At 39.1% G+C, this 57671-nt stretch carries 52 protein-coding genes, 1 riboswitch and 2 other annotated features (2 of these 55 running past the window's edge); of the genes, 44 read left to right on the top strand and 8 right to left on the bottom strand.

The genetic code is table 11. From position 1 onward, the window contains the following. Positions 1–999, bottom strand: partial view of a sporulation integral membrane protein YtvI gene (gene ytvI / locus J2S17_RS09580; RefSeq protein ID WP_370874987.1) — the 5' portion only. Its footprint begins 138 nt before the window's first position; the window shows 999 of its 1137 coding nt (coding positions 1–999); the start codon lies at positions 997–999; its stop codon lies beyond the left edge, outside the window. Between the two features lie 256 nt (positions 1000–1255). Here ytvI and J2S17_RS09575 point away from each other — a divergent pair, with 256 nt between their 5' ends. The 7 genes from J2S17_RS09575 to pnpS all read left to right on the top strand — a co-directional run bounded on the left by J2S17_RS09575 (position 1256) and on the right by pnpS (position 9291). Further along, the gene (locus tag J2S17_RS09575) at positions 1256–1699 is read left to right on the top strand and encodes a DUF441 domain-containing protein (RefSeq protein WP_370874986.1); all 444 of its coding nucleotides are present in this window, start codon (positions 1256–1258) and stop codon (positions 1697–1699) included. Positions 1700–2085: 386 nt separating this feature from the next. Next, the gene (citZ, locus tag J2S17_RS09570) at positions 2086–3204 is read left to right on the top strand and encodes a citrate synthase (protein ID WP_307474189.1); all 1119 of its coding nucleotides are present in this window, start codon (positions 2086–2088) and stop codon (positions 3202–3204) included. 237 nt (positions 3205–3441) lie between these two features. Further along, the gene (icd, locus tag J2S17_RS09565) at positions 3442–4710 is read left to right on the top strand and encodes an NADP-dependent isocitrate dehydrogenase (RefSeq protein ID WP_307474187.1); all 1269 of its coding nucleotides are present in this window, start codon (positions 3442–3444) and stop codon (positions 4708–4710) included. Between the two features lie 189 nt (positions 4711–4899). Continuing rightward, complete coding sequence (mdh, locus tag J2S17_RS09560) at positions 4900–5841, top strand: malate dehydrogenase (RefSeq protein WP_307474186.1); 942 nt, start codon at positions 4900–4902, stop codon at positions 5839–5841. Between the two features lie 179 nt (positions 5842–6020). Next, positions 6021–6497: a MaoC/PaaZ C-terminal domain-containing protein gene (locus J2S17_RS09555; protein ID WP_307474235.1), complete on the top strand. Its 477-nt coding sequence runs from the start codon at positions 6021–6023 to the stop codon at positions 6495–6497. A gap of 311 nt (positions 6498–6808) precedes the next feature. Then, positions 6809–7525, top strand: a complete 717-nt coding sequence (locus J2S17_RS09550) for a response regulator transcription factor (RefSeq protein ID WP_307474184.1) — start codon at positions 6809–6811, stop codon at positions 7523–7525. Continuing rightward, positions 7522–9291, top strand: coding sequence for a two-component system histidine kinase PnpS (pnpS, locus tag J2S17_RS09545; protein WP_307474182.1), 1770 nt, complete (start codon positions 7522–7524; stop codon positions 9289–9291). Before J2S17_RS09550 ends, pnpS begins: the two co-directional genes overlap by 4 nt. 147 nt (positions 9292–9438) lie before the next feature. On the opposite strand, the gene J2S17_RS09540 is transcribed toward pnpS, so the two are convergent. Together J2S17_RS09540 and J2S17_RS09535 are read right to left on the bottom strand one after the other, a co-directional pair. After that, a complete protein-coding gene (locus J2S17_RS09540; RefSeq protein WP_307474180.1) occupies positions 9439–9591 on the bottom strand; it encodes a P-loop NTPase family protein in 153 nt (50 codons plus the stop codon). A gap of 254 nt (positions 9592–9845) precedes the next feature. Beyond that, entirely contained in the window at positions 9846–9995 is a 150-nt protein-coding gene (locus J2S17_RS09535; protein WP_307474178.1) for a hypothetical protein, read from the bottom strand. Positions 9996–10104: 109 nt separating this feature from the next. Between J2S17_RS09535 and hflK the strand changes: the two genes are divergently transcribed. The 13 genes from hflK (at position 10105) to thrS (ending at position 25859) form a co-directional block, all read left to right on the top strand. Then, the gene (hflK, locus tag J2S17_RS09530; RefSeq protein ID WP_307474176.1) at positions 10105–11073 is read left to right on the top strand and encodes an FtsH protease activity modulator HflK; all 969 of its coding nucleotides are present in this window, start codon (positions 10105–10107) and stop codon (positions 11071–11073) included. Continuing rightward, positions 11066–12004 carry a protease modulator HflC gene (gene hflC, locus J2S17_RS09525; RefSeq protein WP_307474174.1) on the top strand — a complete coding sequence of 313 codons (939 nt, stop codon included), beginning with the start codon at positions 11066–11068 and terminating at the stop codon, positions 12002–12004. The genes hflK and hflC overlap by 8 nt, the downstream gene beginning before the upstream one ends. Positions 12005–12112: 108 nt before the next feature. Further along, positions 12113–14746, top strand: coding sequence for a DNA polymerase I (gene polA, locus J2S17_RS09520; protein WP_307474172.1), 2634 nt, complete (start codon positions 12113–12115; stop codon positions 14744–14746). Between the two features lie 69 nt (positions 14747–14815). Beyond that, on the top strand, positions 14816–15643 hold the full coding sequence (gene mutM, locus J2S17_RS09515) for a DNA-formamidopyrimidine glycosylase (protein WP_307474171.1): 828 nt from the start codon (positions 14816–14818) through the stop codon (positions 15641–15643). A 150-nt stretch (positions 15644–15793) separates the two neighbouring features. Beyond that, positions 15794–16429 (top strand): sporulation membrane protein YtaF, encoded by a 636-nt coding sequence (gene ytaF, locus J2S17_RS09510; protein ID WP_307474170.1) that lies wholly within the window; start codon positions 15794–15796, stop codon positions 16427–16429. A gap of 20 nt (positions 16430–16449) precedes the next feature. After that, positions 16450–17049: a dephospho-CoA kinase gene (coaE, locus tag J2S17_RS09505; protein ID WP_307474234.1), complete on the top strand. Its 600-nt coding sequence runs from the start codon at positions 16450–16452 to the stop codon at positions 17047–17049. A 283-nt stretch (positions 17050–17332) separates the two neighbouring features. Continuing rightward, on the top strand, positions 17333–18361 hold the full coding sequence (locus J2S17_RS09500) for a glyceraldehyde-3-phosphate dehydrogenase (RefSeq protein WP_307474169.1): 1029 nt from the start codon (positions 17333–17335) through the stop codon (positions 18359–18361). 427 nt (positions 18362–18788) lie between these two features. Then, positions 18789–19172, top strand: a complete 384-nt coding sequence (speD, locus tag J2S17_RS09495; protein WP_307474167.1) for an adenosylmethionine decarboxylase — start codon at positions 18789–18791, stop codon at positions 19170–19172. A gap of 346 nt (positions 19173–19518) precedes the next feature. Further along, complete coding sequence (gene nrdR, locus J2S17_RS09490) at positions 19519–19980, top strand: transcriptional regulator NrdR (protein ID WP_307474164.1); 462 nt, start codon at positions 19519–19521, stop codon at positions 19978–19980. A 122-nt stretch (positions 19981–20102) separates the two neighbouring features. Next, complete coding sequence (locus J2S17_RS09485) at positions 20103–21530, top strand: replication initiation and membrane attachment family protein (protein WP_370874985.1); 1428 nt, start codon at positions 20103–20105, stop codon at positions 21528–21530. Continuing rightward, entirely contained in the window at positions 21518–22447 is a 930-nt protein-coding gene (gene dnaI / locus J2S17_RS09480) for a primosomal protein DnaI (RefSeq protein ID WP_307474160.1), read from the top strand. The genes J2S17_RS09485 and dnaI overlap by 13 nt, the downstream gene beginning before the upstream one ends. Before the next feature lie 232 nt (positions 22448–22679). After that, positions 22680–23567 (top strand): putative sporulation protein YtxC, encoded by an 888-nt coding sequence (ytxC, locus tag J2S17_RS09475; RefSeq protein ID WP_307474158.1) that lies wholly within the window; start codon positions 22680–22682, stop codon positions 23565–23567. 47 nt (positions 23568–23614) lie between these two features. Beyond that, positions 23615–23863: a binding site (T-box leader), on the top strand. 61 nt (positions 23864–23924) lie between these two features. Beyond that, positions 23925–25859, top strand: a complete 1935-nt coding sequence (gene thrS, locus J2S17_RS09470) for a threonine--tRNA ligase (protein WP_307474156.1) — start codon at positions 23925–23927, stop codon at positions 25857–25859. 80 nt (positions 25860–25939) lie between these two features. Here thrS and J2S17_RS09465 read toward each other — a convergent pair whose 3' ends face one another. Both J2S17_RS09465 and J2S17_RS09460 read right to left on the bottom strand, forming a co-directional pair. Then, a complete protein-coding gene (locus J2S17_RS09465; RefSeq protein ID WP_307474153.1) occupies positions 25940–27175 on the bottom strand; it encodes a helix-turn-helix domain-containing protein in 1236 nt (411 codons plus the stop codon). A 112-nt stretch (positions 27176–27287) separates the two neighbouring features. Further along, positions 27288–31481 (bottom strand): S8 family serine peptidase, encoded by a 4194-nt coding sequence (locus tag J2S17_RS09460; protein ID WP_307474151.1) that lies wholly within the window; start codon positions 31479–31481, stop codon positions 27288–27290. 545 nt (positions 31482–32026) lie between these two features. After that, positions 32027–32144: a sequence feature (ribosomal protein L20 leader region), on the top strand. A 117-nt stretch (positions 32145–32261) separates the two neighbouring features. Here J2S17_RS09460 and infC point away from each other — a divergent pair. The 5 genes from infC (at position 32262) to J2S17_RS09435 (ending at position 34337) form a co-directional block, all read left to right on the top strand. Next, a complete protein-coding gene (gene infC, locus J2S17_RS09455; RefSeq protein ID WP_307474149.1) occupies positions 32262–32765 on the top strand; it encodes a translation initiation factor IF-3 in 504 nt (167 codons plus the stop codon). A gap of 15 nt (positions 32766–32780) precedes the next feature. Next, a complete protein-coding gene (gene rpmI / locus J2S17_RS09450) occupies positions 32781–32981 on the top strand; it encodes a 50S ribosomal protein L35 (RefSeq protein WP_066191479.1) in 201 nt (66 codons plus the stop codon). A gap of 24 nt (positions 32982–33005) precedes the next feature. Next, complete coding sequence (gene rplT / locus J2S17_RS09445; protein ID WP_307474146.1) at positions 33006–33365, top strand: 50S ribosomal protein L20; 360 nt, start codon at positions 33006–33008, stop codon at positions 33363–33365. Between the two features lie 63 nt (positions 33366–33428). Further along, complete coding sequence (locus J2S17_RS09440) at positions 33429–33698, top strand: DUF1294 domain-containing protein (protein ID WP_307474144.1); 270 nt, start codon at positions 33429–33431, stop codon at positions 33696–33698. 66 nt (positions 33699–33764) lie between these two features. Continuing rightward, the gene (locus J2S17_RS09435) at positions 33765–34337 is read left to right on the top strand and encodes a TVP38/TMEM64 family protein (RefSeq protein WP_307474142.1); all 573 of its coding nucleotides are present in this window, start codon (positions 33765–33767) and stop codon (positions 34335–34337) included. A 159-nt stretch (positions 34338–34496) separates the two neighbouring features. Here J2S17_RS09435 and J2S17_RS09430 read toward each other — a convergent pair whose 3' ends face one another. Further along, positions 34497–34901 carry a sigma-w pathway protein ysdB gene (locus J2S17_RS09430; protein WP_307474140.1) on the bottom strand — a complete coding sequence of 135 codons (405 nt, stop codon included), beginning with the start codon at positions 34899–34901 and terminating at the stop codon, positions 34497–34499. 123 nt (positions 34902–35024) lie between these two features. Here J2S17_RS09430 and J2S17_RS09425 point away from each other — a divergent pair, with 123 nt between their 5' ends. Together J2S17_RS09425 and J2S17_RS09420 are read left to right on the top strand one after the other, a co-directional pair. Further along, positions 35025–35516, top strand: a complete 492-nt coding sequence (locus J2S17_RS09425; RefSeq protein WP_307474137.1) for a dUTP diphosphatase — start codon at positions 35025–35027, stop codon at positions 35514–35516. A gap of 241 nt (positions 35517–35757) precedes the next feature. Next, on the top strand, positions 35758–36843 hold the full coding sequence (locus J2S17_RS09420; RefSeq protein WP_307474135.1) for a M42 family metallopeptidase: 1086 nt from the start codon (positions 35758–35760) through the stop codon (positions 36841–36843). A 74-nt stretch (positions 36844–36917) separates the two neighbouring features. Here the strand turns inward: J2S17_RS09420 and sspI are convergent, their stop codons facing one another. Then, complete coding sequence (gene sspI, locus J2S17_RS09415; protein WP_307474133.1) at positions 36918–37124, bottom strand: small acid-soluble spore protein SspI; 207 nt, start codon at positions 37122–37124, stop codon at positions 36918–36920. A gap of 141 nt (positions 37125–37265) precedes the next feature. Between sspI and J2S17_RS09410 the strand changes: the two genes are divergently transcribed. The 3 genes from J2S17_RS09410 to pheT all read left to right on the top strand — a co-directional run bounded on the left by J2S17_RS09410 (position 37266) and on the right by pheT (position 41883). Beyond that, positions 37266–38018 (top strand): TrmH family RNA methyltransferase, encoded by a 753-nt coding sequence (locus tag J2S17_RS09410; protein ID WP_307474131.1) that lies wholly within the window; start codon positions 37266–37268, stop codon positions 38016–38018. A gap of 388 nt (positions 38019–38406) precedes the next feature. Further along, positions 38407–39444, top strand: coding sequence for a phenylalanine--tRNA ligase subunit alpha (gene pheS / locus J2S17_RS09405; protein WP_307474129.1), 1038 nt, complete (start codon positions 38407–38409; stop codon positions 39442–39444). A 24-nt stretch (positions 39445–39468) separates the two neighbouring features. Then, the gene (gene pheT / locus J2S17_RS09400; RefSeq protein ID WP_307474127.1) at positions 39469–41883 is read left to right on the top strand and encodes a phenylalanine--tRNA ligase subunit beta; all 2415 of its coding nucleotides are present in this window, start codon (positions 39469–39471) and stop codon (positions 41881–41883) included. A gap of 140 nt (positions 41884–42023) precedes the next feature. On the opposite strand, the gene rnhC is transcribed toward pheT, so the two are convergent. Further along, positions 42024–42965, bottom strand: coding sequence for a ribonuclease HIII (gene rnhC, locus J2S17_RS09395; protein WP_307474125.1), 942 nt, complete (start codon positions 42963–42965; stop codon positions 42024–42026). 127 nt (positions 42966–43092) lie between these two features. Between rnhC and zapA the strand changes: the two genes are divergently transcribed. The 14 genes from zapA to J2S17_RS09325 all read left to right on the top strand — a co-directional run. Then, positions 43093–43353 carry a cell division protein ZapA gene (gene zapA, locus J2S17_RS09390; RefSeq protein ID WP_307474123.1) on the top strand — a complete coding sequence of 87 codons (261 nt, stop codon included), beginning with the start codon at positions 43093–43095 and terminating at the stop codon, positions 43351–43353. A gap of 7 nt (positions 43354–43360) precedes the next feature. Further along, the gene (locus J2S17_RS09385) at positions 43361–43900 is read left to right on the top strand and encodes a CvpA family protein (RefSeq protein WP_307474121.1); all 540 of its coding nucleotides are present in this window, start codon (positions 43361–43363) and stop codon (positions 43898–43900) included. A gap of 132 nt (positions 43901–44032) precedes the next feature. After that, positions 44033–45757, top strand: a complete 1725-nt coding sequence (polX, locus tag J2S17_RS09380) for a DNA polymerase/3'-5' exonuclease PolX (protein ID WP_307474120.1) — start codon at positions 44033–44035, stop codon at positions 45755–45757. Positions 45758–45787: 30 nt separating this feature from the next. Continuing rightward, positions 45788–48145 carry an endonuclease MutS2 gene (locus J2S17_RS09375; protein ID WP_307474118.1) on the top strand — a complete coding sequence of 786 codons (2358 nt, stop codon included), beginning with the start codon at positions 45788–45790 and terminating at the stop codon, positions 48143–48145. A gap of 18 nt (positions 48146–48163) precedes the next feature. After that, on the top strand, positions 48164–48571 hold the full coding sequence (locus J2S17_RS09370; RefSeq protein WP_307474116.1) for a DUF350 domain-containing protein: 408 nt from the start codon (positions 48164–48166) through the stop codon (positions 48569–48571). 665 nt (positions 48572–49236) lie between these two features. Beyond that, positions 49237–50943: a long-chain-fatty-acid--CoA ligase gene (locus J2S17_RS09365; protein ID WP_307474115.1), complete on the top strand. Its 1707-nt coding sequence runs from the start codon at positions 49237–49239 to the stop codon at positions 50941–50943. A 172-nt stretch (positions 50944–51115) separates the two neighbouring features. Continuing rightward, a complete protein-coding gene (locus J2S17_RS09360) occupies positions 51116–51250 on the top strand; it encodes a hypothetical protein (protein WP_307474113.1) in 135 nt (44 codons plus the stop codon). Further along, positions 51225–51809 carry a fatty acid metabolism transcriptional regulator FadR gene (gene fadR, locus J2S17_RS09355; protein ID WP_307474110.1) on the top strand — a complete coding sequence of 195 codons (585 nt, stop codon included), beginning with the start codon at positions 51225–51227 and terminating at the stop codon, positions 51807–51809. The genes J2S17_RS09360 and fadR overlap by 26 nt, the downstream gene beginning before the upstream one ends. 40 nt (positions 51810–51849) lie before the next feature. Further along, positions 51850–52623, top strand: coding sequence for an enoyl-CoA hydratase (locus J2S17_RS09350; RefSeq protein WP_307474109.1), 774 nt, complete (start codon positions 51850–51852; stop codon positions 52621–52623). Between the two features lie 253 nt (positions 52624–52876). After that, the gene (locus J2S17_RS09345; protein ID WP_307474107.1) at positions 52877–53650 is read left to right on the top strand and encodes an electron transfer flavoprotein subunit beta/FixA family protein; all 774 of its coding nucleotides are present in this window, start codon (positions 52877–52879) and stop codon (positions 53648–53650) included. Between the two features lie 41 nt (positions 53651–53691). Next, positions 53692–54669 carry an electron transfer flavoprotein subunit alpha/FixB family protein gene (locus J2S17_RS09340; RefSeq protein WP_307474104.1) on the top strand — a complete coding sequence of 326 codons (978 nt, stop codon included), beginning with the start codon at positions 53692–53694 and terminating at the stop codon, positions 54667–54669. A gap of 298 nt (positions 54670–54967) precedes the next feature. Continuing rightward, the gene (gene trxA, locus J2S17_RS09335) at positions 54968–55282 is read left to right on the top strand and encodes a thioredoxin (protein WP_307474102.1); all 315 of its coding nucleotides are present in this window, start codon (positions 54968–54970) and stop codon (positions 55280–55282) included. Between the two features lie 126 nt (positions 55283–55408). After that, positions 55409–57181: an excinuclease ABC subunit UvrC gene (uvrC, locus tag J2S17_RS09330; RefSeq protein ID WP_307474101.1), complete on the top strand. Its 1773-nt coding sequence runs from the start codon at positions 55409–55411 to the stop codon at positions 57179–57181. A 68-nt stretch (positions 57182–57249) separates the two neighbouring features. Next, positions 57250–57428: riboswitch (Lysine riboswitch) on the top strand. A gap of 153 nt (positions 57429–57581) precedes the next feature. Further along, on the top strand, positions 57582–57671 hold the start of the coding sequence (locus tag J2S17_RS09325; RefSeq protein WP_307474232.1) for an aspartate kinase. 1152 nt of this gene lie beyond the right edge of the window; the window shows 90 of its 1242 coding nt (coding positions 1–90); the start codon lies at positions 57582–57584; the stop codon falls past the right edge of the window.

Genomic DNA, 57671 nt, shown 5'->3' with positions numbered 1-57671 from the left:
GATCAAGGTTGCTAATGGGTCAAGCCCGATGTTCGAGGAGAGGATTTTTGGCTCCATGACTTGTCTTTGTACAATTACAATCGTATAAAGGACTCCTAGACCAACGGCTCGGCTCATCTCGCCGGCGATGGCTTCATAAATAATCCAAGGGACAAAAATCAGTCCTGTTCCAAGGTAGGGGATGATATCGACGATACCAGCGATAAGAGCGATTGTAATGGCATAATCAACTTGTAAAATGAGTAATCCAATTAAAATAATCACTGTTGAAATGGAAATCAACGTGGCCTGTGCCTTTAGAAAACCGACCAAGGCCTTTTTTAAATCATTAAAAACGGTTAGACTGCTTTTCTTGACGCGATGAGGGATAAGCCTATTAAAAATCCTTGTAAGACGTTGCCAATCCTTACTGATAAAAAATGTCGCTAACAAAGAAAAGATGATGACAGTTGCAGCATTTGGAAACCATGAAATGATTGTTGGGATATTTTCAAAAAAGGATTGAATAAACACACCTAAAGTGTTTCCAATATTTTTCCCCACGCTTTCAATATTTGCAAGAATGGTATCTTGCTGTCCTGTTCCAAGATTATTAAAAAGACTTGTTAATTGATTATAGATTGGAATAATTTGAGCTGCAAAAAATTGTTCGATATGCGTAATCAGTGTTTCTAAATGGTTTGGTACTACGTTAGCCAGATAGGTGGTCCCTGATACAATTTCAGCAATGAGCAATGTAACAAGACCTGCTGCAATCGCAAAAATGAGAATAAGTGCAAGAAGTACAGCGAGTGCACGTGGTATTCTCCATTTGTGATGAAAGAAGTTAATTAGCGGATTGATGAGAAATGCGATGCCTAAAGCGATTAAAAAAGGATAGGTTAACTTTGCCACAAAGAAAAAGCAAACGAAAAAAAGTACAACTAGTCCAATTACTAATAAAAATCGTAAAGTTCGTTGAAGATAAATGGCATTCAATAAAATCAAACCTCCAAGCATTGTTTCTTCCAATAATTATGATATACCATAAGGATATCATACACCATTTTAGTTTCTATCTATATAAAAAAATGAATAGTAAGATATTGTATTTCAGTCAGCATTTTATAGCTTTCATCCATAATAATTCTTTTCTGTCTTGTCATTTCGTTTTCAATGTTCAGTCTATTATTTAAATTAATTTTATCTTTTTTCGAAATTATGTTAAAATAACATCAATCACAGGAAGGTGAAAGTTTTGTTTACTCAATCAGCCATGTTTTTATTGCTTCTGTTGGGAATTAGTATCGTTGCTAAAAATCAATCTTTAATGATTGCTGTTGGCGTTTTGCTAGTCCTTAAAGCACTTGGACTCGATGCAAAGATATTCTCTCTCATTCAGACAAAAGGCATAAATTGGGGAGTAACGATTATAACAATCGCGGTTCTTGCTCCGATTGCCAGCGGTCAAATCGGATTCAGAGATTTAGGTGATGCTTTTAAGTCGCCATTTGCGTGGGTTGCCCTCGTCTCTGGGATTGCCGTAGCTCTTTTGGCAAAAGGGGGTATTACTCTTCTATCGGAAGATCCTCATATTACAACGGCTCTAGTATTAGGAACAATACTAGCAGTTTCCCTCTTTAAAGGGGTAGCAGTTGGCCCGCTCATAGGGGCAGGCATTGCATATATGGTGATGAGAATATATGAATATATCAAATAATGTTTTTTAAGAAAACAATTAATTTAATATTTTATGCAGTTTTCGTTTCACAAAAGTCTGATAATTGTTTATAATAGTACATGTAAGTGTGTGGTCCGATAGTAGAGATTATGAAATTTTTAATATGATTATTACTTAAAAGAAAATGTAAGCATTTTCTTATCGGTTTTTTCTGAACAAACGCTCAGATAACCGTTCCTTGTCAGGTAGAAATCTGACCATAATTGTCATTTGGTCTGTCTCCCGACTTTATAGTCGGCTAATTTCGGCTGGATAAGCCAATATATATCAGTAAAAAATTCTGATAAGCTGGAAAATTTATTGTGCAATCTTTTTTGCGGACAGATGGGTATGGGGAATATAATTTTGTGAAGGAGATGTTTGATATGACAGCAACACGCGGTCTTGAAGGGGTAGTAGCAACTACATCATCTATCAGTTCGATCATCGATGATACTTTAACATATGCAGGTTACGATATTGATGATTTAGCGGAAAATGCGAGTTTTGAAGAAGTGATTTATCTTTTATGGCACGGAAATCTACCAACACAAGCTCAATTGGATGAGTTGAAAAGCCAATTAGCTGAGAATGCAGATTTACCTAAAGAGGTCCTGGATCACTTTAAGACATATCCGATTGATCAAGTACATCCCATGGCAGCACTTCGTTCAGCTGTATCATTGCTCGGCTTGTATGATTCAGAAGCTGATGTGATGACAGAAGAATCGAACTATCAAAAAGCCATTCGCCTACAAGCGAAAATGCCGGCAATTGTTGCTGCATTCGCTCGTGTGAGGAAAGGGCTAGAGCCAGTTGCTCCTAATAAAAACTTAGGTTTTGCAGCGAACTTCCTTTATATGTTAAACGATAAGGAACCTGAAGCGATTGCTGTTGAAGCAATTGATAAAGCGCTCGTTCTTCATGCAGACCATGAGCTAAATGCTTCTACATTTACTGCTCGTGTATGTGTTGCCACTTTATCAGATGTATATTCAGGTGTGACAGCAGCGATTGGCGCCTTAAAAGGGCCTTTGCATGGCGGTGCAAATGAAGCGGTAATGAAAATGCTGACTGAAATCGGCACGCTTGAAAATGTAGAGCCTGCTATTCGCTCAAAAATGGACAATAAAGAAAAAATAATGGGATTCGGACATCGCGTCTATCGTCAAGGGGATCCAAGAGCAAAGCATCTTAGAGAAATGTCTAAGAAATTGACTGAACTAACTGGTGAGCCTCACTGGTATGAAATGTCTACAAAGATTGAAAGCATCGTTACTGGTGAGAAAAACCTACCTCCTAATGTTGATTTCTATTCAGCGTCTGTTTATCACAGCTTAGGTATTGATCATGATTTATTCACACCGATCTTTGCGGTAAGCCGTGTTTCTGGATGGCTTGCACATATCTTGGAGCAATATGCGAACAACCGTTTAATCCGCCCTCGTGCAGATTACACAGGTCCAGGAATGCAAAAATATATTCCAGTTGAGCAAAGAGGATAAATTTTAAAACGGGAATGACTTCATTTGGAAGTGTGTTTCTATTGAATTTTTGAAATATTGATGATAATAATTAAGGCGACCCTTTTCTTAAGAAAAGAAGGACGCTTATAGAGAAATTAGAAAAAAGGTTAGGGGCATTTGCCTTCTAACCTTTGATTCTGATATGTTTGAAACGGTGTTATTTTAAGCTTGACTTAAATAGTAGGATAACATCGCAAATTGGAGGGAGAACTTAGTATGAACGGAGAAAAAATCACAGTAAGCAATGGAGTATTAAATGTACCAAATCAACCAATCGTTCCTTTCATTGAAGGAGACGGAACAGGTCCAGATATTTGGGCGGCATCTTCTAAGGTTTTAGATGCAGCAGTAGAAAAAGCCTATAAAGGTGAACGTAAATTAGTATGGAAAGAAGTACTAGCAGGTGAAAAAGCTTTTAACCAAACAGGTGAATGGCTTCCTAAAGAAACACTTGATGTAATTAATGAATACTTAATCGCTATTAAAGGTCCGCTTACAACTCCTATCGGTGGCGGTATTCGTTCATTGAATGTTGCTCTTCGCCAAGAATTAGATCTATTTGTATGCTTGCGTCCAGTACGCTGGTTCGAAGGTGTACCTTCACCAGTTAAGCGTCCACAAGATACAGATATGGTTATTTTCCGTGAAAACACTGAAGATATCTACGCTGGAATCGAGTATGCTAAAGGCTCTGACGAAGTAAAAAAACTGATCTCATTCCTACAAGATGAAATGGGTGTAAAAAACATCCGTTTCCCTGAAACTTCAGGTATCGGTATTAAACCAGTTTCTGAAGAAGGCACTACACGCCTTGTTCGTTCAGCAATTGAATATGCGATCAAAGAAGGCCGTAAATCATTAACTCTAGTTCATAAAGGCAACATCATGAAATTTACTGAAGGCGCATTTAAAAACTGGGGCTATGAGCTTGCAGAAAAAGAATATGGCGATAAAGTATTTACATGGGCTGAATATGACCGTATCAAAGACGCTGATGGAACAGATGCTGCGAATAAAGCCCAAGCTGATGCAGAGGCTGCTGGTAAAATCATCGTTAAAGATGCGATCGCAGATATTTTCTTACAACAAATTCTTACTCGTCCGAACGAATTTGATGTAGTAGCTACAATGAACTTAAATGGTGATTACATTTCTGATGCACTTGCAGCGCAAGTAGGAGGAATTGGAATTGCACCAGGAGCTAACATCAACTATGAAACTGGACATGCCATTTTTGAAGCAACACATGGTACAGCTCCAAAATATGCTGGCCTTGATAAAGTAAATCCATCATCTGTTATCCTTTCTGGCGTGCTATTACTTAAACACTTAGGCTGGAATGAAGCGGCTGATTTAATTGAAAAATCTATGGAAAAATCCATCGCTGCAAAAGTTGTTACTTATGACTTTGCTCGTTTAATGGATGGAGCAACTGAAGTGAAATGTTCTGAATTCGGAGACGAACTTATTAAGAACATGGATTAATTCAGTAAGTATGTTTAAAATAGAAGAAGGTTATTATGAAAACAGCGATACACGAAGATTTGATTGAATAAATCAGCACTGGCCCCCCTGCAACCTGTAGGGGGATGTCGTGTGTCGTGCTCACGTTAATAGCTTTCTTACATAATCATTCAAGCTAAGGTTTGATATTTTACAGAGGAGGAATTTAACTTGTCATCATTAAAACGTAAAAAGGTATCCGTAATCGGCGGAGGCTTCACAGGAGCAACAACAGCATTTTTATTGGCACAAAAAGAGTTAGCGGATGTTGTGTTGGTCGATATCCCACAAATGGAAAACCCGACAAAAGGCAAAGCGCTTGATATGCTCGAAGCTAGCCCTGTTCAAGGTTTTGATGCAAACATCACTGGTACCTCCAACTATGAAGATACTAAAGACTCAGACATCGTAGTCATCACTGCTGGTATCGCTCGCAAGCCAGGCATGAGCCGTGACGATTTGGTCCAAACTAACCAAAAAATCATGAAGAGTGTTGCGCAAGAAACAGTTAAATATTCTCCAAATGCATTAATTCTTGTTTTGACAAATCCGGTTGATGCAATGACTTACACAATCTTTAAAGAGTCTGGATTTCCTAAAAACCGTGTAATCGGCCAATCAGGTGTTCTGGATTCTGCTCGTTTCCGTACGTTCATCGCTCAAGAACTAAACCTTTCTGTTAAAGATATCACTGGTTTCGTTCTTGGCGGACATGGTGATGACATGGTACCTTTAGTACGCTACTCATATGCTGGCGGTATTCCATTAGAAACATTAATCCCTAAGGATCGTTTAGAAGCAATTGTTGAACGCACACGTAAAGGCGGCGGAGAAATTGTTAATCTTCTTGGTAACGGAAGTGCATACTATGCACCAGCTGCTTCATTAGTTGAAATGTGTGAAGCAATTCTTAAAGATCAACGCCGTGTCCTCCCTACAATCGCTTACCTTGAAGGAGAATACGGATATGAGGGAATCTATCTTGGTGTACCGACAATCCTTGGTGCAAACGGAATCGAAAAAGTAATCGAGCTTGAATTAACGGCTGATGAAAAAGCGGCACTAGACAAATCTGCTGAAGCAGTTCGTAGTGTTATGGCTGTTTTAGCATAATTTAGTAAAAATAGAAACATAAGAAATTCGGGGATTTCCCCCGAATTTTTTTCATTTAAAGCTTTTGTAGAAAAGAATTACATGTTATGATGTAATGAATAGACTGAAAACTATAAATAGTTAGACAGTCTATTTTTACTCACAACTTTGTAAACGTTTACACATAGGCGGAGGTGCAGATAATGCTAGGGAAAAAAAGAAAGATCGGCAGAAAGATTGAAGAAATATCTGTCGGGGAAAAACTTACATTTACTGAAAAAATTGAGGATAGGGATTTATTGCTTTATCTAGGATTAACAGATGATGCCAACCCTCTCTATATTCAGCATGACTATGCTTCACAGACACCCCATAAAAAACCAATTGTACCAAGTATCATGTTGAACGGGATGATTCATGCGGCAATCTCAAAATATCTGCCTGGACCAGGCAGTCATGTGATGAAGCAAGAGATAGAGTATATGAAGCCTGTTCATCATTATGCATCTGTCCAGTTTCTATTAGAAGTTAAAAGGATTAATGAGGATGACCAGACGATTGAAATGCAAGTTCACGCGACCAATGAAGCAGAGGAAACGATTCTTTTGGGGAAACTTATCGTCTGTCCGCCTCATAAAATAGCTAAAATTGATGGTCAAGCATTAGATAACTTTTAAAAAATAAAAAATTGGGAAACCTAAACTATTCGGGGATGAATGGTTTAGGTTTTTTTGTTCAGCTGCAACGACTAGCCATTCTGAAGGTCATTTATAATATGAAATCGTGGGCATTTAAGAGATGATATGATATTCTTCCTTGTTTCCCCTATTTGATAGCAATTTTATCTAAAGGTTGTTCTTTGAGAGTGAATTTATATTATAATATGATTGTGGTATTGGGGTTTTCTGCATTCAGTGAAGATTGGCAAAGGCCATTCTTACTTGGTGCACTTGTCATATTGAGGGGAATATAAATATCGGAGGGCTTTATGAATAAAAAAGTGCTAGTTGTTGATGATGAACAATCAATCGTTACATTATTACAGTATAACCTGCAGCAGGCGGGTTACGATGTGCTTACAGCAGCAGATGGTGAAGAGGGGAAAAATATTGCTCTCACAGAGAAATTAGATTTGATTGTGTTAGATTTGATGCTGCCAAAACTGGATGGAATCGAAGTTTGTAAACAGCTTAGACAAAAAAAGTTGATGACTCCCATATTGATGTTAACGGCAAAGGATGATGAGTTCGACAAGGTTCTGGGATTGGAACTAGGTGCAGATGATTATATGACGAAGCCGTTTAGTCCTCGGGAAGTAGTCGCACGTGTAAAAGCAATTTTGCGCAGAACCCAAATCCAATACGATGAAGAGGCTTCCCAAGAGGATGATACAGAGTATATTAAAATCGTTGGCTTAAAGATTTATCCTGATAGATACGAGGTTTATTTTGAGGAAGAATTACTAGAGCTCACGCCAAAAGAGTTTGAATTACTTTTGTATTTAGCAAAGAACAAAGGCAGGGTATTAACGCGCGATCAGCTGTTAAGTGCCGTTTGGAATTATGATTTTGCAGGGGATACGAGAATTGTGGACGTTCATATTAGTCACTTAAGGGATAAAATCGAACAAAACACAAAAAAACCTGCTTATATAAAAACAATTCGTGGACTGGGATATAAGCTTGAGGAGCCCAAACCGGAATGAAAATCTTTCGTTCAAAGCTTTTTTTTGCATTAATCACGCTTATTTTGGCGGTATTAATTTGTCTTGGGCTTTTGTTGGGGCAACTTTTCAAAAGCTATTATATTCAGGTTTTTGATGAACGCTTAAAAAAAGAAACTGACATGCTCTCCAACTATATCGGCGATTTAGGAGGCATACAATCCCTTACTGCTGATAAAGTTAAGGGTTTTAGTGATACTCTTGGTTTGCGTGTAACAATTGCAGCAAATAATGCCGCGATTGAGTTTGATAGCGGCAAAACAGATCCAATTCAGCGCCATGAGGAAATCATAGCAGAAATTATAGCTGAAGATGAGAAATCACTGAATGCTAAAGAGATTGGCGGAGGCTACGACTATCATTATTACTGGAAACCTATTATTGCTTCTAATGGCGACGGCCAAGAAGGGTACATATTCTTAAGTGCAAAAATGGATGAGCTTGAAAATGCCTATCAGCAAATTTGGTGGATATTAATTATTTGTCTTACACTTGCACTTGTGATCATTATTTTCCTAGGGTCTTCAATTACATCCCGTTATACTAAGCCAATTGAAGCGGCTACTAGAGTAGCGATTGAATTGGCCAAGGGGAATTACCGCGCAAGAACCTATGACAATAATTTAGCTGCGACTGGGAAACTGAGCAGTTCAATCAACATTCTTGCACGGAATCTGCAAGATATGGTCAAGTCACAGGAAATGCATCAGGATCGTTTAAGTACATTGATTGAAAATATGGGCAGCGGCCTTATTCTAATCGATAGCAAAGGCTATATCAATTTAGTCAATAGAACATATAAAGAAGTTTTTCATACAGATTCCGCTGAATATATCAATGAATTGTATTATGATGTGATCGATCATAAAGAGGTAACAGATCTCATTGAAGAGATCTTCATGACTGAGCATAAGGTGAGAAAGCAGCTGTTAATTCCAATTGGAATAGAAAGAAAGCATTTTGAAGTGTATGGTGTGCCTATTATTGGCATGAATGATGTTTGGAAAGGCGTTTTACTTGTTTTTCATGATATCTCTGAAATCAAGAAGCTGGAGCAGATCCGCAGAGATTTTGTCGCTAACGTTTCTCATGAACTGAAAACACCGATCACTTCTATTAAAGGCTTCTCTGAGACATTGCTGGACGGTGCGATGGAGGATAAGGAAGCCCTCAATCAATTCCTAAAGATTATTTTACAGGAGAGCGAGCGCCTGCAAACATTGATCCAGGATTTACTAGATCTATCTAAAATAGAGCAGCAGGGCTTCAGCTTATCAATTGAAAAATTTGACTTGCTTACTGTAATAAATGAAGTCATTGCGATTGTTAATAGAAAAGCTGAAGAGAAGAACATCACAATATCTATTGAGAAGGAGAAAGAAACGATATTGATTGAAGCGGATCCTTATCGCATGAAGCAGGTGTTTATCAATATTGTATCCAACGCCATCTCCTATACGCCTAATGGAGGAATTGTCGCTATAAAGATCGCTGGCGATGATGCCAAGGTCCTAATAGAGATTGAAGATACCGGTATAGGAATAGAGCAGGAAGAAATTCCGCGGATATTTGAACGTTTCTATCGGGTTGACAGAGCAAGAAGCAGGAATTCCGGCGGCACCGGTCTCGGCCTCGCCATTGTGAAACATTTGGTTGAAGCCCATAAAGGGCTGATTACAGTGAAAAGCGAAATTGGCAAAGGCACCGTCTTTCATATTGAACTGAATAAAGAGTTTATTGACAAGTAATGAAAAGCCAGCTCTCATTGGGAGCTGGCTTTATTTTTTTTGTGTACATCAGCCCACTTTGTTAGACAATATGGCAAAACAATGACTAATTAGGAGAAAGGATTGTAAAAATGGCTAGGTTTAACAGCAGTAATTGAAATCTAGTATTTAACATGTGATAATAGAACTAAATATTTTGGCAAGTACGATCATTTTCCCCTTGTCCTTGAGCTCTAGCAGGAGCTCCCGAATATAGGCAACCCCGCGGTTATCCAAGCCGTTCATCGGCTCATCAAGGATTAGAATATCCGGATCTTCCATCAACGCGAAATTATTAATGCAATTGTAAAAGAGGCTAAAGAAACGGCCGGAAAGTCAGGATAAGCAATAACCGACCATCATAGTTGCCCAGCTATTGCCTAAAGCTTTTATCAGCTTGATCGGTAGCAATTCTCCAAAGCATAGATATTGGGATCAGGGCTAACCAGAAAGAGCGAGGGGGGGCGGGACTAATTCGCTCTGCTGTTATATAGTCTCATAAAAGCTCCCTCGTTTACTGCAATTTAACATGCTCTTTATTTTTCCTTTACATGATAATTGTATAATAATCTTGAAAACCCCTTCATAACAGCAATACCTGAGAGAAGAGAGCCAACCCCGCTCTCTTCTTTTGTATTGTGGAACCACATGCAGCGGAATAGGCGATCCTCATCATGAATAGTCATAGTAATGTTCAATGTTGTATCTGAAACAATAATGAAATATTTTGAAACTTTTCTGTTATAGGTTCGTATGAAATGTATGAGGCACTAGGGGAAGGGGAGAAAAAAACGAATGGTAAGTTTAAAAAGAGTTTACACGATTACAGGGCTTGGCCTCTTGATTTTACTGCTGGGAGTGGTTGCACTGACTACTTGGTATACAGTAGACGAATCAGATCAAGCTGTCATATTAACCTTTGGCAAGGCTGAGGACGCTGTGTCAGAACCAGGGCTGCATTTCAAATTGCCATGGCCAATTCAGCATGTTGAAAAGCTCTCAAAGGAAACCTTTAGCTTGCAATTTGGCTATGAAGAGAAAGATGGCAAAGTGAAGGATTTTCCAAGCGAAACAAAGATGATAACGGGTGACGAGAATATAGTTCTAGCTGATTTAGTTGTGCAATGGAAAATTACAGATCCTGAAAAATACCTTTTTAATGCGGAGGATCCACAAGAAATACTTTATGATAGCACATCAGCTTCACTAAGAAGCATTATAGGAAGCTCTAAAATTGATGATGCACTGACATCGGGCAAGGCAGAAATCGAGGCGGATGTTCGGGAACTGCTTTCATCATTAGTAGAAAAGTATGATGTGGGGATATCTATCTTAGCGGTTAAGCTGCAGGATGTAGAGCTGCCTAATGATGACGTTCGCAAAGCTTTTACAGATGTAACAGATGCAAGGGAAACGAGCAATACGAAAATTAATGAAGCGCAAAAATATCGCAATCAAAAGCTAAATGAGGCTAAAGGGGAAGAAGACGCAATCAAGTCCAGGGCTGAAGGAGAAAGGGCAGCACGGCTGGAAAGAGCGCGTGGAGATGTTGCTGTCTTTAACGAACTTTACAATGAATATAAAGGCAATAAGGACATAACTAAAGAGCGACTCATCCTTGAAACATTGGAGCAGGTGCTGCCGTCAGCTGAAATTTATATCATGAATGATGATGGCAACACAATGAAATACTTCCCAATCAGACAAATGGAAAAAGAACAGCCAAAGCCGCCAGCTGAGGAAGGAAGTGAAGACAATGAGTGACGAAAAAATTCTCAACTTTAATCCTAAAAATCGCAACGGAGATTTTAATTGGAGGAAATATACAAAAATCGGTGTTTTTCTAGTGCTGCTTATTGCCGCAGTCATCTTTATTTTCACAAACCTTTTCATAGTAAAAGAAGGCGAGTATAAAGTAGTCCGCCAATTTGGGGAAGTAGTAAGAATTGAACGTGAGCCGGGTTTAAGCTATAAAATACCATTTATTCAAAATGTCACTACATTGCCAAAGTATCAGCTCAAATATGATGTATCAGAAGCTGAGATTAATACAAAAGATAAAAAGCGGATGATTATTGACAACTATGCCGTTTGGCGAATTGAAGATCCGAGGAGCATGATTGCCAATGCCAGAACTTTGGAAGGTGCAGAGGCAAAAATTAGAGATTTTATTTACTCGGTTACAAGGACTTTACTCGGACAATTAAACTATGATGAAATTATAAATGATGAAAAATCGTCACGTGGTTCATTGAATGATCAAATTACTGATAGGGTAAATGAACTTCTCGAACAAGATGGTTACGGCGTTGTGGTGACGGATGTAAGGATCAAGCGTACAGATCTTCCTGCAGAAAATGAAGCATCCGTTTTTACCAGGATGATTTCGGAAAGGCACTCCACTGCTCAAGAGTATTTATCTAAAGGTGATGCAGACAAGAATATTATGATTGCAGAAACCGATAAAGAGGTTAAGGAAACATTAGCAAAAGCAGATGCGGAAGCTGAAATTATCCGCGCAGAAGGAGAAGCTGGGGCAGCGAAGACATATAATGAGGCATTCTCGAAAGACCCAGAATTCTATTCATTATATCGGACGCTTGAATCATATAAGAAAACCATCAATGGAGAAACGGTTATTATTCTACCATCAGATTCCCCCTATGCACGTCTGTTAATGGGCTATACTGATTAAGTTTTTCATACTGCCGTTATTTTTCTTTATTCACCGAGTCGTGATAAAATAAAGAAAAATAACGGCTTTTTTTATGGAAAAGGCAGTGCTCTAGGAGGAGAAATTGATTTGAATGAAAAGAAGTTAGTACTAATTGACGGCAATAGTATCGCCTATCGCGCTTTCTTTGCACTACCTCTTTTGAATAATGATAAAGGGATACATACTAATGCAGTTTATGGTTTTACGATGATGCTCATGCGGATATTAGAGGACGAAAATCCCTCTCATATCCTTGTGGCATTTGATGCTGGAAAAACAACCTTTCGCCATAAGACATTCACTGAGTATAAAGGAGGAAGGCAAAAAACGCCTCCGGAACTTTCGGAGCAATTTCCATTTATTAGAGAGCTTCTAGATGCATATGGTATCTCTCGTTATGAGCTGGAAAATTATGAAGCCGATGATATAATTGGTACTTTATCCTTGCAAGCAGAAAAAGATGGTTTTGAAGTCAAGGTCATTTCAGGCGATAAGGATTTAACTCAATTAAGCTCTGACCATACGACTGTTTCCATTACCAAAAAAGGGATCACAGAAATTGAAGAGTATACACCTGAACATATCAAAGAAAAATATGGAATTACTGCCGAGCGAATCATTGATATGAAAGGGCTAATGGGAGATAGTTCAGATAATATTCCAGGAGTGCCAGGGGTTGGTGAAAAAACAGCGTTAAAATTACTCAAGGAATTTGGAACCCTCGAAAATCTTCTTCAATCAATTGATGAAGTAAGCGGTAATAAGTTAAAGGAAAAGCTAGTAGAATTCAAGGCACAGGCGATCATGAGTAAGGAGCTTGCCACGATTCTAAGAGAAGCACCTGTTGAAATAACGATATCTGAATCTGCTTATGATGGGTTTGAACAAGAGAAGCTAGTAAACCTGTTCAAAGAGCTTGGATTCAACTCTTTACTTGAGAAAATTGGCGGAGATATTGAAGCAGAGGAGCAGATCCTGGAAGATATTGAATTTAGTGTGGCTGAAGAAATCACTGATGAGTTATTTGCTGATGAAAGTGCTTTTTATGTAGAAGTACTGGAAGATAATTATCATTATGCAGATATTCTTGGATTTGCGATAGTAAACAGTAATGGTCGATATTTTATTTCTGCCGAAAAAGCATTAAACTCTGAAAAATTTAAAAAGTGGGCAGAGGATGAAGCGAAGAAAAAGGTAGTCTATGATGCGAAGAAATCTGAAGTGTCCTTAAGGCATCATGGTATTCATTTAAAAGGAATCTCATTTGACCTTTTGCTTGCCTCTTATATTATCAACCCTTCAGAAGCGATTGATGATGTTGCATCGGTAGCAAAAAGTCATGGATACACATTTTTACAGCCAGATGATGCTTTTTATGGAAAAGGTGCAAAAAGAAGAGTGCCTGAAGATGGGGTGTTAGCAGAGCATCTTGTAAGAAAAGCAGTGGCGCTTTCAGCCCTTGAGAGCAAATTAGATGAAGGGCTAAGAAAAAATCAGCAGGCAGAGTTGTTTTATGACCTAGAGCTGCCATTATCGCTTATTTTAGCGGATATGGAATCAATGGGTATTAAGCTTGATTTAGGACGAATCCAAAATATGGGTACGGAACTTTTGGAAAAGCTTTCAGCGATTGAGAGCAGGATACATGAATTAGCAGGTGAAGCCTTCAATATTAACTCACCAAAGCAGCTTGGCGTTATTTTATTTGAAAAAATAGGGCTGCCTGCGATTAAGAAGACGAAGACCGGTTACTCCACTTCTGCTGATGTTCTTGAGAAATTGGAATCTGAGCACGAAATCATCAGGGAGATTCTTCATTATCGACAGCTTGGTAAATTGCAATCAACATATATTGAAGGATTGCTTAAAGTGGTCAATAAGGAGACAGATAAAGTTCACACTAGGTTCAACCAGGCTCTTACCCAAACAGGCCGTTTAAGCTCAACAGACCCTAATATGCAAAACATCCCGATTCGACTGGAGGAAGGCCGGAAAATTAGACAAGCTTTTGTTCCTTCTGAGAAGGATTGGGTTATCTTTGCCGCAGATTATTCACAAATTGAACTTCGTGTACTTGCCCATATTGCAGGTGATGAAAAGCTCATCTCAGCCTTTAAGGAAGATTTGGATATTCATACAAAAACAGCGATGGAAGTTTTCCATGTCGATAAAGACGAAGTTACATCCAATATGCGCCGCCATGCGAAGGCAGTAAACTTTGGAATAGTCTACGGAATCAGTGATTATGGCTTATCTCAGAGTCTCGGCATTACAAGGAAGGAAGCGGGTCAATTTATTGATCGCTATTTAAAAAGCTACCCAGGTGTGAGGCAATATATGGATGACATTGTTCAAGAGGCAAAGCAAAAAGGCTATGTGTCGACATTGCTTCATCGCAGAAGGTACTTGCCTGAAATTACAAGCAGAAACTTTAACTTGCGCAGTTTTGCTGAGAGAACTGCGATGAATACTCCGATTCAAGGAAGTGCAGCAGATATTATTAAGAAAGCAATGATTGATATGGCTGATCGTCTGCAATCGGAAAACTTACAGGCGAAGCTTCTGCTTCAAGTACATGATGAATTAATTTTTGAAGCACCAAAGGATGAAATAAAGATATTAGAGGGCATTGTCCCTGATGTCATGGAACATGCTGTAGAATTAAATGTTCCTTTGAAGGTTGATTATTCTTATGGTCCAACATGGTTTGATGCAAAATAAACTTATGCCGACAAAATAGAAAATTTCGTCCCTTGCATGCGTTATCCTAAAGGAAAAGGAGATATGACGATGCCTGAATTACCAGAGGTAGAAACAGTCAGAAAGACATTAAAGGATTTAGTCGTTGGAAGAATCATCGGACAAGTAACGGTCAGTTGGCCAAAAATGATTAAACATCCCGATGATGTCTCTCAGTTTATAGATGCCTTACATGGCCAGCGCGTTATGGATGTTGGCCGTAGGGGGAAATTCCTCATCATTTATACAACTGATTATGCAATTGTCTCTCATTTGAGGATGGAGGGCAGGTACGGGCTTTTTCAGAAAAATGAACCAGTTGATAAACATACACATGTGGTTTTTCATTTTGAAGATGAAATGGAACTTCGTTATAAGGATGTAAGAAAGTTTGGCACCATGCATCTATTTCTAAAAGGGCAGGAATTCGCTCAACTCCCGCTGATGCACTTGGGACCAGAACCGCTATCGGATGCGTTTACAGCAGAGGAACTCAAAGCAAGACTGGCGAAAACCTCCCGCCATATTAAATCGGCGTTACTGGACCAAAAGATAATGGTTGGGTTGGGGAATATTTATGTGGATGAAGCCTTATTTAGATCAAGGATTCATCCTGAAAGACTGGCTAATAGTCTGTCTCATCAAGAGTGTACCAAGCTGCATGAGGAAATCAAAGCCACTCTTTCAGAGGCTGTTGAAAAGGGTGGCAGCACGATTCGCTCTTACGTTAACTCACAAGGGCAAATTGGTTTGTTTCAGCTTGAGCTTTTTGTGTATGGCAGAAGAGGAGAAAATTGCAAAATTTGCGGAACCCCGCTTGAAAGGACCATTACAGGAGGTCGGGGGACAGTGTTTTGTCCTAGCTGTCAAAAAGCTTGATAGAGCCAGCTGGTACTGTGTTAAGGCTCCTTTTAGTCAACGTGTGAAGACAGTTGTAATAATGCAAAAATCATTTCATTTTATCCTATAACATTGGATGGGCTCCTTCCATATACTATCCTAGCGACCCGCAGGAAGGAGCTCTTTCAAATGACGCAGATGATCACACTTCTTATACTGGCTATAGCTGTCAGCCTTGATAGCTTTAGCGTCGGGCTGACGTATGGATTAAGGAAAATGAAAATTCCGATAAAATCTATCCTTATCATTGCCTGTTGTTCTGCTGCTACATTGTTGATATCAATGGGAATAGGTCATATCATAGCGCGCTTTATTTCACCTGAATTTGCTGATAGTATTGGTGGCATTATTTTAATATGCCTAGGCGGATGGGTGTTATATCAATTTTTCAAACCTGAAAAAGCCAAAGATGTACTGCCGCACGAAAAAACAATTATGAACTTTGAAATTAAGTCTTTAGGTTTAGTAATCAATATTTTAAAAAAGCCGATGGCCGCTGATATTGACAAGTCTGGAGCAATCACTGGTGTTGAAGCTTTTCTCCTTGGCTTGGCATTGTCATTAGATGCTTTTGGTGCAGGTATAGGAGCTGCAATGCTTGGTTACTCACCAGTTTATTTAGCTTTTACTGTCGCCGTGATGAGCTCATTATTTGTTTTTGCAGGCATGAGAATCGGCGATCTGTTTTCAAATGCAGGCTGGATGCAAAAATGCTCCTTTATCCCAGGACTTATACTAATTATTATCGGAATATGGAAAATCTAATAGTTGAAGGAATGGTTACCATGACAATGGTTGTTGGTTTGACAGGAGGAATCGCTAGTGGGAAAAGCACAGTGTCCGCCATGTTAAAAGATTTAGGATATTCAGTAATAGATGCAGATGTTGAATCGAGGCTAGCAGTTGAAAAGGGTGAACCGGCTTATAAAGAAATCGTTGATTATTTTGGTGAAGGGCTACTTCAAGAGGATGAAAGCATTGACCGTCAGAAACTAGGAGCCATTATTTTCAATAATAAGGAGGAACGTTCAAAGCTGAATAGCATTGTTCATCCTGCTGTCAGAAAAAGAATGAACGACCAGAAAGCTGCAGCCATTGAAAGAGATGAGCAACTCGTTATATTAGATATTCCGCTTCTGTTTGAAAGCAAGCTTACACATATGACAGATCGAACAGTATTGGTTTATGTAGATGAAAATATACAATTGGCTCGTCTTATGAAGCGAAATCAATTTTCCGAAGAAGAAGCAACAGCGAGAATTAAGTCTCAAATGCCATTAGATGATAAACGCCAGCTAGCAGATCATATAATAGATAATAATGGAACAATTGAAAAAACAAGAATTCAACTGCAAAACCTATTACAAAGCTGGAAGATTGTATAAGAGCCTTTCTTAGGGCTCTTTTTTCTTTGTAGGAAAGGCATTTCAATGATTCATAAAAGTAAATTGGAAAGTGAATAATATGTAAATGGAGTCAGGCTCACTCCTCACCAATTAATACTGGCATTGTTCCTTCCGAGACGTTGGCAAGATAGACATTTCTGAATAATTGAACTTTTAAATTTCCGCAAATAACTCATCACATTTCGGGGGTAATATGTTATACTAATACCATCTAAAAGCAATAAAAAGTATAACATAAATACGGAAGGGGCCGTAATATAATATGAAAGCGAAAATCGCGATAAATGGTTTTGGAAGAATAGGACGAATGGTTTTTAGAAAAGCCATTCTTGATGATAATCTTGAAGTCGTTGCAATTAATGCAAGCTACCCACCTGAAACACTTGCACACTTGATCAAATATGATTCCACTCATGGGGCATTCCAAGGAGAAGTTGTTACAGAAACCGAAGCGCTAATTGTGAACGGTAAAAGGGTTCAGCTTTTAAGCAATCGTAATCCTGAGGAGCTTCCTTGGAAAGAATTAAACATTGATATTGTTATTGAAGCAACTGGTAAGTTTAATTCTAAAGATAAAGCTATTCTTCACATTAATGCAGGTGCTAAAAAGGTTGTTCTTTCAGCTCCAGGTACAAATGAAGATGTTACGATTGTTATGGGCGTAAATGATGACGCTTTAAATATAGAAGAACATGATGTTATCTCTAATGCTTCGTGTACTACAAACTGTTTAGCACCAGTGGCTAAAGTGTTAGATGAGAAGTTTGGAATTGAAAACGGTTTAATGACGACTGTTCATGCTTATACAAATGACCAGAAGAACCTGGATAACCCGCATAAAGATCTGCGCAGAGCAAGAGCTTGTGCACAATCCATTATTCCTACTTCAACAGGCGCTGCAAAAGCACTTTCTTTAGTGCTTCCGCAATTGAAAGGAAAATTACATGGCATGTCCCTTCGCGTGCCTACTCCAGATGTATCTTTAGTTGATTTAGTTGTTGATTTAAAACGCGAAGTAACAATTGATGAAATTAACGATGCGTTTGCAGAAGCTTCTCACGGTGCTTTAAATGGTATCCTAGATTTCACAGAGGAGCCGCTTGTATCAATCGACTTTACTACAAACCCGCACTCAGCTATAATTGATGGGCTATCAACAATGGTAATTGGCGAGAATAAAGTAAAGGTTCTTGCTTGGTATGATAACGAGTGGGGATACTCTTGCCGTGTAGTTGACTTAGTTAAATATGTTGCTGAAGAATTAAGTAAATCAGCAGTAAAAGTAGGTTAATGAATAAAAGCTATCCAACGGAGATTCGCTCTCTTTGGATAGCTTTTTTTTAGCGCTTCCAATTGTCAGACAAATGGATTATTTACTATTCGGAGAAGAAGAGGCAATTTAGGTTCTTTTGATTATAAGGCTAGCATGAGCTTTGTTATTCCCCTCAAGCGATACAAGCGTTCTTTATTATAAAAGTATTTCCCGCCTTTTAAGCCTTTCGCTTATTTTATTTGAATTTCACTTAAAAATTTGCAAGCTTTTATTGCAAAACGATAGCAAACAAAGTATACTAATCCTCGTGAACTTCTCAAACGAGTAAAGCGCTAAATGGCTACTTAAAGGGTTAGGACCTCTTTGGACTAACTTTCCCCCGTGGTAGTTATATGCTTTATCCAGTAGAACTTCATGTCATTAAGGTAAAGGGGGAAATTTGAATATGGAAACAATGGGTCGTCATGTCATCTCAGAATTATGGGGATGCGATTTTGAAAAGTTAAATGATATGGAATTTATTGAGCAAACTTTTGTCGGAGCAGCTTTAAAGTCTGGTGCTGAAGTCCGAGAGGTTGCCTTTCATAAATTTGCACCACAAGGTGTGAGCGGGGTCGTTATTATTTCTGAATCTCATTTAACCATTCACAGCTTTCCAGAGCATGGCTATGCGAGCATCGATGTATATACATGCGGAGATCTTAATCCAAATATTGCAGCCGATTATATTGCAGAAGCCTTGGGAGCGGAAACGCGTGAAAACATAGAAATTCCACGCGGTATGGGTCCAGTTCAAGTTAAAAATGCTAAACAAGTAAATGCCCTATAACAACCTAAAATTGTCTATTCAAAGAGTGCAATGAATTTGCGCTCTTTTTTAATTTGTCCAGCTCCAGTGAAAGACCTCGATGTTTTACTTTCTCATCAGAAGACTGCCAAATAGTTTTTAACATATTAATGCTAAATTCATTCTCCATTGCCTCACCCTATTGTTGTTTTTACAGTCAATGCTTCTTGCTCATTCATAAAGGAAGCTTTTTTATGTTAAGATAAGAAAAACAGATTTTATTATGCCGCCATGCATGGAAACGTATACAACTACTTGTACTGACAACTCCTTTTTAATATGATAGTGGTATGATGAATAAATGATCGTTAGATTCGGAGCTGATTGTATGAAATGTCCTTCATGCCAACATAGTAATACACGTGTTCTTGATTCTCGCCCTGTAGATGAAGGTAAATCGATTCGCAGACGCAGAGAGTGTGAGAAATGTGCCTATAGATTTACAACATTTGAAAAAGTGGAAGAAATACCGTTGATTGTTGTCAAAAAAGAAGGAACAAGAGAAGAGTTTAGCCGCGAGAAAATATTGCGCGGGCTTATAAAGGCCTGTGAAAAGCGGCCGGTTGCTTTGAAGGAGTTAGAAGAGATTACTTCAGAGGTTGAAAAGGAGCTTCGTAGCAACGGCGTTTCAGAAATAAAAAGTGATGAGGTTGGCGAGATGGTGATGGACAGGCTTGTAAAGGTGGATGATGTTGCCTATGTTCGTTTTGCCTCAGTGTATAGACAATTTAAAGATATTAATGTATTTATCGAAGAGTTAAAGGAATTGATTAAGAGGGAACAATCTTAATCGTTTTTAAATAGACGACTGTTTACCCTTAAGCAGGGTTCATGAGCTAAAGCGCCTCTTTAGCTCTTTTTTGCTAATGAGTCAAATTGGGAAGCGAGCAGTCAATGAAAGAGGTAATTGATATGGCCCAGCATTGGAAAGAAATTATACCAGTTGATCGCTATGCAGTGGCTATGGATGGATTATTGCATGAATATGATCGGAAAATACTAACGCTATTATATCAGCCATTAATTGGTCCGACATGCTTGAGCTTGTACATGACCTTATGGGCTGAAGTCGAGGAGAATAGGTTATGGTCCACAGTAAATTCTCATCACAGCCTGATGAATTTTATGGGGATCGGGCTAAAAGAGATATATGAAGCCAGGCAAAAACTAGAGGGTATCGGATTACTAAAGGTATATGTAAAGAATGAAGAGGAGGGACGGAGCTTTATTTATGAACTCATCCCTCCGCTCACGCCAGAACAATATTTCCTTGATGGCATGCTAAATATATATTTATTTAAAAAAATCGGGAAAAAGCAATATGTGAGATTAAAGCGCTTCTTCTCGGATCAATCTCTATCCTCTCAAACAGGGTATACGGATATCACAAGATCCTTCCAAGATGTTTATACATCCAGTCATAACAGCCCGAATGATTACTATGAGGAGCTGCAGACGAGTGAAGACGATACTTACATTGGCAGAGGAACAGCAAAAACGATTCAAGTCGAAGTATCAGGCTTTGATTTCGAATTGCTTGAAGCAGGGTTGAGCGAGTCGCTAGTACCAAAAAAGGCACTGACTAAAAAGGTTAGAGAGGCAATTAGTAATCTAGCCTTTTTATACGAAATCGATGCGATTCAAATGAAGAATATTGTGATTGGTTCTGTTAACGAGGATAGCGAAATTCCAATGGATGAGCTTCGGAAATCGGCACGGGATTGGTATCAATTCCAGCATCAAGATCAGCTTCCCTCTTTGGTTGATCGAACCCAGCCGCTTACACATCATACATCTAAAAATGAGCCGCAGACGCAAGAAGAACAATTGCTGCATTATCTAGATACGACTTCTCCTCGTCAGCTGTTGAAGGATATATCTGGCGGAGCCGAGCCTTCAGTTGGTGATATAAGAATTGTTGAAGATGTTATGTTTCAGCAAAAGCTTTTTCCAGGAGTCGTTAATGTCTTGATTCAATATGTTCTGCTGCGAACAGATATGAAGCTAACTAAGGGATATGTGGAGAAAATTGCGAGTCATTGGGCGCGTAAGAAAGTGCAAACTTCCACTGAAGCGATGACCTTAGCCAAAAAAGAGCATAAGCAATATTTGGATTGGGCTGAAGGTAAGAAAGCACCGAAGAAATCAACGATGAAAAATAAGACCGTTAGGACAGAGCTTCTGCCCGACTGGTTTGAAGATGGTCAAAATGATGAATCAAGCAAATCAGCAAAAACGGCAGAACAACCTGATTCTGAACTGAATTTAAAGAAGCAGGAGTTTCAGGAAATGCTTAAAAAATTGCGTGCTGGGGAGGCGAATGACGAATGGAAAAAATAAATGACACATTAAAGCGCCTTGCAGGAAACCAGGACTTTAAGAAAAGGTATGAAATGCAGCGGGCAGAAACATTACAGAATTCTGGAGTCCAAGCCTTTTTGCAAGCGCATAAGGAAGAACTGACCGAAGAAATCGTTGAGAGAAGCCTTATAAAACTTTACGAGTTCTCTAAGCTAAGCATAGAGTGCAATAAATGTCCAAGCTTAGATGGCTGCATTAACTTTATGAAGGGATATCACCCTGAATTAGTCATTGATCGGGGAATGATTGATATTAAGTATGATAAATGCCCTCGTAAGGTCATGTACGATGAGAAGCGTAAAAATGAAAAGCTGATTCAAAGCCTCTATGTCCCTAGGGATATTCTCAACGCAACCTTCGATTCAATATACGAAGATGCAGAGCGTATTGATGCGGTGAATAAAGCGCTCTACTATTGTATGAATTATAAGGAGAGTCCGAATCAAAAGGGCTTATACCTGTACGGGAAATTTGGTGTAGGGAAGTCCTATTTATTGGGTGCTATTGCCAATGAGTTAGCCAATAAAAAAGTTTCCTCAATGATTGTATATGTGCCAGAGCTCTTTAGAGAATTAAAAAGCTCGATTGGTGATGCTACATTGAATGAGAAACTGGAAGCCATTAAAAGGGTTTCTGTTCTCATGTTTGATGATATTGGAGCAGAAACAATGTCCAGTTGGACAAGAGACGAAATCCTGGGGCCAATTTTGCAATTCAGAATGCTGGAAAACTTGCCGACCTTTTTCACCTCTAATTTTGACTTTAAAGGGCTTGAACATCATTTATCCTATAGTCAGCGTGGAGAGGAAGAAAAACTGAAGGCGCGGCGAATCTTGGAACGTATTAAGTATTTAACCGAGCCGGTGCATGTTGATGGACGGAATCGAAGAGTATAAAGGAAAGAGCTAATCACTCATGCAAGTAAGGTGATTAGCTCTATTTATGTGCTTTTTCTCATCTGATGAAAAGAGTGATTTATCTTTAGTCAAAAAGCTTTTAGAAACTCCTAATCATCATCAAACGTTGAGTTTTCTTTAATTTTAAAAAAGGACTTTTCTTTGCGGACTTCTATTTTGGTCAAGTTCCCCATATATATTAATCAGATATGTGTTTAGAGGGGGGATTTGGTTGATCGAAATCATTTTCCAGAATAGAGAAGATGCGGAGGGCTTATATCATCATCTTTTAGAGAAGTTACCTTCTTCTGATTTTGAGAAGAATCTTCTTCAAATGGAAGATCAGCATATAGTGAAAATAGTAATCGAAAAAAATGCAGAGAGTATCATTTCAAAAATTAAGGAGGTATTCTATACCTTTATTATAAACAGTAAAAGAGACGCATGGTTTAGAAGAATCATGGAAGACAATTTCTATTATGATGACGAGGACGAGCAGCTGCAAATTCTAGAAATCATTCATTCCATTCTAGAAGGCGAGCGCGAAGATTTAACTCCCTTTGTTAGCGATGTTGATGTGCAGGGGGAATTAAAGCGAACAATCGATCGAATGGTTGAAAACCATTTATCCTTTTCGTTTGATTCCTTTGTGAAATTTAGAATGCGGCCATTGATGGAGCAGTTAACTAAGTTTGTGGAGATATCCATTGATGAATATAAAATGGAACAAGAATATCAAATGTTTATCCAGACCTTGAGAGATTTCTTAATGAGGCGTTCAGGGAAATTGGGAAGAATTCATTTAATGATTGACGAGGGTGTTGAATTTTATGACGAGCAGTATAACAGGATCAGCCGATCTGAGCTTACAATGATGATGGATAGGAAGCTGCTTTTTAATCACCCTGTCTATGTAGACTCAGTGACAATCGCACCTCTTTTGTCTATCGCACCGTCACAAATCTATCTATATACAGCCGAAATTGAACAGCCGCTTGTCAGAACCATTCGTAATATTTTTGAGGAAAGGTTGATTTTACAAGCTCCGGAAGCCTTTTTAGTCAATAAAAAATGCCTTCCTCCAACAGGCGCCAATCAAAATGTAGCGGATACCCCTTGATTTTCCGTAAATAAAAATCTATAATACGTACATATTGATAAAATCATGAAACAGTAATGATAAGGATATGGGTATTCTTTTACGGTTTAAAGAGAGGGAAGGCTTGGCTGGAATCTTCCTAACACGAATGGAATGCTTACCACCTTTGAACTTCAACACTGAACTTCAATGCCATTTTACATTGAGTATTAAGTGTTGACGGTGCCAAGACCGTTATCTTTCTACAAGTCATCTTTACGCTGAGTGGAGATGTGAAGTAGGGTGGAACCACGTGTAAATAATAACTCGTCCCTTTTTATAGGGACGGGTTTTTTTATTTTCTATAAAAACTTTTGGAATTATAAGGAGGAAGACAACATGTCAGAGATGATTAAAGTTTCGTTTCCAGATGGTGCTGTAAAGGAGTTTCCTAAAGGAACGACAACTGAAGATATAGCAGCTTCAATCAGCCCTGGATTAAAGAAAAAAGCAATCGCTGGTAAAGTAAATCAAGAGATGTTCGATCTTCGTCGTCCTATTGACGCAGATGCGGAAGTTGAAATTGTGACTCAAGGCAGCGATGAAGCACTTGAGGTGCTTCGCCATAGCTCTGCACACTTAATGGCCCAAGCAATTAAACGTCTATATAAGAATGTAAAGCTAGGTGTTGGTCCTGTGATCGAAGGCGGATTCTACTATGATATTGATTTAGAAGAATCATTAACACCTGAAGATTTGTCCGTAATTGAGAAAGAAATGAAGAAAATTATCAATGAAAATATTGACATCGTACGTAAAGAAGTGAGCCGTGAGGAAGCGATGGCTCTTTATAAGGGAATTGGCGATGAATATAAATTAGAATTAATTGAAGCCATTCCCGCAAATGAAACAGTGACACTATATGAGCAAGGTGATTTCTTCGACTTATGCCGCGGTGTTCACGTTCCATCCACTGGAAAATTAAAAGAGTTTAAATTACTAAGCATAGCTGGTGCGTATTGGCGCGGCGACAGTGACAATAAGATGCTACAAAGAATCTACGGTACTGCTTTCTTTAAAAAAGAAGACCTGGCAGAGCATTTGCGCTTGCTTGAAGAAGCGAAGGAGCGTGATCATCGTAAGATAGGGAAAGAATTAAACTTATTTATGAACTCGCAAAAAGTAGGTCAAGGCTTGCCGATTTGGCTTCCTAAAGGAGCTACCATTCGCCGCAATATTGAGCGCTATATCGTCGATAAAGAACAGCGTCTTGGCTATGATCATGTATATACACCGATTATGGCGAATGTTGAACTTTATAAAACTTCTGGTCACTGGGATCATTACCAAGAGGATATGTTCCCTGTAATGGATATGGATAATGAGCAGCTTGTCCTTCGACCTATGAATTGCCCGCATCATATGATGATTTATAAAAATGGCATTCATAGCTACCGTGAGCTGCCAATACGTATTGCTGAGCTTGGAACAATGCACCGCTACGAAATGTCAGGTGCGTTATCCGGACTGCAGCGCGTCCGTGGAATGACTTTAAATGATGCTCATTTATTTGTCCGTCCGGATCAAATTAAAGAAGAATTTAAACGTGTTGTACACCTTATCCTAGAAGTATATAAGGACTTCGATATTAAAGATTATTCATTCCGTCTTTCCTATCGCGATCCTCAAGATACTGAGAAATATTTCGATGATGATGTAATGTGGGAAAAGGCGCAATCCATGCTGAAAGAAGCGATGGACGAAATTGGTCTCCCTTATTTTGAAGCAGAAGGAGAAGCGGCTTTTTACGGCCCTAAGCTAGACGTTCAAGTCAAGACTGCACTGGGCAAGGATGAAACATTGTCAACTGTTCAGCTGGATTTCTTATTGCCTGAACGCTTCGACTTAACTTATGTCGGTGAAGATGGTAAGCCGCATCGTCCGGTTGTCATACATCGGGGTGTTGTTTCTACAATGGAACGCTTTGTTGCTTTCTTAATCGAAGAATATAAAGGGGCATTCCCAACATGGCTTGCACCTGTTCAAGTTCAAGTGATTCCTGTTTCTCCGGACGTTCACTTCGATTATGCGAAGCAAGTGCAAGAACAGCTTCAGCTTGAAGGATTCCGCGTAGAGCTTGACGATAGGAATGAGAAGATCGGTTATAAAATCCGTGAAGCTCAAATGCAGAAAACGCCTTATATGCTTGTAGTCGGAGACAATGAAGTAGCTGAGAAAGCAGTCAATGTCCGCAAGTATGGCGAGCAAAAATCAGAAACTTTATCATTTGAAGATTTCAAATCGAACTTAATAAAAGAAGTAGAGCGCAAATAATAGGAAAAAGGAGCTGCCTCGAAAGTCGTTGGAAAATGACTTTTGGGGACAGCTCCTTTCTATTTGCAGACAGGGAAAAGTCAAACTAATGTAGAAGAAGGAATGAGATTTCTAGCCAGTTTTAAAGCGCTTTCCGTCTTTCCATTTTCTGCGTAATAATAAAAAAGTAGCCTTTCATTTTTCTCAATCATTAGCGTATCTCCTGATTCTCTGTAATAGGGGAGAATCGTGTTTTCAATCAGTTGGAAGGCTTGTTGTTTCAGTCCGGAAAGAAGATATTTATAAAATGTAAAATGGAAGCTCGGCAGTGCATGTGTTTTTTTCTGCGATATTTCCAGCCCTCTGTCCACCTTGGTCATTAATTCTTCAGCAGGCAGAATGTTTCCATAATAAGCATTTCCTATAAAATTTTCTAAAAACATAAGATAGATTCCATCTGATTCTTCTACTAGACTAAGCGCGAGCAAATAATAATGATGTGATTTCTCATACATTTGCCGTTTATGCAAGTCGTATGCAAAATTGTGATATGCCTTTGCTTTGCGCGGTGCTGCACCGCAGGCATCGCATAGTCTAAATAATGCCTCGTATCTTTCTTTTATCTCAATGTAATTAGCCACTGATTTGGCATTTAGCTGGACTAAAAGCAATGTCTCTGCATCTATCATTCGATGGACATTCATTGTTTTATGAAAATAACTGGCTGCTTTTTCACCATAATAATAAGCTTGCACATTTTGGTTTATCACATAGTGTGCGACAGCCAGATGATAGTAATATTCATTTTGATGATAAATTTCATGGTCTATATTTGTCAGCACGCGAATACAATCTTTGTTTCTTCCTGTTAAGAAGTAATATATCCCGAGGTTATGCTTTAAAAAATTTTCTTCAAAAATCGATAACGATCGATTGCCTTGATGAATGTCGCTGATGTATTGATTGGCCTTTTCCAGGTTGCCTATATATAAGTAGTATCGTGCAAAGGTAAGCGAATAGGAAGCGTAAAAATCTGGCGAATCCTTCAATGGATTTTTCTCAAGCTCAGCTTTTAACCGGTCTATTTCTAGGTTGTTCTGGAGGATGATTTGATGCTGCAGTTCTTCCATCTTTTTTCCAAATAGATAGAATTTGGATTTTTCCTCTTTCATATCAATTTGTAGTCTTTTGCATAATAAAGTGACGATTTCACTGGAATACTCGGTTATTTCTCTCTCGATCTTACTTATGTGAGTAATCGAGCAAATGCCTTGAACGATATCTTTTTGGGTAAGCTTGGCCTTCTCTCTATAATATTTAATGATTCGACCTTCCATCAGCGCGAATACCTCCTGCCTGTTTGAAGATTTAGGAAGAAACCCTTTTTAGAATATTATAGCAAACGAAAAAAGCACCAGGCTTGAAACTGCCTGGTGCTTTGTCCTTAATTTAGTTATTGGTTGGCTCCAATTCAATCAAGCGCAAGAAATACTCAAGATCCTTTTTGCCTATCGTTTCTTTTGGTTCTTTATTGCCTGCATCCGGACCCTTTGCTAGGAAGTTCTTCTCAATAAGTCTGATATCTGCTTCATCAACTTTTCCATCTTGATTGATATCTTCCTTCTTCATTGAGCTGTCTTCATCTCCGTAAGCATCAACAGCGTCTCTGATGTCTTTAATATCAATGACTTTATCCCCGTTCACATCACCTGCAAGGCCGAGAGCAGGGCGGACTCGTTGAAGCTGCCCAATCAGCTCGCCATCGACCATTTTCCCAGGAATGAATGTACTGGAGCTTTTTAAGTGTCCTGGTGCTTCAATTACCAAAGTATATTCCTGGCTGCTTGCAGGAATTCCTTTTACTTGGAATTGACCATAAGAATCAATTGTTCCTTTATATTTCTTGCCTGATCTTGTTTGTGCATAAAGATTGATGCCGAGATTCTCTGCATCACCCGTCCGATTAAAATACCCTTCTTCACTAGTAAAGGCTTCTAAATTAACGGTTCCTTCAACAGTGGAATGTTTAGAAATAACTTCAAACTTCTCAATGCTGTAAAACGGAAGCGTTACTGTTTTATTGTCTTTTTGCTCGTAGTTGGCACCGATAACTTCGAACGCATCGTATTTGTTGTACTTTGCATCATCAACCAATTTGAAGTTGACATCAAGAATTGGCATGTCCCCATTTAGTCCGTTAAATGCCTTTCCTGAGAGTACTGTTTCAAGCGAAACGGAGCTTGTCCAATGTTCATCTTTTATTACTTCAGGATCTTTTAACTCTACTGATATGCCTTTTTGTTTGGCATATTGATTGATTTCCTTCGATAGCTTAGCATTTTTAAATTGATAATAATCGTCATAGAAGCTCACTTTATGTTCACTTGACATTAAATCTTTTACATTGTTTAAAGTGAGAGACATTGTAATCGTATCATTCTTTTTAATGGACTCCTTATTATAATCAGCTGATATATACGGAGTGCCTTCCTGCAGGAAAATATATGCCTCTTGATTGACTGCTGTAGCCATGTCCGTTGTTGCTAACTGTAAATATAATGCGTCATCTGCAATATCGCTTTTTTCAATGCCATATTTCACATCACCATTTTCAGTAATCGGGAATGTTCGTGCAAAGTAGGCGTATTTAGATGTATCATAGAACATTGTGTTAGAAGACTGGTCATAATCCAGCCCTTTTTCTTTAAGCAAGTCGACTGTTTTATCCTGCACATTACCGTGAACATAGAAGGCTTCCATGCCATCTTCCTCAGTAAACATGGAATCATTTAACTCATAGACTCCAGGTTTTTTGTCCCATGAAATCTCTGGCGCTGTATTATCTACAATGGCTGGTGTATCGATATCATAGGTTTTACCGCTTTCATCCATCGCGATAAAATCTAATTTGTAATCCCCTTCAGGCAGTTTCAGTCTTTCCTCTGCTATAGGGTTTTCAGGGTCATTAGTAAACGGCTGCATATATCCAGCAAACATATACAGAAGAAAATACTCTCTATCGGGAACCATATTCTTCGCGTTTAGTGAACCGATATATCCTAGAGGTTTCCCCGTTTTTCCATCGGATAAGATGACATCAATTGTTTCCATCGGACTTTTCAAAGCAAACATCCCGTTGATGAATGGATAATAATGCTGCCAGAATCCAATATCATTGGCAAGCGCTGGTCTATCAGTTTCTAAGTAATCAATGCCTTTATCTGTAACTGTAATAGAGAAGGGAACTTGATAGGATTCTTCTTGATTGTCTTGATTAACAAAGTGAATATAGCCTTCATATGCTCCAGGTTTAGCTTGGCTAGGCACTTTTATGGCTGCTGCAAGCGTCTTGGTTTTTCCCTTTCCTACGGTAATTGAATTTTTAATATTTAGCTTCACGCCATTTTCTTTGGCGTTTTCTACTCCTTTTATTCCTTCATTAAATTTCACGGTAATATCATAAGCTTTTTTCTTGCCGCGATTCTCTACTTCAATATCTTTGCTGATGCTGATTGTTTCATTATTTTCTCTTAAATACTCTCTGCCAAAAGCGATCGAGCCTGTTTCTTCGTCAATTAAGGTATTTTCATCGCCTGAAACTGTTTCCGTCTGATCTAAGACTTTAACCGTAGTTTCAGCATGAACAGCTTCATAAGCATCGATGCGTCCGGCTCCTACTTCATTTACTGAGTAGTTCTGTTTCAAGTCTACAGAAGTATTCATCAGTGCCTCTTTTACATCAAATGGATCATACCCTTCGTTACTTTGCAGAATAAGCGCTGCTACCCCGGCAACATGCGGGGATGCCATGGATGTCCCTTGCATTCTGCTGTAGGAAGTAGTGTAATCGATGCCTTCTTCAGGACTGTTAATATATTCAGGAATTGTCGAGAATATTGCCACGCCTGGTGCAACCACATCAGGTTTGATATCATAGTTTCCATTGACCGGCCCTCTTGAGCTGAAGTCTGCCAGCTGGTCGCCTTCTGTTTTTGTACTGGATAAGTCTTTTAAGGTAATAGTAGAAAGACCGCTATTTTTCAGCTTTTCTCCTTCTTCTTTAGACAAGCGGAAGGATGGGATATACTCTTTGCCTTCTCCAAGATAAGCAGAGATTTGCCCATCTGTATGATTATAAATAAGGGTGGCAATCGCCCCTGCCGCTTTTGCATTTGCGATTTTTTCATCAAAAGTAAGCGTTCCTCTTTCTATTAGTGCCACTTTGCCTTTTGCATCGATGCCTTTAAAATCACTGGCCTGTCCAATTCCTGCCGATACAATCGGAAGCTTTTTGCCTTCTAATAGTTTTAATTGGTCTGAGAAGTTCTTTGCTAAAAGCATAAGAGATAAGGTGTCTTTTCCGGTAGCAAGAGACATAGTTGGAATATTCATCGCTGAATCACTTGCTCCGACTGTAATGCCTAATGCTGCTGTTCCTGGCGATCCCAATGACTTTGATTCTGGTCCAGCATTCCCAGCTGCTACAACAGCTACCACGCCTGACAGCATTGCGTTATTGATCGCAATGGAAGTAGGATCTAATGGATCATTCACTGAAGATCCTAAGGATAGATTCATCACGTCCATTTCGTCCGATACTGCTTTATCAATTCCTGCAATGACATCTTCATTTGAGCCTGAGCCATATGGTCCAAGCACACGATAATTATATAAATCTATATCTGGAGCAATGCCTCCAACGGCATAATCGACAGCATTCTGTTTAGTGGCTGCGATGGTTCCTGACACATGTGTTCCATGAGAGGTATAATATTTAGATCCATAATAATCCTCTGGATCGCCTGAGTTCTGCCAGTCTTTATAGGTAGTTTCCATCGGATCGGCGTCATCATCGACAAAATCCCAGCCTTTTACTGATTCTGGATCCACCTCTTTTGGATCCTCGCCATCTGTGGAGCGATAACCTCTATAGCTTTCAGTTAAATCAGGATGATTATAATCGATGCCAGTATCGATTACTCCTACTTTAATGCCTTTTCCTGTTATGTTTTCATCATGCAATTTATCTACACCAATTTGTGGAACACTGTCTGACATTTTAGGAGAGATCACTTCTTTTTCTTCAGGCAAATCCAATTGGATTTCTTTATTGCTCCAAACTCTTTTCACTTCATCAGAAGCTAATAGTTCTTTCACAGCGATGCCTGGAAGCTTCATGGACACACCATTGATAGCGTTTTTGTATTCTCTATTAATTTCTATTGTTGCCGGATCAAAATCCTTAATGTTTTTTTGCTTTTTAAAAGAGGATACAAATTTTTTGAAATCTTGATGGGACTGTTCTACTTGAGTCTCTGCTGTCGCTGCAAGCATTCTTTTACCATTGGCGGTTTGCTGTTTTACGGCTACTTTTGCCGGCAGCGTTTTAAATTCAACAATAACCGATATCACTTCTGAACTATCTTGCTTAACATCAGGTGCAATGGCAAAGGTCGGGGAGGCAGTTAATTCATTCAAAGCTCGTCTTTCTTCAGCTGATAATTCTTTAAGCATGGATTTAACATTCTCATAGGATATCGCTTCTTGTTTTGCTGCTAACGGGTAGGAAGGTATGGCCATAGAAAGCAGCAACCCCGCCGCTAGTGTGGTGGCGATAACCGGTTTTAATTTCTTGAATGTCATTTTCATTTCACCTCTCAAAATTATTAAGAAAATTAGTTATTTTCTAATAATAATGATAGGACTGCAGAAGCAGGCTTGTAAATGGGGGTAATTCTATTAGGAGAAAGGATCTGAAACATCTGCCTTATTGTTTTTTTGGGAGGCGAAAGGAACTATATTTAGTAAAAACAATAGGGAATTAACAGTGAAATGGTTCGTAATTGCTTATATTCATATTTTTTTTAAGGAAGGATTGCCCCAAGTTTGCAAATTATGAGTACGTTCAACTTCGAAAAGCCCGTTTTAGGTTTAAGGTCGGTTGAAGCTAAACTGCATTCTTATGCACGAGCTAACTCTCCTTTATTAAGAGACCTATTTAGTCACAAAAAATGAACAGATCCATAAAGAGTAGCCATCACCCAAAATGGAACAAATAAGTAATTTTGAAAAAAAAGTTGCCAAATGGATAAAGATTTGATATCATTTTCTTTGTTGTAAAAAAACAATGCGTTTGACAAGTATTAATTTTTTGTGATATAGTAGCTTAGGTAATTTGAATACAGTTTGAGGAAAAGAAGAAGCACCCGCTTCTCACCTGATTGACGCTTAGGCAGTTAGCAGGTTTACGTGAATTTTTAATTGTACGTAATGTGTGGGTGTTTTCATCCGCACTTTTTTATTTGCCTAATAACTTGCTTTTTTTCAGCTTTGGTTCGGTGCAGCTGGCAGCTTCTTTTAAAATAGTGACCCAAACGTTGTGTTCGCAAAAAACCATGGAGGTGTCTAACTATTAGCAAAGATATGTTGTTAAACGAAGGTATTCGCGCCCGCGAAGTTCGTCTCATTGACCAGAACGGCGAGCAATTAGGAATTAAATCTAAAATTGAGGCGCTAGAAATAGCTGCTCGTGTGAATCTTGATCTTGTTCTTGTTGCGCCGAATGCAAAGCCTCCTGTAGGCCGTATTATGGACTACGGAAAGTTCAAATTCGAACAGCAAAAGAAAGATAAAGAAGCACGCAAAAATCAAAAAATTATCAGTGTTAAAGAAGTTCGTCTTAGTCCGACTATTGAGGAACATGATTTTAATACAAAGCTTCGCAACGCCATCAAATTCCTTGAAAAAGGTGATAAGGTAAAAGCATCCATCCGATTTAAAGGACGTGCGATCACTCATAAGGAAATTGGTCAACGTGTATTAATCAAATTTGCACAGGCGTGCGCTGAAGCTGGGACAGTTGAGTCTCATCCGAAAATGGATGGACGAAGCATGTTTATGGTATTAGCACCTAAAAACGATAAGTAAGAGGAGGAATTCCACATGCCAAAAATGAAAACTCACCGTGGTTCTGCAAAGCGTTTTAAAAGAACAGGATCTGGAAAATTAAAACGCTCTCACGCTTACAGAAGCCATATGTTCGCGAATAAATCTCAAAAACAAAAACGTAAGCTTCGCAAAGGAACTCTTGTTTCTTCTGGTGATTACAAGCGTATCCGTAACATGTTAGTAGGTCTTAAGTAAACTCGAAATTAGGAGGGAAATATTATGCCACGTGTAAAAGGCGGTACAGTTACTCGCAAACGTCGTAAAAAGGTTATAAAATTAGCAAAAGGTTATTATGGTTCAAAACATACATTATACAAAGTTGCTAATCAACAAGTAATGAAGTCATACAACTATGCTTATCGTGATCGTCGTCAGAAAAAACGCGACTTCCGTAAGCTATGGGTTACTCGTATCAACGCAGCTGCTCGCTTGAATGGTCTTTCTTACAGCCGTTTAATGCATGGATTAAAGCTTGCTGGTATCGAAGTAAACCGCAAAATGCTTGCTGAACTAGCAATTGCTGACGAAAAAGCATTTACAGAATTAGCAAATGCTGCAAAGCAAAGCTTATCTAAATAATGAATGTTAAAAAGCCATTCTCGCTGAGAATGGCTTTTTTTACTAAGGAAAGAGGGGGATAAATTGTTACTTCTTGTTATTTACTTAATTGTAATCAATATAATAGGATTTTTCATCATGAGGGCGGATAAAGAGAGAGCGAGAAAGAACGAATACCGCATAAGCGAAAATACGCTTTGGACGATTGCGTTATTATTAGGAGCCATTGGCATGACAGCTGGTATGAAACAGTTTAGACATAAAACAAAGCATAGCCAATTTAAATATGGTTTGCCTTTATTATCAATCATTGATCTGGCTTTGATCTTGTATATCTCTGTTGATTTGTCATAATTGCCCGGTTCCATCCATAAGCTGTATTAACATCATGTCTTAGCTAAAAGAGGGTGGAGACTTCAGTTGAATGAGCAATTGGCAATTGCATATGGAATAGTGGAAACAGCCGGTATTTTAGCGCCAATCGCCTTTATTCTTTTTCATATTTTACGGCAGTTTCTGTTTATTCCAGTCCCGCTTGTTTGTATTGCAGGAGGCGTCTTATTTGGAAGCGTATTCGGCTCGATTTTTTCCTTAATCGGCTTAATGTTTTCATGTCTAATGTTTTATGGTTTAATCAATCAAATGCCCAAAACGCATAGCAAGCTTTCCGAACTGAAAAAACGCTGGTTTGGAGAATATCGGAACTTAAGCATCGGCCAAATTTCGGTCTTAAGACTTGTCCCTTTTGTTCATTATCATCTTCTCAACTTTTGTTTGCTCGAGCGCAATAAAGGATTCTCCGATTTTATGAAAGGAGCATGGCTGACTAATCTGCCTTTAGCGGTATTTTATACGGTGTTTGGCCAATTTATTAGTCGTTTTACACCTACAATGATTCTCCTCATCCTCTTCTCGATCGCTTCCCTTGCTTTTGTTTTACGTGAAAAAGTAACGGTAATTAAATGGCATGAATTTTTTAAATCCGCAGCTTAAAGACGATGCCCATCCTGAGGAATCGTCTTTTTTATATTCTGTCTTTAGGAAAAGTCATCCGTTGCGCACGAAAGAATAGATTAGAAGACTGAAATTAGCTCGTTATTTTATCAATAAAAAGAAAAATCCTTTAACTAAAAGAGGATTTTTCTGGAGGTTCTACTCAAACGGGGTATCTTGTGCCCTGTTTTTTTGCATGAATTCCTTTACAGGACTTTTCCAATCAATACTTGCATTGGGGTAGTGCTCCAATACCTTAATTTCTATAAAAAGAAAATCCTCGCTCACCATCCCTTTTAAGGCAGATACGCGATGTGGCCAAATGAAAATGGATACGACATCGAATGAATTTTCAGTTGTGCCTAAGTACTTTTCTCCTTCAAATAAGACACCCTTGTAAGTAATTAAAAAGTTCTTTCGTACATTATTTTGGTCATCAAAAAAGAAATATTTTTTTTGATCATGGGCAAGCTCTAACTTTCGCTTCGGATTTAATACATATTTAATTGTGCTGTAAATCAGAAAAATAATTAAGGCAAACAGCAGCAATCGAATTAGCAACATGATAAAAAGCTCCTTCTATGGTATTTTGAACTGTATACGATTAGCATGCAAAAAAGTTTCAATTATATTTTATTTTGTGATATTTTTTTTGTTCACTATAATAGGAGAAGAGGAAGGTGACCTATGAATACTGAAAAACTATTTATCATGCAAAGGGGCTTGGATGCCCATATTGAATCAAACCACAATTTAGGTGAAGAGGATTTATTCGATAGAAAAGTGCTGGCACTTCTCGTGGAATTAGGGGAGCTAGCGAATGAAACAAGATGTTTTAAATTTTGGAGTCTAAAGCCATCTGCGCCAAAAGAAACCATTTTGGAAGAGTATGTTGATGGTGTCCATTTCATTTTGTCATTAGGCATCGAGTGCGGGTATACAAATGAAAGTGATTACTCAGCCAGCCTTAAAAAACAGGAGTCTGTAACTGAACAGTTTATCTACATGTTTGAGGTGATCAATCAATTTAAGAAAACACGCTCACTCGAGGATTTTAGAATTGTTTTTCAAGCGTATATCCATTTAGGTGAATATCTTGGTTTTCAAGCAACTGAAACAGAACGAGCATATATAAAGAAAAATGAAGTAAATTATAAAAGACAGCAGGATGGTTATTAACCGACGATAAAAAACTTGCTGAATTTTTTGTGCAATTGGCTAGGCTTTTGTATAATTATAAAGAAAATAATAACGAACCACGAAGCCAAGACTCTGGAATTGATGATGGAAGGAATAATTGCTGGTCATCATTCATTATTAGTGTCTTACATTTGAGTTCTGCAGATGCAGGGCAAACAGATCTTGTCTGGGTGTCTTGATTGGTCAAGGCCCTACACATTCTATTATGGGAGTTGAATTCATGACAAAGTTAGATGAAACATTATCCATGCTTAAAGAATTAACAGATGCAAAAGGGATTCCAGGAAATGAACGTGAACCTCGTGAAGTAATGAAAAAATACATAAGTGAATATGCAGATGAAGTGACAACGGATGGCCTTGGTAGCTTAATCGCAAAGAAAACCGGTAAAGAGGGCGGCCCCAAAATTATGGTTGCCGGCCATCTAGATGAAGTAGGTTTTATGATTACAAGCATTGATGATAAAGGCTTTTTGCGTTTCCAAACAGTTGGTGGCTGGTGGTCTCAAGTCATGCTTGCTCAACGTTTGACGATTGTGACGAGCAAAGGTGATGTCACGGGGGTTATCGGATCAAAACCGCCTCATATCCTTCCTGCTGAAGCGCGAAAAAAGCCTGTCGACATAAAAGACATGTTCATTGATATTGGCGCCTCAAGTCGTGAGGAAGCGCATGAATGGGGAGTAAAGCCTGGAGACATGGTTGTCCCTTATTTCGAGTTTACAGTAATGAATAATGAAAAAATGCTGCTCGCTAAAGCTTGGGATAATCGCATTGGCTGCGCAATTGCCATTAACGTACTTAAAGAGCTGCAGAATACGGAGCATCCAAACGTAGTATACGGTGTTGGAACGGTTCAGGAAGAAATCGGACTGCGTGGTGCAAAAACATCTGCACAAATGATTCAGCCAGATATCGGGTTTGGTGTGGATGTAGGAATTCCGGGAGACACGCCAGGAGTGACTGAAAAAGAAGCGCTAAATAAGTTAGGAGAGGGACCGCAAATCATCTTGTATGATGCCTCAATGGTCTCTCATAAGGGGCTGCGTGATTTAGTAACCGATACTGCCGATGAATTAAACATTCCATATCAGTTTGACTCCTCCCCAGGCGGGGGCACAGACTCTGGTTCCATTCATTTAACACATAAAGGAGTTCCTGCGCTTTCCATTACGATTGCAACACGCTATATTCATTCACATGCAGGTATTCTTCACCGTGATGATTTTGAAAACGCAGTAAAACTGATTACAGAAGTGATCAAACGTCTTGATGCAGAGACCGTTGAAAAACTTACATTTGAATAAAAATAGAGAGACCCGGGAAACCGGGTTTTTTTAAAAGAAAGAGAAAAGCGGCCGAAGCCGCTTTTTCATCTTTCCTATTGAAGTCCAGTTTCTAATGTTTGCAACATCTCTTGTTTGTCCTCTTCACTGGCGTTGTTCCAGATTACTTCAAATAAAACGCCAAGACCAGGCAGCATTTTTTCTTCGCCATTTTGGATCGCATCTACGATTGTATCTTTTAATTCGTCTTGTGAGTTACCAGCAACATTGTGCAGAATGGCATTGCGTAAATTAAGATTCATGTTACATACACACCCTTCATAATTTCAATTCAATTATATGATTTCTATTTTTGGATTTATTATGTATTTGTTTTAAGATATAATTAAAAAATTGATGCGGTTTTCACCGTTCTAATTAATAATATTAAGGGAGCGAAAGTGTTGAAGCATATTCACTCTGCAAAAAACCCACAAGTGAAGCAATGGAAAAAGCTGTCAAATAAAAAAGAACGAGATTTAACAGGCAGCTTCTTAATTGAAGGGTTTCATTTAGTCGAAGAAGCACTTAGGGAAAATAGAATAGAAGAAATCATAATTAGTGAAACGAAAGATATACCTCCATCATGGGATTATGGAGAAACTTCAGTGACAATTGTTACTGATGAGGTTATTTCTCAGCTGACGGAAACAGAAGCGCCTCAGGGGATTATTGCTGTTTGTAATCAGCTTGAAGCAGCGGTCGTCACTGCTGAAAAGAAAAAATACTTGCTGATCGATGCGGTTCAGGATCCAGGCAATTTAGGAACGATGATAAGAACAGCTGATGCCGCAGGTGTAGATGCGATCATCGTTGGGACAGGCAGTGTTGATATTTATAACTCGAAAGTACTCAGGTCAGCCCAAGGCAGCCATTTTCACTTGCCGATTATCCGCGGGGACTTAAAGGAATGGATTGGACGTCTGAAGGAAGCTGATGTCCCCGTATACGGCACATCATTAGACAGGGCTCAAGCCTTCACTGCTTATAAACCTTCAGAGGCATTTGCACTAATGATGGGCAATGAGGGCAACGGTGTCAGCAAGGATTTGCTGGCAATGACAACGGCTAATCTTTATATTCCTCTCTATGGGAAAAGTGAGTCATTAAATGTTGGAATTGCAGCTGGCATTTTGCTCTATTATTTGCGAAAATAATAATTGAGCATAAAAATTGTTAAAACCGTTTGAAACTAGGGCGGGAATAGACTATAATAAACAGCAAATTATATTTTAAAACCAATGATGGAGACAAGTAGGGTGCACGGAGCTTTAAGGGAGAAAATGCCTAGACTGAAAGCATTTTTAAGTGACTGCATTTCGAATATTTCAACTCCTGAGTTGACATCGGGACCATTGAAACGGCTACATATTTCAATGTAAAGATGTACCGGCTTGTCGCCGTTATCCGAATGAAGCGAATACAAAAAGCATATGTCTATGCTTATGTATTAAAAAGGGTGGTACCGCGAATCCAAAACCTCGTCCCTTTCATAGGAGAGGTTTTTTATTTTGCAAAAAAATTGATTTAAAGGAGGCAATACAGATGCAAGAACGTTTAAAGGAATTGCAAACAGAAGCACTGGAAAAGATTGCTCAGGCTGCTGACTTAAAAGAGCTAAATGATATTCGTGTGTCTTACTTAGGGAAAAAAGGGCCAATCACTGAGGTTTTAAAAGGAATGGGAAAATTAACAGCTGAAGAGCGTCCTAAAATGGGGGCTTTGGCGAATGAAGTCCGCGATGCGATCTCCTCAGGGATTGAGGAAAAGCATAAGCAGCTAGAAGCCGCAGCAGTTGAAGCGAAGCTTGCTGGTGAAACGATTGATGTGACATTGCCAGGCCGTCCTATGAAAACAGGACATCGTCACCCGCTTACAAATGTGATTGAAGAGATTGAGGACTTGTTTATCGGCATGGGCTATACAGTAGAAGAGGGTCCTGAGGTAGAAAAGGATTATTATAACTTCGAAGCATTAAACCTGCCGAAGGGTCATCCTGCACGTGATATGCAAGATTCTTTCTATATCACTGAAGAGTTCCTGCTTCGCACGCATACTTCACCAGTTCAAGCTAGAACGATGGAAAAGCATAAAGGGAAAGGTCCTGTTAAAATTATTTGCCCAGGGAAAGTTTACCGCCGTGATAATGATGATGCGACCCATTCACACCAATTTATGCAAATTGAAGGGCTTGTGATTGACGAGAATATTCGCATGACTGATCTAAAAGGAACGCTTCAAGTCTTCGCGAAAAAGATGTTTGGTGAAGATAGAGAAATTCGTCTGCGTCCAAGTTTTTTCCCGTTCACTGAACCATCCGTAGAAATGGATATCTCTTGTAAAATCTGTTCAGGAAAAGGATGCAGTGTATGTAAAAAAACAGGCTGGATAGAAATTTTAGGTGCAGGAATGGTGCATCCGAATGTACTTGAAATGGCTGGGTTCGATTCAAAAAAATATACAGGCTTTGCTTTCGGAATGGGACCGGAAAGAATTGCGATGCTGAAATATGGCGTCGATGATATCCGTCACTTCTATACGAACGATGTGAGATTTTTACAACAATTTTCTATACATGAATGATAATGGAAAAGGAGGAAACTTACGATGTATGTTTCATATAAATGGCTGCAAGATTATGTAGACTTAACAGGCGTATCACCTGATGAGCTAGCGGAAAAGATTACGAAGAGCGGGATTGAAGTAGAAGGTGTGGAAACACTTAACGAGGGCATTAGCGGTGTGGTTGTAGGCTATGTGCTTGAGAGAGAAAAGCATCCTGATGCGGATAAATTAAATAAATGCCAAGTAGACATTGGCGCCGGTGAGCCAGTTCAAATCATCTGCGGGGCACCGAATGTAGACAAAGGCCAAAAAGTGGCAGTCGCAACAGTAGGCGCTGTTTTACCAGGTAATTTCAAAATAAAAAAAGCAAAGCTCCGTGGAGAAGTCTCCAATGGGATGATTTGTTCACTTCAAGAGCTGGGCTTTGAAAGCAAGCTAGTGGCGAAGGAATACAGCGAAGGCATTTATGTATTCCCGGAAGATACTGAAATTGGAACTAATGCATTAGATCAATTATTCCGTGACGACCAAGTACTTGAGCTTGGCCTAACTCCTAACCGTGCGGATTGCCAAAGCATGCTGGGAGTGGCCTATGAGGTCGGTGCGATTTTAGGAAGAGAAGTAAAGCTTCCTCAGACTGAAGTGAAAACGGGTACTGAAAAAGCAGCTGATTATATTAAAGTAACAGTTGATGCGAAAGAGGATAATCCTCTTTATGTGGCAAAAGTCATAAAAAATGTAACGATTAAACCATCGCCATTATGGATGCAAGCGAGATTGACTGCAGCTGGCATTCGTCCACATAATAACGTCGTTGATATTACAAACTATATCTTGATTGAATATGGTCAGCCGCTTCATGCATTCGATTACGATCGTTTAGGTTCAAAGGAGATTGTCGTACGCAGAGCTGCAGATGGCGAAGAAATGCTTACTTTAGATAATGCAAAAAGAAAATTAACTGCTGATCACTTAGTGATTACCAATGGTCAAGTGCCGGTGGCTTTGGCTGGTGTGATGGGTGGAGCAAACTCTGAAGTCCAAGCCAATACAACCACAGTCCTGTTGGAATCTGCTTACTTTACTGGTGGAACAATTCGCAAATCTTCAAAGGATCATGGCTTGAGAAGCGAAGCAAGCTCTCGTTACGAAAAAGGTGTTGACCCTCATCGTGCAAGGCCAGCAGCTGAGAGAGCCGCGCAGCTCCTAGCTGAGTATGCGGGCGGGGAAGTTTTAGAAGGATCAGTTGAAGCAGATCACTTATCAGTTGAACCAGCTGTGGTTTCCGTTGATATTAATAAAATTAACCGCCTCTTGGGAACTGAGCTTTCAGTCCAGCAGGCTGCTGATATACTGAATCGTCTTCAGTTTAGTACATCTGTTGATGGCGGAGAATTGACAGTGACTGTCCCTACTCGTCGCGGAGATATTACGATTGAGGAAGATTTAATTGAAGAAGTAGGCAGACTTTATGGCTATGACAACCTGGCTACTACTTTGCCTATAGGTTCTTCCACTCCTGGCCATCTGTCAGATTATCAAAAGAAGCGCAGAATGGTTCGCGGATTTTTAGAAGGTGCAGGCCTTTATCAGGCTGTGACATACTCATTGACGAGTGAAGAAAAGTCGCTTCAATTTGCAATGGAGGCGAGAACGCCGATCAAGTTAGCCATGCCTATGAGTGAAGAACGCAGTATACTGCGATTAAGCATCATTCCGCATCTTCTTGAAGTATTGAAATACAATGCAGCAAGACAAAATGACAGCTTAGCAATATATGAAACGGGTTCTGTCTTCTTATCAACTGATGAGGGTGACCTGCCGGAAGAAAAGGAACATTTATCAGCGGCAGTGACTGGATTATGGGAAACACACCCATGGCAAGGCGAGAAGAAGCCAGTGGATTTCTTCGTATTAAAAGGAATCTTAGAAGGATTATTTAGCAAACTTGGGATCCTAGATAGCATTGAGTTCCGTAAGCTAGAAAAAGAAGGCATGCATCCAGGTCGTACAGCTGAAGTTCTGCTTGCTGGCATCTCTATCGGTTTTGTAGGTCAAATTCATCCTAAAGTAGAGAAGGAATTAGATTTAAAAGAAACTTATGTTTTCGAGCTTTCCTTAAAGGCAATTTTGGCAGAGGAAGTCGCACCTTTAAAATATGAAGCGATCCCGCGCTATCCATCCATTACACGTGATATTGCTCTTGTTGTTGACAAAACAACGACAGCAGGTGAATTATCTACAATTATTAAGGATGCTGGCGGCAAACTATTAAAAGATGTGAATGTATTTGATTTATATGAAGGCGACCGCATGGAGCCAGGCAAAAAATCAATCGCTTTCTCATTAAAATACTTTGATCCAGAACGTACTTTAACAGATGAAGATATCGTTAAGGCGCATGATAAAGTGTTAGACGCAGTAAAAGAAAAAGCCGGAGCGGTATTACGAGGATAATATAGAAGAAAAAGCTGAAACTTCATTCTGTTGATACAGAAGGAAGTTTCAGCTTTTGTTTTTGTTTTTGCAAGTTAATAGATGAATATTGTGAATAGCTTGTAGTGATTCTTCGGCTTTACTAACAGTGCCATGATTTCTTACCGCAAATATTTTTTCTGGTAAAGCTTTGTTGCCTTCTCTGTATTTGCGAAATGTAATTTCACAAATGATGGGAGTGTTTCTTTTCCTTTTTCATGAATGAGACGTGCCGCGCATTCATCTACTTTTGGACCGGCTCCCTTGGTTAAATGGAAGCCTGCTTTTTTGCTTAAGTCTGCAAACCGGAGAACGAAGGCATAACGTGCAAGAATTGAAGCTGCAGCGACAGCCAAATGAACAGATTCTCCCTTTGTGCTGAAATAAACATTCTCCCTTTGAACATTCGGCTGGCTTTTTAAGTAGTTGTAATACACGCCTTCTTGTGCAAATTGATCAATTAAGATTGCATCAGGTTTTTCTGGGGAAATCTTGTTTAGCACGCTGCCGATTGCTTGATTATGAAGATATGCCTTTATTTTTCCTTGGGACATGCCGGATTGCTGCAATTGATTGTATTTGTCATTATGCAAGGTTAACAGGCTATAGGAAATGATATCTTTTATTTGCTTGGCGATGTTCATGATTTTTTCATCATTTAAATTTTTTGAATCCTGTACACCGAGTTCTTTTAATAACGGGATTTGTTCTTTTTTTACATAGGCAGCAACGACTGTCACAGGCCCAAAGAAATCCCCGGTGCCTACTTCATCAGAACCGATGACTGATAATGAAGCAAAGTTTTCCGGCAGATGGCCGCCTATCACTTTTTTCTCTTTAGTGGCTTGTTTAATCGCAGGCAGCTCTCCCCATTTCTTGGCCTCGGTCTCACTTCCTCCCCCTTGAAAAAGAACTTTCCCAGATTTATAGGCAGTGATGGAACAGGCAGGCGTTTTTGCAGAAAATACACTCCCTGGCGGCTGCTTTTCAGATAAAAATGACTTATAATGTTTTTTCATTTGATTGATTTCTTCTATCTTTTTGATTAAAACTACGTTGCTCATGTGAAAACCTCCTTTAATATTCATGCGTTTTACACGATCTGTTCTTTTTTGACAAGCTTTGACTTCCCACGCAAAAATGTTCATGTTATGATAATGTTTAGGATTCTTCAGAATGGGGGCTTACATGTTGTCAAATACGCAAAAAAAACGCACAAGGGTTGATATATATGGACAGCCGTATACAATCGTCGGCACAGAAAGCTCGAGTCATATTCGTCTTGTAGCTTCTATGGTTGATGAAACCATGCGAGAAATCAGCTCAAAGAATCCTTCACTCGATATCAATAAATTAGCAGTGCTCACCGCTGTGAATGCAATGAATGATTATATAAAATTAAAAGACCGTTTAGAACGGCTTGAAAATGAATTAAATAGAGCAAAGGACTGACATAACCATGCTGGATCTCGCCATCATCATCATCTTAATTTTTGGATTTTTCATGGGATTGAGAAGAGGGTTTATCCTTCAACTCATCCATTTTGTAGGGTTCATCGTAGCATTTATTGCTGCAAGAATGTACTATGAAACACTTGCTCCAAAGCTGACACTATGGATACCATATCCCAACTTTGGCAGCGATTCGAATTTGCAAATATTCGGGAGTACAAATCTTGAAGACGCATACTATCGTGCAATTGCTTTTGCCATTATATTTTTTGCTGTGAAAATATTACTTCAGATCATTGGAAGTATGCTTGATTTCGTTGCCAGCCTACCAATTTTAAAGCAATTGAATGTTTGGGCAGGCGGAATTTTAGGATTTATAGAAGTCTATCTTATCATGTTTATCATATTATACATAGCTGCATTATTACCAATCACAATATTACAAAATGCGTTAAATACATCATTCATGGCCAATCTCTTAATTGAAAATACGCCGATTTTTTCGCAAATGATTAAGGATTTATGGATAGATTATATGGCAGCTTAACTTCTCTTACGGAGAAGTTTTCTTTTTTAATATGATGTATAATCGAAGTGACAAAGAATGCAACGTTTCCACTTGAATGCAGTGGGAAAGAATAAAAGGATATTAAACTGAAAAACCAGGAGCAGATGTCAAATGAGTGTAAATAAAAAGGATGTAATAAAACTACTTGAGACAATCGCTATCTATATGGAATTAAAAGGAGAAAATCCATTTAAAACAGCAGCCTTTAGAAAAGCGGCAGGAGCGCTTGAGGCAAACGACCAAACCTTATCTGAGATTACCGATTTCACTAAACTTCCGGGCATCGGGAAAGGAACGGCAGCGGTAATAGAGGAATACATGCTTGAAGAAAGATCATCTGTGCTGCAGGAATTAAAGGATGAGGTGCCTTCAGGCTTAATTCCGCTGCTTCAGCTTCCGGGGCTCGGCGGTAAAAAAATCGCCAAACTATATAAAGAGCTCGGAGTAAAGAGTGCAGAAGATCTTGAAGAAGCATGCCGAAGTCATAAAGTACAAGCCCTTGCCGGATTTGGAAAGAAAACAGAAGAAAAGATTATGGCAGCTTTAGATAATGTTGGGGCGAGGCCGGACCGGCTACCGCTCGCATTTATGCTTCCAATTGCAGGAACGATAGAATCCCAGCTAGAAAATATGGTTCATATTACTAGGTTTTCAAGAGCGGGGAGCTTAAGAAGAATGCGAGAAACAATCAAGGATCTTGATTTCATTATCTCCACGGAAAATCCTCATTCAGTTAAAGAGCAATTGCTCCATTTAACTGGTATAAAGGAAGTCATCGCAGCAGGAGACACGAAAGTCTCTGTTGTGCTCGAATATGAATTTGATGTATCAGTCGACTTTCGATTGGTCACACCTGCAGAATTTGCGACTACCCTTCATCATTTTACGGGTTCAAAAGATCATAATGTAAGAATGAGACAGTTAGCTAAGGATCGTGGTGAAAAAATTAGTGAATACGGTGTCGAGAATAATGAAACAGGTGAAATAAGAACCTTCGAAACAGAACAGGATTTCTATGAATACTTTGGCTTGCCCGCTTTTCCACCGGAAATTAGAGAAGATGGCAAAGAGGTAGACAACTATTCAATAGATACTGCTTTGATTTCATTAAACGATATCAGGGGCGACCTTCATATGCACACGACTTGGAGTGATGGCGCCAATTCTATTGAAGAAATGGTTGAGGCCTGCCGTGCCAAAGGGTATAAATATATGGCTATTACAGACCACTCGCAATATTTAAAGGTTGCTAACGGTTTGACAGCTGAGAGATTACTTAAGCAAAAGGGCATCATTAAAGCTCTGAATGAACAATATGAAGATATTACAATCCTTTCAGGAGTGGAGATGGATATACTTCCTGATGGCACCTTAGATTACGATGACGAAGTTTTAGAACAGATGGATCTTGTCATTGCTTCTATTCATTCCGCGTTTTCACAATCGAAAGAAAAGATTATGGATAGACTTTCAGCTGCATTGAGAAATGCAAATGTCGATATCATTGCCCATCCGACTGGCAGACTGATTGGTAGACGGGAAGGCTATGAAGTGGATATGGAAATGCTTATTGAGCTGGCAAAAGCGACAAATACAGCATTGGAATTGAACGCCAATCCAAACAGGTTAGATTTAGCAGCTGAACCTCTGCGCATGGCACACGAAGCTGGTGTAAAAGTTGTAATCAATACAGACGCGCATATCATCAATACATTAGATCATATGGAAATCGGTGTTTCTGCTGCCAAAAAAGGTTGGGTACCGAAAGCTGCAGTTCTTAATGCAATGGAAATAGACGAATTGCTCGAGTTTTTGCATAAACGTCAAAGTAAATAGCTGTTTTAGCTGAAAAAAGGGGGCTTCCTCATGCAAGAACGAGTTTTAAGGGTATTAGAATTTAATAAAGTGAAGGAACAAATGCTCGAACATGTTTCATCCGTTTTAGGAAAAAAGAAAGCCGAAAACTTGTATCCTTCAACAGATTTTGCTGAAGTGACAAAGCTTCAGGAAGAGACAGATGAAGCGGTGCAGGTTTTGCGAATAAAAGGAAATGTTCCTCTTGGCGGCATATTCGATATCGTTCCTCATGTAAAAAGAGCAGTAATTGGAGGCGTGCTGAGCCCTTTAGAGCTCATGCAAGTAGCCAGTACAGTCCATGCCAGCAGGCAAATCAAGCGTTTTATTGAGGATTACACCGATGAAGAAAATGAATTACCCATTCTAACTGGTTATGCTGAGGATATTACCGTGTTGGCAGACCTCGAAACATCTATTCGCAATGCAATTGATGAGAATGGAGAAGTTCTTGATAGTGCCAGTGATGCTTTAAGATCACTTAGAACCCAGCTACGTACAAGGGAAGGACGCATAAGAGAGCGCCTAGAGAGTATGATCCGTTCTTCCAATGCACAAAAGATGCTTTCCGATGCGATTATCACGATCCGTAATGACCGCTTTGTTCTTCCTGTGAAACAGGAGTACAGAGGACATTATGGCGGGATTATTCATGATCAAAGCTCATCAGGACAGACCTTATTCATTGAACCTCAATCAATTGTTCAGCTAAATAATGAATTGCAGGGGATACGGGTGAAGGAACAGCAGGAAATTGAAAAAATCCTGATTGACCTTTCATTGCAGACGGGCGATTATAAAGAGGAATTGCAAATAATTGTCGCTATATTAACAGAAATAGACTTTATGTTTGCTAAAGCCCGATATAGCCGAAGAATAAAAGGTTCTAAGCCTAATGTGAATAATGAAGGCAGAGTAACATTATTTAAAGCGCGGCATCCGCTCATTTCAGCAGATGAGGTTGTTGCCAATGATATTGCATTGGGAAAAGATTATTCAACAATTGTTATTACGGGTCCGAATACAGGCGGTAAGACCGTCACGCTAAAAACGTTGGGCCTTTCTACTTTGATGGCACAAGCAGGCTTGCAAATACCTGCATTGGACGGCTCGGAAATAGCTGTTTTTGATGCGGTTTATGCAGATATAGGTGACGAACAGTCAATTGAACAATCTTTAAGTACCTTCTCTTCTCACATGGTTAACATTGTAGATATTTTAAATCATGTGGACTTTAACAGCCTCGTTCTTTTCGATGAGCTTGGAGCAGGGACAGACCCGCAGGAGGGTGCAGCGCTTGCGATATCAATTCTCGATGAAGTGTATAAGAGAGGCGCGAGAGTAATAGCTACAACCCATTACCCTGAATTGAAAGCATATGGTTATAATAGAGAAGGCGTTGTTAATGCAAGCGTAGAGTTTGATATTGAAACCCTAAGCCCAACTTATAAACTTTTGATAGGCGTACCTGGCAGAAGTAACGCGTTTGAGATTTCTAAACGTCTTGGTTTAGGCGATAATGTCATCCAAACAGCAAGGTCATATATTAGTGCGGACAGCAATCAAGTTGAGAATATGATCGCTTCCTTGGAAGACAGCAAGAAGCAGGCAGAGGCTGAGCGTGATGAAGCAAGGGATTTATTAAAAAATGCAGAAACTCTTCATCAAGATATGCAAAAGCAGGTAACGGAGTTTAATGAAGAAAAAGACGCACTTCGTGACAAGGCAGCAGTTGAAGCGGGAGCAATCATTGAAAAAGCTCAAGCTGAAGCGGAGGAAATCATCCGTGATCTGAGAAAAATGCGCATCGAAAAACATGCAGAAGTGAAAGAGCATGAACTGATAGAAGCGAAGAAAAGATTGTCCGATGCTGTCCCAGAAACGAATCGCTCTACAAAAAAGGCGAAGAAGCAAGATGGACAACAAACCTTCCAGCCTGGCGATGAAGTGAAAGTACTAACCTTCGGGCAAAAAGGCCAGCTCCTTGAGAAAGTTTCTAATAAAGAGTGGCAGGTTCAAATTGGCATACTGAAAATGAAAGTAAATGTAAAAGATCTGGAGTTTATCAAGACACCGAAACAGGTAGAGACAAGGCCAATGGCAACAGTAAAGGGCAGAGATTATCATGTTGGACTCGAGTTGGACTTGCGTGGTGAAAGGTACGAAAATGCCTTGATGCGTGTGGAGAAATATCTCGATGATGCACTCTTAGCTGCTTATCCGCGGGTATCCATCATCCACGGCAAAGGGACGGGAGCACTGAGACAAGGAGTCCAGGAATATTTACGCAACCACCGTGCAGTGAAAAAGATCCGTTTCGGTGAAGCTGGAGAAGGCGGCACCGGGGTAACGGTAGTCGAGTTTAAATAATGATGGGGAGATAATCCGATGGAACAATTTTGGGAAAATGAATTTATACAAACAGCTGCTTATTATAGTGTTGTTATCCTCTGTATCATTGTATTTTTAGCTATTTTTGAGCTCGTGACAAAGTATAATAACTGGGAAGAAATAAAAAAGAGAAATGTAGCTGTTGCTATGGCAACAGGAGGTAAAATTTTTGGTATTGCCAATGTTTTCCGACACTCCATTATGCATAATGATAATTTATTTGTCATGATTTCTTGGGGGGTTTTTGGTTTTTTCCTCTTGCTCATAGCCTATTTCGTTTTTGAATTCATGACTCCTAAATTTAAAGTGGATGATGAACTTCAAAACAATAATATGGCGGTTGGACTCATATCAATGATTCTTTCCATTGGACTTTCATATATCATCGGCGCGAGCATTTCATAAGGGGAGACTGGAAATATGGAGAAGTTAGCGAAGATTTTAATTGCCCTATGCGGCCTATTCGTCTTATGTGGCATGGTTTATTTATTTTTTATTGCATAAGCTTTTTAAAACAATCGTCAGGTAACTGACGATTGTTTTTATTTTCACGGGAAATTTATAACCTTTAATTGATTCGGATAGACAATCGGTACTGTCTAACATTTTGCTGTTCTTCACTAAATTGAGTTAAGCTTCCAGGTACTTATAACCTGCTCCCTTTGACCAATCCATTCCCATTTTTGATCCTTATCCTACGGGGATAAAGTTAGCTGCTGCTTCAGCATGCCAATATATTAAGAAGTCATTTGACGGTCAAGTTCCTGGCCCTGCATGCGAATGGAAGCACAAACTCCATATGTGATTTATGCTTGTCACACCAGCGTTTCACTCCCCGCCTTTCAGCGTGTTCGGCTGCAGTGTCAAGCCTCGTTGTCTAAAGCCATACATGAATTGAAGGTAAAGTTCGACTTTCTCTTCACCAACTTCATATGCGTCTTAAGCTTGTCGGGGCTGAGCGATGCCCTCCGTCTTTTGAATTATTTCGTTTGTCATGCTTACAAGTGTATATTATAATGAAAATGAACAATTTAAAATGTTCTAAAAATAATTGCGTGGGAGGATCTCATATGTCCGAAGAAAAACCATGGCTCAAGCTCTACCCGAAAGAAATCCCCTCTGAATTATCCTATCCGGAGCAAACAGTACAGGAATATTTAGTAAAAGCAGCTACTGAATTTCCTGAAAAAAAAGCGATCCATTTTATGGGGAAGGAATTTACGTATCGGTTTGTTTATGATTCCGCGCTTAAGGTGGCTTCGTATTTACAGGGTATAGGTATTGGGAAAGGCGATCGCGTAGCTATTATGCTGCCGAATACCCCTCAGTCAGTCATCAGCTACTATGGTATTTTATTTGCAGGAGGAGTAGTTGTTCAAACTAATCCGCTTTACATGGAAAGAGAATTGGAATATCAGATGAAGGATTCTGGAGCGAAAGCTATTATTGCAATGGATATTCTATTTCCAAGAGTGAGTAAAATCATGCCTCAGACAGATTTACAGCATATAATTGTAACCGCTATCAAGGATTTTCTTCCATTCCCTAAGAATCTGATTTATCCATTCATCCAAAAGAAACAATATGGCATCACTGTGAATGTGAAGCATGAAGGTCATCATCATTTATTAACGGAAATATTGAAACGTCCAACTGGGGAGATAAAAGAGTATGAATTTAACTTTGATGAAGACTTAGCTCTGCTTCAATATACAGGAGGAACAACAGGCTTTCCAAAAGGAGTAATGCTAACACACCGTAACCTCGTTTCCAACGCCGCAATGTGCAATGCATGGCTTTACAAGACGAAGCGCGGTGAGGAAGTCATTCTAGGTGTTTTACCATTTTTCCATGTGTATGGAATGACGACTGTAATCATATTAACCGTAATGGAGGCTAACAAAATGGTTCTGCTGCCTAAATTCGATGCAGAAACCACGTTAAAAACGATTCAAAAGCAGCGTCCAACCCTGTTTCCAGGCGCACCAACCATTTATATTGGGCTTTTAAATCATCCAAAAATTAACGATTATGATCTATCCTCAATTGACTCATGTATCAGCGGATCATCAGCACTTCCGGTTGAAGTTCAGCAAAAGTTTGAAGAAGTAACCGGGGGCAAATTAGTTGAAGGGTATGGATTAACAGAGACATCTCCTGTTACACATGCTAACTTTTTATGGGATGAACCGAGGATAAAAGGAAGCATCGGGCTGCCTTGGCCTAATACGGATGCAGCGATTATGTCCACTGAAACAGGAGAGTTTCTGCCGCCAGGTGAGGTCGGTGAAATTTGTGTGAAAGGTCCTCAGGTAATGAAGGGTTATTGGAATCGTCCAGAGGATACGGCACAAACTTTAAAGGATGGCTGGCTATTAACTGGTGATCTTGGTCATATGGATGAGAAAGGCTATTTTTACGTAGTTGATAGGAAAAAGGACATGATTATTGCTGGTGGTTTTAACATTTATCCTAGAGAGATAGAAGAAGTATTATATGAACACGAAGCAGTGCAGGAAGTGGTGGCTGCTGGAATTCCAGACCCTTATAGAGGAGAAACAGTAAAGGCATATGTCGTTCTCAAAGATGGTGCCAAGGTCACTGAGGAAGAATTAAATAAATATACTAGAAAGCACCTCGCTGCGTATAAAGTGCCGAGAATTTATGAATTCCGGGCGGAACTGCCAAAAACAGCAGTCGGGAAAATATTACGCAGAAAGCTAGTCGAAGAAGACATGAAAAAGCTTGAAGAGGAGTCAACGGAAGCAGTTAAATAACTTGAGTCCGATGCAGTCGGCTCTTTATTTTTGAAAGATTAAGCTTGTCTTATCCTATAAATCGAGAGATAATATAAATAAACTGAAAATAGAAAAATAATCGAATTTAAAATCTTGACAGAATATCAATATAATAATATTATAAATTTATGAATGATGATTCATTCATTTTATGGAAACAATTGAATCTGGAATGGAGAAGCTTGAAGTACTTCAAGCTTGCTCCATTCCGTTATATTATTTTTGCATTGTGGAAAGGCGCTTGAGGGGGAGAAGAAAGATTGAAAAAGAACAAACCAAAGTATAGGCAAATCATTGATGCTGCAGTAATAGTCATTGCCGAGAACGGCTATCACCAAGCTCAAGTATCAAAAATTGCAAAGCAGGCCGGTGTAGCTGACGGCACCATTTATTTGTATTTTAAAAACAAAGAAGACATCTTAATCTCTCTCTTTCAAGATAAAATGGGACATTTTGTTGAAATAATTGAAGGAAAAATAGCAGGAAAAGAAAATGCTGCAGAGAAATTATTAATGATGGTCGAAACACATTTTAGGATTCTTTCTGATGATGAGCATCTTGCGATCGTAACACAGTTGGAATTGCGGCAGTCCAATAAGGAGCTGCGCCATAAAATCAATACCATTTTAAAAGGGTATTTAGGACTTGTCGATAAAATTCTGATAGACGGTAAGAAGAGCGGAGAATTCTCCAGCAGCTTAGATGTCAGAATGGCTAGGCAAATGATTTTTGGCACAATGGATGAAACGGCAACTACCTGGGTCATGAATGATCAGAAATATGACTTGCCTGCATTAGCAGGAACCGTTCATCAGTTGTTGATCAATGGGTGTAAAAGCAATTAATTCTTCAGATTGGTTTGATTTTAATAAGGAGGTTTGGTCAATGGAATATTTAAAATTTTCCTCTGCAGATTATGTAGCAACGATTTCTATCAGCCGCCCGCCAGCGAATGCGCTGTCTTCGGGTCTAATCAAAGAACTGGGCATCGTACTGGATGAAATAGAAGGTGATGATCAAGTACGAGCCGTGATCATCCACGGTGAAGGTCGCTTCTTCTCAGCAGGTGCAGACATTAAAGAATTCACTTCGATTGAATCAGGAGATGGATTTACGAATCTATCAGAGAATGGACAAGTCCTATTCGAGAGAATGGAAACCTTCTCAAAGCCAATTATTGCAGCGATTCATGGGGCGTCATTAGGCGGAGGGCTCGAGCTTGCTATGAGCTGTCACATTAGACTTGTTGCCGAAAACGCAAAGCTTGGTTTACCGGAGCTTCAGTTAGGTCTCATTCCTGGATTTGCTGGAACACAGCGATTACCAAGGTATGTTGGGGCTGCGAAGGCAGCTGAAATGCTATTTACAAGTGAACCAATCACTGGTCTTGAAGCTGTTCAGTTTGGTCTGGCAAACAACGCATTTCCTGAAGAAGTATTAATGGATACAGCGTATGTAATGGCAAAGAAAATTGCCAAGAAAAGCCCTGTTTCTATTAAAGCAACAATAGAATTGTTGAATTATAGCAAATCAGAGAAATACTATGAAGGTGTAAAAAAAGAAGCTGAGCTTTTCGGTGATGTTTTTGTATCGAATGATGCGAAAGAGGGGATTTCTGCTTTTATAGAAAAAAGATCACCTGTATTCACGGGTAAATAATAGTAAATTGATTGATAGTAAATGTTTTCATTACCATTTAATCTTACAATCTATTATAATAGTTAATATGAAATTAAAAAAATTCAAATTGTTCTAACTTTTGTGTGCGATTTGAATCCGGCTTCACCTTTATGAATACGGATGGATTGGCGATGTGGGTATATGAGCAACCGCTCAGAACCTGCAGCTGTCTATAGTTAATTTTCATAATTTTTTGAAGCTAAAAAATGTTTTTATACTTAGGAGGGAATTTATGAACATCTATGTATTAATGAAAAGAACATTTGATACTGAGGAAAAAATCACAATATCTGGCGGAAAAATCAACGAAGACGGTGCTGAATTTATTATCAACCCATATGATGAATATGCGATTGAGGAAGCCATTCAGGTTCGCGATGCTAATGGCGGCGAAGTAACAGTTGTTTCCGTAGGTACTGAAGAGTCAGAAAAGCAACTTCGTACTGCACTTGCAATGGGTGCTGATAAAGCAGTCCTTATCAATACAGAAGATGATGTTGAAAATGGCGATCAATTTACGACTTCAAAAATTCTTGCAGAGTTCTTAAAGGATAAAGATGCGGATCTTATCATCGGAGGGAATGTAGCGATCGATGGCGGTTCTGGTCAGGTAGCTCCACGTGTAGCTGAGCTTTTGGATATTCCTTATATCACTACAATTACAAAGCTTGATATCGATGGAACGAATGCTACAATTGTGCGTGATGTTGAAGGGGATTCAGAAGTAATCGAAGCTTCTCTTCCGCTTTTAGTTACTGCACAACAAGGTTTAAATGAGCCTCGTTACCCTTCTTTACCAGGAATCATGAAAGCGAAGAAAAAGCCTTTAGATGAATTAGAATTAGATGATCTAGATTTAGACGAAGATGATGTAGAAGCAAAAACAAAAACAATCGAAATTTACTTACCACCTAAAAAAGAAGCAGGAAAAGTTCTTGAGGGAGAATTGGGAGATCAAGTAAAAGAGCTTGTTAGCCTTCTTCATAATGAAGCGAAAGTAGTCTGATCTTGAAATTTTAAGAATAAATACGCTGGGGGTAGAACATAATGGCTAGAAAACTATTAGTATTAGGTGAAGTCCGTGAAGGATCACTACGTAATGTAACTTTTGAAGCAGTAGCAGCAGCTAAAACTGCAGCAAATGGCGGAGAAGTTGTCGGAGTTTTATTCGGAGAATCTGTAAGCGCTTTAGGAGCTGAATTTGTTCAGTATGGTGCTGACCGAGTTGTAACTGTTGAAAATGAAAAATTAAAACAATATACATCTGATGGCTATGCTCAAGCTTTATTAGCTGTCATTGATCAAGAAAGTCCAGAAGGAATTATTTTCGGTCACACTGCATTAGGAAAAGACCTTGCGCCTAGAATCGCTGCAAAACTGCAATCAGGTCTTATTTCGGATGTGACAGGATTAGAAGAAGAAGGCGAAAACTTAGTATTTACACGCCCAATCTACTCTGGTAAAGCATTTGAAAAGAAGATCGTAATTGATGGCTTAATCTTCGCGACTATTCGCCCTAACAACATCGCTCCTTTGGAGAAGGACGAAGCAAAAACGGGTGATGTAAGCTCTTTATCAGTAGATATTAAAGACTTGCGCCAAATCATTAAAGAAGTTGTTCGCAAAGCAACTGAAGGCGTTGATTTATCTGAAGCAAAAGTCATTGTTGCAGGTGGCCGTGGCGTGAAAAGTGAAGAGGGATTTGAACCGTTAAAAGAATTGTCGGATGTTCTTGGCGGAGCTATTGGAGCATCCCGCGGAGCATGTGATGCAGATTATTGCGATTACTCCTTGCAAATTGGCCAAACGGGTAAGGTTGTAACACCTGACTTATATATCGCTTGTGGTATCTCTGGTGCGATTCAACATTTAGCTGGTATGTCTAACTCTAAAGTAATTGTTGCAATCAATAAAGATCCAGAAGCGAATATCTTTAAGGTAGCTGACTATGGAATTGTTGGCGATTTGTTTGAAGTTTTACCAATGCTTACAGCTGAATTCAAGCAGTTATTGGTTAATGCATAAGTAATAAGGCTATTAAGTCATATGATTAGCGGGCAGTTTTCTAACTGCCCGCTATTTTTTGTTCACCCTCAGGTTCGTATTGTTTGATTCTAAACGATTGGTGAAAGGCAGGTGAAATTACTCCTTCCCTTCATCAATCGTTAATACTAGTTGTACCCTGAATAAGACAGCCTTCGCTTTGCGAATGAATCAGCTTTAAAATGGGGATATTAAATCGAGCAAAATATTAGCATCCTTGATAAAACGATGATATACTTTCGATAAGCTTACGAGTTAAATTTTAGGAGGAAATAATAATATGGCTATCACACATGCAACAGATCAAAACTTTTCAACTGAAACTGGATCAGGACTAGTTCTTGCAGATTTTTGGGCTCCATGGTGCGGACCTTGTAAAATGATTGGTCCAGTTTTGGAAGAGCTTGACGGAGAAATGGGCGATAAAGTAAAAATCGTAAAACTCGACGTAGATGACAACCAAGAAACTGCTGGCAAATATGGCGTAATGAGCATCCCAACTTTAATCGTCTTAAAAGATGGAGAAGTTGTAGATAAAGTTGTTGGCTTCCAACCTAAAGAAGCATTAGTTGAACTTCTTTCAAAACATGCTTAATGGAACACAACTAAAAGACCCCGGCTTCTATTAAAGAAGGCCGGGGTCTTTTGCCATAGCATTAGTGTTCCCTCTGTGCTGTATGCAATGGTGTGTACCGTATTTTACAATGGATGTGAGTAACCAATGAATGAATCTATAAAAAATAAATTGCAGCTTTTGCCTGCACAACCCGGATGTTATTTAATGAAGGACAGGCAAGGCACCATTATCTATGTAGGCAAGGCAAAAATATTAAGAAATCGAGTAAAATCTTACTTTACAGGCTCACATGATGGAAAAACCCTCAGGCTTGTCAATGAGATTGTGGATTTTGAATATATCGTCACTTCCTCTAATATGGAAGCACTTCTTTTGGAATTAAACTTAATTAAGAAACATGACCCAAAATATAATGTCATGTTAAAGGATGATAAAAGCTATCCATTTATTAAGCTGACACATGAAAGGCATCCCCGACTTATAACAACTAGAAAGGTAAAGAAGGATAAAGGCAAATATTTTGGTCCTTATCCTAATGTACAATCAGCAAACGAAACGAAAAAATTGCTAGATCGCCTTTACCCTCTGAGAAAATGCTCCACTCTTCCTGATCGGGTTTGTTTGTATTATCATATTGGACAATGTCTAGCCCCTTGCATTCAACATATTGATGAAGCAGAGTATAAGCGAATGACTGATGAAATCACAAGGTTCTTAAACGGCGGTTATAAAGAGATAAAGAAAGAATTAACGGGTAAAATGACGGCTGCTGCAGAGGAACTTGATTTTGAAAGAGCGAAGGATTTGCGTGATAAGATTGTCCACATTGAAACAACCATGGAAAAACAAAAAATTACAATGACCGATTTCACAGATCGCGATGTTTTTGGATATGCCTACGATAAAGGCTGGATGTGTGTGCAGGTTTTCTTTATAAGACAAGGAAAGCTGATTGAAAGAGATGTTTCATTGTTTCCGATTTATAATGAACCAGATGAGGAAATCCTCACTTATCTAGGGCAATTTTATCAAAAGGCCAACCATTTTAAACCAAAAGAAATTCTTCTTCCCGATTCAGTCAATATAGAAATGGCTGAAAAGCTTCTGGATGTGAAGATCATTGTCCCCCAGCGCGGTCAAAAGAAAGAGCTGGTGAAACTGGCTTATAAAAATGCAAAAATTGCGCTCCAAGAGAAATTTTCTCTCATAGATCGAGATGAAGATCGGACAATTAAAGCGGTTGAAAATCTGGGAGATCAACTTGGTATTTATACGCCCCACCGGATTGAAGCATTTGATAATTCAAATATTCAAGGGACTGACCCTGTTTCAGCCATGATTGTATTTATCGATGGGAAACCCGAAAAACGGGAATATCGTAAATATAAAATTAAGTCAGTTAAAGGGCCAGACGATTATGAATCGATGAGAGAAGTAGTACGAAGAAGATATGCAAGAGTATTGAAGGAAGGCCTTCCCCTGCCGGATTTAATTATTATTGATGGTGGTAAAGGCCATGTAGAAACCGTGCGTGATGTTTTGGAAAATGAACTGAATCTGGATATTCCTATTTCAGGCCTAGTGAAAGATGAAAAACATAGAACTTCACAACTCTTATATGGCAATCCTTTATCAATTATACCGCTGGCCCGCAATAGCCAGGAATTTTATTTATTGCAAAGAATTCAAGATGAAGTGCATCGATTCGCAATTACCTTTCATCGCCAAGTGCGTGGAAAAAGCGCTTTTCAATCGATGCTAGATGATATCCCCGGTGTAGGTGAAAGACGAAAAAAGCAGTTGCTTAAGGAATTTGGGTCGGTTAAGAAAATGAAGGAGGCCGATGTTGAGCAATTTAAGGAGCTGGGGATTCCGCAAAAGATTGCAGAAGAGATAAAGAAAAAGCTTGAAGAATAGCATTGTCAGAAAATAAGCAATATGCTATACTTGTGTCAACTTTATATCAAATCACTTTTAACAATTAAAGTGAAGGTAGAGGTGCGAATTTCATCAGTAAAAGCTTTGAGGAGTATGAGCTTCAATGAAAAGCTTTGAAAGGGAAAGATCGCCGAAGTGGGGAAAATCTCATCATTTTCTTTGCTGGTTTTGCACTGAATAAGTGCAGGATTGTCAAGACAAGCTGTCTTGGAGGGCTATCTCACTGTGTGTACGTATTTCTTTTGATACGTTTGACAGCACAGCAATGGGATGGAATCTCATTGCTTTTTTTCATGCCCAAATCATGATGGGGAAGTGCTCTGTGTACATACAGGCGGCAGGAAAAGCTAAAACAAATGTGGAGAAAGAAGGGGAAAAAGTGGCTTTAATCGTTCAAAAGTTTGGCGGTACATCTGTTGGTTCAATTGAAAATATTCAAAACGTGGCCAATCGGGTGATCGAAGAAAAA

The sequence above is a fragment of the Cytobacillus purgationiresistens genome (genome assembly GCF_030813235.1).
Lineage (GTDB): Bacteria > Bacillota > Bacilli > Bacillales > Cytobacillaceae > Cytobacillus > Cytobacillus purgationiresistens.
Note: the sequence above shows the minus strand (reverse complement) of the source record. Positions and strands in the feature narration are given on the sequence as shown.

Bases quoted from the DNA above. Each gene is read 5' to 3' on its own strand.
- J2S17_RS09575 (WP_370874986.1), top strand. From the start codon at position 1,256: ATGTTTTTATTGCTTCTGTTGGGAATTAGTATCGTTGCTAAAAATCAA.
- citZ (WP_307474189.1), top strand. From the start codon at position 2,086: ATGACAGCAACACGCGGTCTTGAAGGGGTAGTAGCAACTACATCATCT.
- icd (WP_307474187.1), top strand. From the start codon at position 3,442: ATGAACGGAGAAAAAATCACAGTAAGCAATGGAGTATTAAATGTACCA.
- J2S17_RS09550 (WP_307474184.1), top strand. From the start codon at position 6,809: ATGAATAAAAAAGTGCTAGTTGTTGATGATGAACAATCAATCGTTACA.
- pnpS (WP_307474182.1), top strand. From the start codon at position 7,522: ATGAAAATCTTTCGTTCAAAGCTTTTTTTTGCATTAATCACGCTTATT.
- J2S17_RS09540 (WP_307474180.1), bottom strand. From the start codon at position 9,591: ATGGAAGATCCGGATATTCTAATCCTTGATGAGCCGATGAACGGCTTG.
- J2S17_RS09535 (WP_307474178.1), bottom strand. From the start codon at position 9,995: ATGACTATTCATGATGAGGATCGCCTATTCCGCTGCATGTGGTTCCAC.
- hflK (WP_307474176.1), top strand. From the start codon at position 10,105: ATGGTAAGTTTAAAAAGAGTTTACACGATTACAGGGCTTGGCCTCTTG.
- hflC (WP_307474174.1), top strand. From the start codon at position 11,066: ATGAGTGACGAAAAAATTCTCAACTTTAATCCTAAAAATCGCAACGGA.
- mutM (WP_307474171.1), top strand. From the start codon at position 14,816: ATGCCTGAATTACCAGAGGTAGAAACAGTCAGAAAGACATTAAAGGAT.
- ytaF (WP_307474170.1), top strand. From the start codon at position 15,794: ATGACGCAGATGATCACACTTCTTATACTGGCTATAGCTGTCAGCCTT.
- coaE (WP_307474234.1), top strand. From the start codon at position 16,450: ATGACAATGGTTGTTGGTTTGACAGGAGGAATCGCTAGTGGGAAAAGC.
- J2S17_RS09500 (WP_307474169.1), top strand. From the start codon at position 17,333: ATGAAAGCGAAAATCGCGATAAATGGTTTTGGAAGAATAGGACGAATG.
- speD (WP_307474167.1), top strand. From the start codon at position 18,789: ATGGAAACAATGGGTCGTCATGTCATCTCAGAATTATGGGGATGCGAT.
- nrdR (WP_307474164.1), top strand. From the start codon at position 19,519: ATGAAATGTCCTTCATGCCAACATAGTAATACACGTGTTCTTGATTCT.
- J2S17_RS09485 (WP_370874985.1), top strand. From the start codon at position 20,103: ATGGCCCAGCATTGGAAAGAAATTATACCAGTTGATCGCTATGCAGTG.
- dnaI (WP_307474160.1), top strand. From the start codon at position 21,518: ATGGAAAAAATAAATGACACATTAAAGCGCCTTGCAGGAAACCAGGAC.
- thrS (WP_307474156.1), top strand. From the start codon at position 23,925: ATGTCAGAGATGATTAAAGTTTCGTTTCCAGATGGTGCTGTAAAGGAG.
- J2S17_RS09465 (WP_307474153.1), bottom strand. From the start codon at position 27,175: ATGGAAGGTCGAATCATTAAATATTATAGAGAGAAGGCCAAGCTTACC.
- J2S17_RS09460 (WP_307474151.1), bottom strand. From the start codon at position 31,481: ATGACATTCAAGAAATTAAAACCGGTTATCGCCACCACACTAGCGGCG.
- infC (WP_307474149.1), top strand. From the start codon at position 32,262: ATGTTGTTAAACGAAGGTATTCGCGCCCGCGAAGTTCGTCTCATTGAC.
- rpmI (WP_066191479.1), top strand. From the start codon at position 32,781: ATGCCAAAAATGAAAACTCACCGTGGTTCTGCAAAGCGTTTTAAAAGA.
- rplT (WP_307474146.1), top strand. From the start codon at position 33,006: ATGCCACGTGTAAAAGGCGGTACAGTTACTCGCAAACGTCGTAAAAAG.
- J2S17_RS09430 (WP_307474140.1), bottom strand. From the start codon at position 34,901: ATGTTGCTAATTCGATTGCTGCTGTTTGCCTTAATTATTTTTCTGATT.
- J2S17_RS09425 (WP_307474137.1), top strand. From the start codon at position 35,025: ATGAATACTGAAAAACTATTTATCATGCAAAGGGGCTTGGATGCCCAT.
- J2S17_RS09420 (WP_307474135.1), top strand. From the start codon at position 35,758: ATGACAAAGTTAGATGAAACATTATCCATGCTTAAAGAATTAACAGAT.
- sspI (WP_307474133.1), bottom strand. From the start codon at position 37,124: ATGAATCTTAATTTACGCAATGCCATTCTGCACAATGTTGCTGGTAAC.
- pheS (WP_307474129.1), top strand. From the start codon at position 38,407: ATGCAAGAACGTTTAAAGGAATTGCAAACAGAAGCACTGGAAAAGATT.
- pheT (WP_307474127.1), top strand. From the start codon at position 39,469: ATGTATGTTTCATATAAATGGCTGCAAGATTATGTAGACTTAACAGGC.
- rnhC (WP_307474125.1), bottom strand. From the start codon at position 42,965: ATGAGCAACGTAGTTTTAATCAAAAAGATAGAAGAAATCAATCAAATG.
- J2S17_RS09385 (WP_307474121.1), top strand. From the start codon at position 43,361: ATGCTGGATCTCGCCATCATCATCATCTTAATTTTTGGATTTTTCATG.
- polX (WP_307474120.1), top strand. From the start codon at position 44,033: ATGAGTGTAAATAAAAAGGATGTAATAAAACTACTTGAGACAATCGCT.
- J2S17_RS09375 (WP_307474118.1), top strand. From the start codon at position 45,788: ATGCAAGAACGAGTTTTAAGGGTATTAGAATTTAATAAAGTGAAGGAA.
- J2S17_RS09370 (WP_307474116.1), top strand. From the start codon at position 48,164: ATGGAACAATTTTGGGAAAATGAATTTATACAAACAGCTGCTTATTAT.
- J2S17_RS09365 (WP_307474115.1), top strand. From the start codon at position 49,237: ATGTCCGAAGAAAAACCATGGCTCAAGCTCTACCCGAAAGAAATCCCC.
- J2S17_RS09360 (WP_307474113.1), top strand. From the start codon at position 51,116: ATGGAAACAATTGAATCTGGAATGGAGAAGCTTGAAGTACTTCAAGCT.
- J2S17_RS09350 (WP_307474109.1), top strand. From the start codon at position 51,850: ATGGAATATTTAAAATTTTCCTCTGCAGATTATGTAGCAACGATTTCT.
- J2S17_RS09345 (WP_307474107.1), top strand. From the start codon at position 52,877: ATGAACATCTATGTATTAATGAAAAGAACATTTGATACTGAGGAAAAA.
- J2S17_RS09340 (WP_307474104.1), top strand. From the start codon at position 53,692: ATGGCTAGAAAACTATTAGTATTAGGTGAAGTCCGTGAAGGATCACTA.
- trxA (WP_307474102.1), top strand. From the start codon at position 54,968: ATGGCTATCACACATGCAACAGATCAAAACTTTTCAACTGAAACTGGA.
- uvrC (WP_307474101.1), top strand. From the start codon at position 55,409: ATGAATGAATCTATAAAAAATAAATTGCAGCTTTTGCCTGCACAACCC.